The following is a 55,812-nucleotide window of genomic DNA, read 5'->3' as shown; positions in this document are numbered from 1 at the left end:
GCTGCAGTATTTGCCGCAGCGATAATTTGACGGGGCATGCCAGCCAGGGTGTCTCGTTCAGGGATCACGGGTAGGAGCCACCTTATGAGTCAGAATACGCTGAAAGTTCATGATTTAAATGAAGACGCGGAATTTGATGAGAACGGAGTAGAGGCTTTTGACGAAAAAGCCTTAGTAGAAGAGGAACCCAGTGATAACGATTTGGCTGAAGAAGAGCTGTTATCGCAGGGTGCCACACAGCGTGTACTGGACGCGACTCAGCTTTACCTTGGGGAGATTGGTTACTCCCCACTGCTAACGGCCGAAGAAGAAGTCTATTTCGCACGTCGTGCTTTGCGTGGTGATGTAGCCTCGCGTCGTCGCATGATTGAAAGTAACCTGCGACTGGTCGTGAAAATTGCCCGCCGTTACGGCAATCGTGGTCTGGCTCTGCTGGATCTGATTGAAGAGGGCAACTTAGGTCTCATCCGCGCAGTTGAGAAGTTTGACCCGGAACGCGGGTTCCGTTTCTCAACCTACGCGACCTGGTGGATTCGTCAGACCATCGAACGGGCTATTATGAACCAGACCCGTACGATCCGCCTGCCGATTCACATCGTCAAAGAGTTGAACGTTTATCTGCGCACCGCGCGCGAGTTGTCCCATAAACTGGACCACGAGCCAAGCGCAGAAGAAATTGCTGAGCAACTCGATAAACCGGTTGATGACGTAAGCCGTATGCTGCGTCTCAACGAGCGCATTACCTCCGTTGACACCCCGCTGGGTGGCGACTCCGAAAAAGCGCTGCTGGACATCCTGGCCGATGAAAAAGACAACGGTCCGGAAGACACCACGCAGGACGATGACATGAAGCAGAGCATCGTCAAATGGCTGTTCGAGCTGAACGCCAAACAGCGTGAAGTGCTGGCACGTCGTTTCGGTTTACTGGGGTATGAAGCTGCGACACTGGAAGACGTCGGCCGCGAAATTGGCCTGACCCGTGAACGTGTTCGTCAGATTCAGGTTGAAGGTCTGCGCCGCCTGCGTGAAATCCTGCAGGGGCAAGGTCTGAACATCGAAGCGCTGTTCCGCGAATAAGCAACCTTTCGTCAAAAAAGGCCCGTCGTGAGACGGGCCTTTTTCTTTTGCGCTACGGCTTAGCCGTTTCGTGCAGCAGACGCCACACTATCCGATCGCCTTCCTGATTGAGCACCGCGGTTGACCAGCGCACGTTGGCGGGCAGGTCCGGCCGGGTTTGCGTCTCCCGGTAGTGGAGCACCGCGCCACGATCCCAGCGCTGGATCGTGGACAATTCGTCAATGACGATCTTCAGTCCTGAACGGCTTCCGCGCTGGTTTTCCAGAAAACTGGCAAGACCGATATAGTCGATCTGAACGCCGCCCGGCGGGATCATCAGAAAATCTGGGCTGAAGCGGGCGAGCAGGGCGTCGGAATCACCTTCACCTTTGCCTAACCAGTCTTCAAGCGCAATGTGGAGGTCGATAATGTCGTGTTCGAAAGGCGTCATGAATTCTCCTGTCGCAGCTGGGTGAGCACCTGCGTATTGTTGAGACGAAAAACGTACGGTACAGGCAGCAAGGTCATGCCTGCGGCAAAAATAAACATTCCGTGCCATGCGGCGAGCGGTGTCAGCCAGGTCTGCGCCAGGCTCAGCGCCTGCGCCAGCAGCAGGGCACCGGCAAAAAAGCTCAGCTGCCGATTAAGATTCCACAGCGCGCTGGCATCCGGCATCTCTTCCCGGCGCGTCGTCAGAAAAGCGCTGCTTTGAGCCGTACTGCTGCACAGGCTTCCCCCCGCGCCCATCAGGATAAACGCAGCGGCAGGCAGCAGCGTCGCCGAACTGACGTTAATCAAAAGCAGAATACCCGTCGCCTGCAGCAGGCAGCCGATGACGATCAGCGGCCGGGGGCCGATGCGGTTAAAATAGCGTCCCGTTGCCGTGATGGCGATAAAGGATGCCACGGACCACGGCAGCATGAGCATCCCCGTTGCGGCTGGGCTCATGTTCGCCACATGCTGAAGATAAAACATGCCCGTGACGTTCACCCCAATAAACATGCCGGGTACGCAGATATAAACAAGCATGGAAAAACGCAAAAGCGGGTCCGCGAGCAACGACAGGTTTAGCAGTCTGGCCGCTTTCATCGCGGGCATTTCGTGTTTAAGCCACAGGCAGGCCAAAACAAAGGTCACGATAGCGACCGGTAGCGTGGCGAAAAATATCCATCGCCAGCTGAGCGTCTGCACCAGCAGTCCTCCTATCGCAGGAGAGCAGGCCGGGGCAAGCAACGCGACCAGCATCACCGCCGAGGAGAGTCGGGCACGCTCGTGAGGCTTAAACTGTTGCCAGGTCAGCGCCTGCCCGACGGGGATCAGTAAGCCCCCTCCCACGCCCTGAAGCACTCGCCAGGCGATCAGACTTTCAAGCGTTGCAGACAGGCCTGCCGCTGCGGAGGCTGCGCTGAACAGAAAAAGCGAGAGCAGGATGACGCGCTTTGGCCCGATGCGGCGCGTGAGCACGCTGCTAAACGGGATCACCAGCGTCAGGCCGGCAATGTACCCGTTACTGACCCAGGCAAGGGCTGAAGGCGTGGTGTTAAAGGCGTGAGCCATTGCCGGGAAGGCGACGCTGGCAATGAACATGTTGATCAAATCAAGAAAAAAGCCCAGCAGATAGACAACGGCGACTTTGCTGCGATACGTCATGGTGGATCCTCCGGTGAGGTGGCGTATCGTATCGATCCGGGAAGCACGGATAAACCTGACAAAGCGCGATATACTGTCAAAAATATTTTGACAGTAAAAGGCGTGATGATGATTAACCTACAGCGAACGCAGATGTTTGTCGCGGTGGCCGATACCGGCAGTTTCACTGCCGCAGGCGAGGCAATGGGGCTGACAAAAGCCGTGGTCAGCTTCAATATTCGCCAACTTGAAGATGAGCTGGGCGTTACGCTGCTGCTGCGCTCCACCCGCCGCCTGACGTTAACCGAGGCGGGCGCGCTCTTTCATCAGCGCAGCGTGGCGCTTCTGAAGGATGCGGAACGGCTGCAGGATGATGTCCGTGCGAATCATGCGGGGCTCACTGGCGAACTGCGGATCACGACGACGCCCGAGTATGGTTCACAGGTGGTGGTGCCGTTGCTGGCCAGGTTTAGCCAGCAGCACCCGGCTCTTCGCGTGCGGCATGTTTCGTCCTCCCTGCACGCCGACCTTATCTCGGAGCGCTTTGACGTAGCTATCCGGCTGGGAACGCTTGCCGATTCGCGCAACCACGCCGCGCTGATTTCGCACTTCTCGATTCTCCCCGTCGCGACGCCCGGGTGGCTCGTTAACCATCCGATCGAAACGCTTGCGCAGCTGGCCCACGCGGACTGGATTATTCACGAGCGCCTGGCCTCGCCGCTGCGCTGGCAGGTGAAGGATGCCAGCGGTGCGCCTGAAACGCTGGAGATAAAAAAAGCGCCGCGCCTGTTTGCCGACAGCGCGCAGGCTCTTATGGCCTTTGCACTTGCTGGCGGAGGCGTGGCGTTACTGCCGGAATGGCTGGCGCGCGATGCGCTTGATGCGGGAAAACTGGTCCCGGTTTTACCGGGATATACCTTTGCGCAGCAGGGCATCTATGCGGTTTATCCCGATGCCCGGCACGTGACGGCGAAGGTGCGCACGTTTATCGATTTTATGCGCACCAGCGTGAATTAATCGTGCATCATCTTTTTGATGAGCGCAGAGAACTGCTCCCGCTCGGCCTTGTTAAGACGTCCTAAAAACGCCTCATCCACCTCGTTGCCAAGCGGTTTACAGCCTGCAAGCAGGGCTTCACCTTCTGGGGTCAGGAAGACAAACCGGCGGCGCTTGTCAGCCGGATCGTGCTCGCGTTTCACCAGCCCGCGCGCCTCCATGCGGCTGAGCATCTCCGCCAGGGTCGCTTTCGTGCTGACCGCCACTTCGGTCAACGCCACCTGTTCAATACCCGGATGCTCGGCAATAGAGCGCATCACCGCATACTGTGGCTTGGTCAGTTCCGGTAAGGCATGTTGCCACTGCGCGGTATGCTGTTGAAAAAGCTGACGTAACAGGTGGAACGCCTCTTGTCTTAGTTCCATGAACACTCCGACGGAAAAAATCTCTCCCCTATGATAGCCGCTATTGCTCTCAATTTTAACGCGGCATCTTTTAGCCATTCGTGTGATCGTATGCGAACGATCTTGTCAGGTAAACGATCCTGGAGTAGCTTATTTATAATGTTCGTACACGAACAAAATATTGAGGTGATGAATGAGATTGATAGTGGGAATGACGGGGGCAACGGGCGCACCGCTGGGCGTGGCGCTGCTGCAGGCGCTGCGGGAAATGCCGGAGGTGGAGACGCATCTGGTCATGTCTAAGTGGGCAAAAACCACCATTGAGCTGGAAACGCCCTACACCGCGCAGGACGTTGCTGCCCTGGCTGACGTTGTCCACAGTCCGGCTGACCAGGCCGCCACCATCTCCTCCGGCTCGTTTCGCGCCGACGGTATGATCGTCATTCCCTGCAGCATGAAAACGCTCGCGGGGATCCGCGCGGGCTACGCCGAAGGGCTGGTGGGACGCGCGGCTGACGTGGTGCTGAAAGAGGGGCGCAAGCTGGTGCTGGTTCCCCGTGAAACGCCGCTCAGCACTATTCATCTCGAGAACATGCTCGCACTTTCCCGCATGGGCGTGTCGATGGTGCCGCCCATGCCTGCGTATTACAACCACCCACAAACCGCAGATGACATTACCCAGCACATCGTGACCCGCGTGCTCGATCAGTTCGGGCTGGAGCATAAAAAGGCGCGCCGCTGGAACGGGCTGCGGGAGGCGAAACATTTTTCACAGGAGAATAAAAATGGCATTTGATGATTTGAGAAGCTTCCTGCAGGCGCTCGATGAGCAAGGGCAGCTGCTGAAAATTGAGGAAGAGGTTAACGCCGAGCCCGATCTGGCGGCGGCAGCCAACGCGACCGGCCGCATTGGCGACGGCGCGCCCGCGCTGTGGTTCGACAACATTCGTGGCTTTACCGATGCCCGCGTGGTGATGAACACCATCGGCTCCTGGCAGAACCACGCCATTTCGATGGGGCTGCCTGCGAACACTCCGGTAAAAAAACAGATCGACGAATTTATCCGCCGCTGGGATAAATTCCCCGTCACGCCGGAGCGTCGCGCCAACCCGGCCTGGGCGCAGAATACGGTGGACGGTGAAGACATTAACCTGTTCGATATCCTGCCGCTGTTTCGTCTGAACGACGGTGACGGCGGTTTTTATCTCGATAAAGCGTGCGTTGTCTCGCGCGATCCGCTCGACCCGGACAACTTCGGCAAGCAGAACGTCGGGATCTACCGCATGGAAGTGAAGGGCAAGCGCAAGCTCGGCCTGCAGCCTGTTCCGATGCACGATATCGCCCTGCATCTGCACAAGGCGGAAGAGCGCGGTGAAGACCTGCCGATTGCGATTACGCTGGGCAACGACCCGATCATCACCCTGATGGGCGCCACGCCGCTGAAATACGATCAGTCCGAGTATGAAATGGCCGGCGCGCTGCGTGAAAGCCCGTACCCGATTGCCACCGCGCCGCTGACCGGCTTCGATGTGCCGTGGGGGTCTGAAGTGATCCTGGAAGGGGTGATTGAAGGCCGCAAGCGTGAAATCGAGGGGCCATTCGGCGAGTTTACCGGACACTATTCCGGTGGCCGTAACATGACGGTGGTCCGTATCGACAAAGTCTCTTCCCGCACCAGGCCGATTTTCGAATCCCTTTACCTCGGCATGCCGTGGACCGAGATTGACTATCTGATGGGACCGGCCACCTGCGTGCCGCTCTACCAGCAGCTGAAAGCGGAATTCCCGGAAGTGCAGGCGGTGAACGCGATGTACACCCATGGTCTGCTGGCGATTATCTCCACCAAAAAACGCTACGGCGGTTTTGCCCGCGCGGTGGGTTTACGCGCCATGACCACGCCGCACGGTCTGGGCTACGTGAAGATGGTAATTATGGTGGATGAGGATGTCGATCCGTTCAACCTCCCGCAGGTGATGTGGGCGCTGTCGTCGAAAGTGAACCCGGCAGGCGATCTGGTGCAACTGCCGAACATGTCGGTCCTTGAACTCGATCCGGGCTCCAGCCCGGCTGGCATTACCGACAAACTGATTATCGATGCCACCACGCCTGTCGCGCCGGACACCCGGGGTCGATACAGCCAGCCGGTACAGGATCTGCCTGAAACTAAAGCCTGGGCTGAAAAACTGACCGCGATGCTGGCAGCACGCCAATAAGGAGGAAAAGATGATTTGTCCACGTTGTGCCGATGAGCATATTGAAGTGATGGCGACGTCGCCGGTAAAAGGGGTCTGGACCGTTTACCAGTGCCAGCATTGTTTGTATACCTGGCGTAATACTGAACCGCTGCGCCGTACCAGCCGCGAGCATTACCCGGAAGCGTTCCGCATGACGCAGAAGGATATTGACGAGGCGCCGCAGGTGCCGACGATCCCGCCGCTGCTGTAAAAAAAGTCCGGTGGCGCTGCGCTTACCGGGCCTACGGTTTTGTAGGTCGGGTAAGGCGAAGCCGCCACCCGACAAAACAGACCGCAGAAAACTAAACCAGACTCTTCAACCTGTAAATCCACTCCAGCGCCTGACGCGGCGTCAGTGAATCCGGGTCGAGGTTCTCCAGCGCTTCCACCGCAGGCGACGTCTCTTCCGCAGGCACCAACAGCGACATCTGCGTACCATCAATCTGCGTCGCCGCCGCATTCGGTGACAGGCTTTCCAGTTCACGCAGTTTCTGACGCGCGCGCTTGATCACCTCTTTCGGCACACCTGCCAGCGCCGCGACGGCCAGGCCATAGCTCTTGCTCGCCGCGCCATCCTGCACCGTGTGCATGAAGGCAATGGTATCGCCGTGCTCCAGCGCATCCAGATGAACGTTCGCAACCCCTTCCATTTTCTCCGGCAGCTGCGTAAGTTCGAAATAGTGGGTGGCAAACAGCGTCATGGCCTTGATTTTATTCGCAAGGCTTTCCGCACAGGCCCATGCCAGCGACAGACCATCGTAGGTTGACGTTCCGCGTCCGACCTCGTCCATCAGCACCAGGCTGTGCTCCGTCGCGTTATGCAGAATGTTTGCCGTTTCGGTCATCTCGACCATGAAGGTTGAGCGACCGCTCGCCAGATCGTCCGCTGCCCCGACGCGGGTAAAGATACGGTCGATGGGGCCAATCTCCACGTTTTGCGCCGGGACGTAGCTGCCGATATACGCAAGCAGCGCAATCAGCGCCGTCTGACGCATATAGGTACTCTTACCGCCCATGTTCGGACCGGTAATGATCAACATTCTTCTCTGCGGTGACAGGCTCAGCGGGTTGGCGATGAACGGTTCGTTCAGCACCTGTTCTACCACCGGGTGACGGCCTTCGGTTATGCGAATGCCGGGCTTGTCGGTAAAGGTTGGGCAGGTGTAGTTCAGCGTTTCAGCGCGTTCTGCCAGATTCACCAGCACGTCCAGCTCCGCCAGCGCGCTGGCGCTCTGCTGCAGGTCGCCCAGGTGCGGCATTAGCATGTCGAACAGCTCGTCATACAGCTGTTTTTCCAGGGCCAGCGCCTTGCCTTTCGAGGTGAGGACTTTGTCTTCGTACTCTTTCAGTTCAGGAATGATGTAGCGTTCGGCGTTTTTCAACGTCTGGCGACGCACGTAGTGAATCGGCGCCAGGTGGCTCTGCCCGCGGCTAATCTGAATGTAGTAACCGTGTACCGCGTTATACCCCACTTTCAGTGTGTCGAGCCCAAGACGCTCGCGCTCGCGGATTTCCAGCTTATCGAGGTAGTCCGTCGCACCGTCGGCCAGCGCGCGCCATTCGTCCAGCTCCTCGTTGTAGCCTGGGGCAATCACGCCGCCATCACGCACCAGAACCGGAGGCGCATCGATAATAGCGCGCTCCAGCAGTTCGCGAAGCTCGGTAAATTCGCCCATGGTTTCGCGGAGTTTCTGTACCGGCGCGCTGTCAACGTCACTCAGCTGCGCGCGCAGTTCCGGCAGCTGCTGGAAAGCATGACGCATCCGCGCGAGATCGCGTGGTCGTGCTGTTCGAAGTGCCAGACGCGCAAGGATACGCTCCAGATCGCCCACCTGGCGCAGAACCGGCTGCAGTTCGGTATAGCGATCCTGCAGCGCGGCAATCGTCTGCTGACGGCAAACCAGCGTCTCGGTATCGCGGATCGGCATATGCAGCCAGCGTTTCAGCATGCGGCTGCCCATTGGCGTTACCGTACTGTCGAGGACCGACGCGAGCGTATTTTCTACGCCACCCGCCAGGTTCTGCGTGATCTCCAGGTTACGGCGCGTGGCGGCATCCATGATGATGCTGTCCTGCTGGCGCTCCATGGTGATAGAGCGGATATGCGGCAGTGCGGTGCGCTGGGTATCTTTCACGTACTGCAGGAGACAACCGGCCGCACATAGCCCGCGCGGGGCGTTTTCAACGCCAAAGCCAATCAGATCGCGGGTGCCAAACTGCAGATTCAGCTGCTGGCGCGCGGTATCAATTTCGAATTCCCACAGCGGACGACGGCGCAACCCGCGACGACCTTCAATCAGCGCCATTTCGGCGAAATCTTCGGCATAGAGCAATTCTGCCGGGTTGGTGCGCTGCAGTTCGGCGGCCATCGTTTCACGGTCAGCCGGTTCACTCAGACGAAAACGTCCGGAGCTAATATCCAGCGTCGCGTAGCCAAACCCTTTACCGTCCTGCCACAGCGCTGCCAGCAGGTTATCCTGGCGCTCCTGCAACAGGGCTTCATCACTGATGGTGCCGGGCGTAACGATGCGCACGACTTTGCGTTCCACCGGGCCTTTTGAGGTCGCCGGATCGCCGATCTGTTCGCAGATGGCAACGGACTCGCCCTGATTCACCAGCTTCGCCAGGTAGTTTTCTACCGCGTGGTGCGGGATACCTGCCATAGGAATGGGCTCGCCTGCCGATGCGCCACGTTTGGTCAGCGAGATGTCGAGCAGCTGCGATGCACGCTTAGCATCGTCATAAAACAGCTCGTAAAAATCGCCCATACGGTAAAACAGCAGGATTTCCGGATGCTGTGCTTTCAGCTTCAGATACTGCTGCATCATCGGCGTATGTGCGTCGAAATTGTCGATTGTGCTCATGGAGTTATGATGTCCATTTCTTTGAAAATAAACCGTTTTGATGGGCTCAATGGCCGTTTGTTCCTTCTATTGTCGCATGAAAAAAAGGTCCGGCGCAGAAAAATGTCGTGGCTTTACGAGGCATCTTCCGCCATTAATTCGATGACAATTTTTCCATGCTCCACGCCCACCCTGACTCGGGAATGGGTCGTAAACCCCGCCTTTTCAAGCCAGTCACCTTTCAAGCTCAGCGCCGCATGCACGCTGTAGCGCTTCGGTATCTTTGTATTGCGGTCTTCATGGCGCTTTCTAAAATATCCCACTTTCAAATGGCGATAGGGTTTGCCGATCGTGAGCTCTTGCATAGGGTCTCCAGACAACACGGACAAAGGTCATTTCTGATGCTGTATAAAATACCAGTGATTGTTCGCCGGTGCAGGGCTAAAACTGGAATCAGCCTTCAGGAAACGAAATGCAACCGCTGAAATCCAGTGTTGAAAGGTGTATTATCGATGCACTTTATTATTCGGTAATCCGCTATGTCCGGTAAACGCATCTCACGAGAAAAAGAGACCATCGCGAAAATGATCGCGTTGTATGAAAAGCAGTGTCCACAGGCCTCTCAGGAGGAAGGGTATTATCAGGCGCTCAATGCGTATGCCGATAAGCGCCTGGATAAATGCGTTTTCGGTGAGGAAAAGCCGGCCTGCAAGCAGTGCCCCGTACACTGTTACCAGCCTGCCAGACGTGAAGAGATGAAGCAGGTTATGCGCTGGGCAGGCCCGCGTATGTTATGGCGTCATCCCATTCTGACCGTTCGCCATCTGATGGATGACCGCCGTCCCGTGCCGGAACTGCCGGAGAAGTACGGTCCGAAAAAGTGATCGGTTCAGCGTCTCAGCGGACGGCAAATCACCTTCAGGGCCAGCGCGCTGCAGAGCGGGAAGAGGGCCAGCAGCAGCCAGGGATACATCGCCTGCGTTGAGGGCACCAGCGCGCGGTCCAGCAGGCTGCCAAACACCAGGTTTCCTGCCAGTACCGCTATGCCTCCGGCGGTGGCGAGTGCGCCGTAGTGCGCGCCAAGCGTGGATTCCTCCGCAAACCGAGGGATCAGATCTTTAGCCGAGGGCACCAGCAGCATTTGCCCCAGCGTCAACAGCGTCACAAAACAGACAGAAGGCAGTAAGCGCAGCCAGCCTTCCGGCGGCGTCATCGGGGCAAACGTCGCCACGCTCGCAAAGGCGGCTGAAAGGAGCAAAAATCCCACCGGCAAAATTCTCACCGCGCCCACGCGACGGGCGAAGCGCGCCAGCGGCAGCTGTAAGGTGATGATCAGAACGGAGGCCAGCATAAAAAGCGGGCCGAGATCTTTCTCGTTACCGCCAGAACGCTGGATCTCCACCGGCAGCGCCAGATAAAGCTGGTTATAGCTTAACAGCCACGAGCTGTAGGCAATGATAAAGGCGACAAAGCGCGGCTGACGGAACGTTGTCCACCAGGGCTGTATTTTCAGCGTCTGTGAACGGTGGCCAGCAGCAGGCAGGCAAAAGTAGAGCACCACTAGCGCAATGATAAAGACGCCAGCTCCCGCCAGCGCCACCTGACGAAAGCCGAGGCCGGTGAGCAGGGCGCCAGCAACCGGGCCCAGTACCGCGCCGAGCTCTCCGCAGACGGCAAAGAGCGCAAACCACTCCGCGCGGCTGCGTTTGCCTTTTGCCTCACTGTGAGTGCCCGCTTTTGCCAGCAGTGCCTCAATCGAGGGGGAGAATAACGCGCCGCCAACGCCCGTCAGACACGCGCCCAGAATAATCGGCCACAGGGATTCCCCGAAGGCCAGCAGCAGATAGCCTGAAACACGAACAATACAGCCGCTCAGGATAATCACTTTCGCGCCAAACCGGTCCGAGAGCGCACCGCCAACGATAAACATCCCCTGTTGCGAGAAGGTACGCAGGCCCAGGATCAGCCCGATCAGTCCGCCGGAGAGCAGCATGTCGTCGCGCAGGAATATCGCCAGGAAGGGAACGACGGCGTAAAAGCCAATGTTGAAAACAAACTGGCTACCCAGTAAGACGGGCGGCCAGAGCGTGGCGGCAGGGCGAAGGGGCATCGTCGTTCACTCGCCCCTAAACGATAAAGTGGATGTGTTTTTTGCCATGGAACGGCGAGGTCTCGATTTTGGTTTTCACCCGGAAGACATCCCACAGCAGCGACTCGGATAAGATATCCTGCGGTGTCCCCGTCGCCACAATTTGTCCTTTCTGCATCACAATCAGCGAGTCGCAGAACATCGAGGCGTGGTTGAGATCGTGGATAGCGACAATGCTGGTGACCGGTAATTCGCTGATCAGCTGCATCAGCTGCATCTGATGATGAATGTCCAGGTGGTTGGTCGGTTCGTCCAGCAGGATTTCCGTTGGGGTCTGAGCCAGCGCGCGGGCAATATGCACCCGCTGGCGCTCTCCGCCGGAGAGGCTCAGCCAGCCCTGGCCGCTTTTATCCAGCATATCCACGCGCTGCAGGGCGGCGGTGACGGTTTCGTCATCGTGGTTGCTCCAGTTGGAAAAAGCGGAGTGGTGCGGAATACGCCCGAGTTTCACCACGTCCCGCACGCGCATGTTGGCGTCCGTCATGCCGTGCTGCTCGACGAAGGCGACCCGGCGCGCCAGCTGCTTTTTGGCGATGCGGGAGATGTCCTGGCCGTCCAGCGTCACACAGCCAGCATCCGGGCGGCGCAGACCTGCCAGAATGCGCAGAAGCGATGATTTACCGCAGCCGTTAGGGCCAAGCAGCCCTACCGTTTCGCCCCGTGACACCTTCAGCGAGACGTCGTTAACGATGACCTTTTTGCCGACCTTCCAGGTAATATTTTCAGCGCAGATACTCATCACTTATTCCTTGAACGGTAGATAATCACGGCAAAGAAAGGCACGCCAACCAGCGCGGTGACCACGCCGACGGGCAGGCTTTGCGGCGCAATCAGCATGCGCGAGGCAATGTCTGCCAGCACCATCAGGATCGCCCCTGCCAGCGCGCTGGCAATCAGCAGCGTGCGGTGCAGCGGCCCGAACAGGAAACGCATCACGTGCGGGACCACCAGCCCGACAAAGCCGATTGAGCCCGCCATGCTGACAATCGTCGCGGTAATCAGCGCGGTAGTGGTAAAGAGCGTCAGGCGCACCCACGGGACGGCAATACCTAAAGAGGCGGCGGCGTCATCACCGAACGTGAAGGCATCCAGCGCCCGGGAATAGTAGAGGCAAACGGCTAATCCAGTCAGCACCACCACCAGCGCCAGCTGGAATTCCGGCCAGCGAACGCCGCTGAAGCTGCCCAGCAGCCAGAACATCACGTCGCGCGCCTGCTGGGCGCTGGCGGAGGTGCTGATGGTGTAGGCAGTAATGGCGTTGAACAGCTGTGAGGCGGCAACGCCAGCCAGAATGGTACGTTCATTTCCCCCGCGCGCGCCGTTCGTCAGAAACGCGACAAACGCAAAGGCGGCGAACGCCCCGGCAAAGGCCCCGGCAGACAACGACACCGCACCCGTGCCAATCCCCAAAACGACGACCGACACCGCCCCGGTTGAGGCACCTGCCGACACGCCGAGCACGTAAGGTTCCGCCAGGGCGTTCTTCAGCAGGCTCTGCAATACGGCACCGCAGATGGCCAGCCCCGCGCCGCAGCAGGCCGCCACCAGCGCGCGGCTCAGGCGAAAGTCCCAGATCACGCTCTCATAGATGCGGGTGAGCGGAACCTCGGTGAGCCCCATTTTATTGCTGATGGCGTAAAACACCTTATCCAGCGGGATGGACAACTCGCCGACGCTGACGCTCAGCGCGATCGTCAGAGATAACAGTACCAGGGCGAGCAAACCCGAGGTCGTCAGAACCAGGCTCTGCCGGGCCTGAAGAACGGCGGTTGTCATCAGTTCAGCCCCAGCTTTCTGAGCTGTTCGCCGACCTGCTCAGCCCCGTAAATCGTACGGATCGTCGGGTTCATCGCCTGGCCGTCCATCACCACGATATGGCCTTTTTTCACCGCGTCCAGCTGGCTGACCGCCGGATCGCTCTTCAGGAATTTGATTTTTTCTTCCGCGTTATCCAGCGCCCAGCGGTTGCGGTCCAGGCTGGACACCACAATGACATCCGGATTGGCGGCAATAATGCTTTCCCAGCCTACGGTTGGCCATTCGGTCTCGGACGTAATGGCGTTATGGCCGCCCATCAGGCTGGCGATAAACCCTGAGGGGCTATTTTTACCGCCGACGTAGGCGTCAGCAGAAGGGGACGAACTGGAGAACCAGAAGACAAACGAAAGGTCTTTTTTACTCTTGCCGAATTCCTTACGCAGGTCGGCCTCGCGGTTTTTGAAATCGGCAATAACGGCCTGACCGCGGTCTTCAACGTTAAAGATTTTGGCGAAATCCTCAATCTCTTTATAGAGATACGTCATATCCCACAGCTTCTGGCGGCTGCCGTACATATCGCCGGTGGCTTTTTTGGTCGCGCACATGCCCGGCGACACGTAGCTGTTCACGCCCAGGGTCATCAGGTCTTCGCGTTTTGCGACCTTACTTTCAGGCCCCAGCAGCAGCGGGGACTGCGCCGGGACAAAGTCAGGATTTTGCGCAAGAACGGATTCAAGGGTCGGGATTTCGACCGTCAGGGTTTTGATTTTTGCGTTCTGTTCCGCCAGCTGCGGCAGCACTTTGGTCGGCCAGAAGGCGCTGGCCTTCACCTTATCTTCCAGGCCCAGCAAGAGCAAAATTTCGACGGTGTTCTGGCCCAGGGCCACGACGCGTTCCGGCGCTTTGGTGAACGTCTCTTTGTAGCCACAGTTTTCAATCGTCAGGGGATAGGTGGTTGCCAGAGCAGAACCGACCGACGCAATCGCCAGGCCTAACGCGCAGATGACCTTTTTCATGAAACGCTACCCTTCATTAAAATTATTATTGATGCAAATGAAACTCATTATTAAGGCGGAATTTTATACAGAGGAAACGATTTTGTGTCAATGAGGGACAATTACGCAGGGGAACAAAAGGCGGTGTCAGAAAAACACCGCCGGAATAAGGTCTTAAATGAGGCTCTCTTTATCAATCCCGAGACGCTTCATGCGTGACAGCAGGGTGGTGCGTTTTAACCCCAGACGCTGGGCGGCACCTTTTGGCCCGGCGACCACGCCGTTGGTCTCTTTCAGCACGCGCATAATGAGCTGATATTCATCTTCTCCCTCTTTCGCTGTCTCGGCGGCGGGCGCGGTCACGTCAGGAAGCGTAACCTCAGGCAGGGAGAGTTGCAGCACGTTACCGCGCGTCAGCAGCACCGCGCGTTCGATGACGTTTTCCAGCTCGCGCACGTTGCCGGGCCATTCCATCGATGAAAGAGTGCGCAACGTCTCGGCAGGAATACTGTCGATGTTGCGCCCCATCCGGCGCGCGATCTTCGCGGTAAAGGCTTTGACCAGCAGGGGGATATCTTCCGGGCGCTCGCGCAGCGGCGGCAGGAAGATCGGGAAGACGTTCAGACGATAGTAAAGATCGCTGCGAAACTCGCGGTTGGCGACCATTTTTTTCAGGTCACGGTTGGTGGCGGCAATCAGCCGCACGTCGGTCTGGATAAGCTTGTTGCTGCCCAGGCGCTCAAACTCCTGCTCCTGCAGGACGCGCAGCAGTTTCGGCTGTAGCTCAAGCGGCATATCGCCCACTTCGTCGAGGAACAGCGAGCTTTTGTCCGCCAGCTCAAAACGGCCAAGCCGCTGGCTGCTGGCCCCGGTGAATGCACCGCGCTCGTGGCCGAACAGATCGCTTTCCAGCAGTCCCGCAGGCATCGCGGCGCAGTTCATCTTCACCATCCGTCGGCTGTTGCGGTTGCTCAGGTTATGAATGGCGCGGGCTATCAGCTCTTTGCCCGTGCCGGTTTCGCCCAGAATCAGCACCGTGCTGTCGCTTTGCGCCACCATCTCAACCTGCTTAAGCACGCTGTACATGGCGTCGCTGCGCCCGATGATTTCACCAAACTCGCTGTCCACGTTGTTGAGCTGTTCGGTCAGGGCCAGGTTCTCATCCACCAGCCGCTCTTTCAGGCGATGAATTTCCTGATAGGCGAGGGCGTTATCCAGGGCAATAGAGATACGCTCGGCGATCTGGCGCAGCAGCTTCAGATTGGCGGTGGTAAACACGCCCTCCTCGCACTGCGCCAGCTTCAGCACGCCCAGCATGGTGTTGCCGGACATCAGCGGCAGCAGGCACAGGGTCTGAATTTTATTGCCCCAGGTGTTAAACAGCATCCGCTCGTACGGCGCGACCGGGTCCTGCTCGTTCAGGTTGAGCAGGAGGATCTCTTTGCTTTTGAAGACCCGCTCGGAAAGGGTGCCCGCTTCGTCCACCTCGCTCTGCTCGTGAGCCGGGTTGGCTTCATCGAGATAGTGCGTGGAGTAGATGTTCAGCTTGCCCTTGCGATGGCCGCGCAGCGCAATGCTGATGGCGTCGATTTTGAAATAGTGGTGGATCTCTTTCGAGACTTCGCTGACCAGCTCGTCCATGTCCAGGCGGGAGAGCACGGCGTTGGTGATGGCGACCAGAATGCGGAAGTTGTCGCGCTCGCGGCTCAGCAGGTCGTAATCGACGTTATTGGTGACGCGGCTTTGGATCTGCTCCGCGACGACGGCCACAATCTGGGTAAAGGTATGCAGGCGCTCGTATTCCGCCTCGCTCCAGGGCTGGTCGGTCGTGCGGATAAACTCGCAGCCGCCAAAAATCTGGCCCTCTGCCGCCAGCGGCAACATGCAGTAATGCCCGAAAGGCTGATAGAGGTCGCTTTCCGCCAGCTTCGGCCACGCCTGACGGAATTCCGCAAAGTTGCAGTGCAGCACTTCAGGCCGGGAGAGTATGCGGCGCACCGGGCCATGCGCCAGATACGTTTCGTCTTCGTATTCAAACGTTTTGCCATTATCACGCGTCGAGTAGTAGCTCGCGCGCTGCGTTCCGCTATGCCAGAGCACAATCGCGGCGCTGTCCGCCAGCGCCGATTGCCTGACCAGCCGCGTCAGGGCATCGCTCAGCGCGCCGAGATCGGGCTGCTGTAAAAGTGTGCGCGTGATGTCAAACAGGCCCTGCTGTCCAAGATCGCTCATCGGTGTATACGGCATATTGCTTTCCAATAGAAACTGGCAAAAAAGAGACATTCAGTGCTGACCGCTTTTGGCGCGGTTCTAGCAAATACGGGGTAAGGGTTCCGCATGCGGCAGATCCAGCGTCCGTTTAACGCCATACAGCCCGGCCAGGCGCACCCCTTTGCGCTCAACCACTTCACCAATCATCGCCGCCTCTTTTCCTGACGGATGAGCCCGCAGCTGTTCAAGAACCGCTTCCGCTGACGCGCGTTCAACGCCAATCACCAGTTTGCCTTCGTTGGCGAAGTTAAGCGGGTCAAGGCCCAGCAGTTCGCAAAGGCCGCGAACGGCAGGCTTCACGGGCAGGCTGCGCTCGGTGAGTTCAATCCCGTACCCGCAGCTTGCTGCAAATTCGTGGACCACGGCGTTCACGCCGCCTCGCGTCGCGTCCCGCAGGGCTTTCACGCCGGGAATACCGCGCAGCGTCTGGATCAGCGGGGTGAGCACCGCGCAGTCGCTGCGCAGTTCCCCGTCCAGCCCCAGACCTTCGCGCAGGTTAAGGATGGTCGCCCCGTGGCAGCCCAGCGTTCCGGTCACGATCAGCACGTCGCCCACGCTAAGATGCTGTGCCGCCCAGTGAATATCGGCGGGGATCGCCCCCATGCCGGCGGTGTTGATAAACAGCTTGTCGGCCGCGCCGCGCTGCACCACTTTGGTATCGCCGGTGACGATAGCTATCCCCGCCTCGCGCGCGGTCTGCGCCATGCTGTTGACCACTGCCGTGAGCGTCTCCATCGGTAACCCCTCTTCGAGGATGAATCCGCAGGAGAGGTAGCGCGGAATGGCGCCGCTGACCGCCACGTCGTTGGCCGTGCCGCAGACGGCGAGCTTGCCGATATCGCCGCCGGGGAAGAACAGCGGGTCAATCACGTAACTGTCGGTGGAGAAGGCCAGCCTGTCGCCCTGCGCGGTGAGGGTGGCGAGGTCAATGCGCGCCTGGTCTTCCTGTTCGGCGAGCCAGGGGTTGTTGAAGGCTTCCATAAACAGCCGGTTAATCAGCTGCTGCATCGCCTGTCCGCCGCTGCCGTGCGCCATTTCAACCGTATTCATGCTTCACTCTCCTGATTGCGATACTGATACCACGCGGCACACGCCCCTTCGGAGGAGACCATCAGCGCGCCAAACGCCGTTTGCGGGTTACAGGTATTGCCAAATAACGGGCACTGATGAGGTTTGCATTTACCGGTGAGGACTTCGCCGCAGCGGGCCCGGGGATCGTCGCACACCTGCTGCGGCTGCGGGCGGAAATGCGCTTCGGCGTCGAATGCGCGATAGGCTGACGTCAGGCGCACGCCGGATTCGGCAATCAGCCCCAGACCACGCCATTCGCTGTCGCCCTCAACGCTGAACACATCGGCTATCGCCTGCTGCGCCCGCTCATTTCCCGCATCCGGTACCACGCGGCGGTACTGGTTTTCCACGGTACTCAGGGCCGCTATTTTCTGCTCAACCAGCATGGTGACACCTTGCAGTAGATCAAGTGGTTCGAAACCAGCGACCACTAACGGACGATTGTACTGTTCAGCGATAAAACCGTAGGCGTCTGTGCCAATTACCATGCTGACATGCCCCGGTGCCAGAAAGGCGTCAATGCCGTTTCCCGGCTCTTCCAGCAGGCTGCGCAGCGTGGGAATGAGCGTAATGTGCTGGCAGAAGAAGAAAAAATTCCCGACGCCGCGCGCTTTCGCCTGCTGCAGCGTGATGGCGGTGGCGGGCATGGTGGTTTCAAACCCCAGGCCAAAAAACACCACCTTGCGCGCGGGGTTGTCCTCCGCCAGCGTCAGGGCATCCATCGGCGAATAGACGATCCGGATGTCGGCCCCGCGCGCTTTCGCCTGCAGCAGCGAGCCGTTTTTCCCCGGCACGCGCATCGCGTCGCCAAAGGTGCAGAAAATGACGTCGGGCTGGCTGGCAATTTCAATACAGCTGTCGATGCGCCCCATCGGCAGCACGCACACCGGGCAGCCGGGGCCGTGGATAAACTCGATATTCTCCGGCAGCAGCTGGTCGAGGCCAAATTTGAAGATGGCGTGCGTGTGTCCGCCGCACACCTCCATGATCCGCAGCGGTCTCTCTTTGGTGTAGTCCAGCAGCGCCGCGCGCGTTTTCAGGTGCCCGATAAGCTGCAGCACCTGCTCGGGCGCGCGGTATTCATCAACGTAACGCATGGCTAACGCTCCTCGCCGTACAGCAGCGCGCCCACGTCAGGCTCCACGTCGAACATGTTTTGCAGGGCATCCAGCGTGTCGCGGGCTTCCGCTTCGTTAATCACGCTCATGGCAAACCCCACGTGGACGAGCACCCACTGGCCGAGACGCGATGCGCCCGTTTCATCGCTGCTGCCCACCAGCGTCAGGTCCACGTCGCGCAGGATGCCGCAGACCTCCACTTTGGCCTGGTTCCCGTCAATGGAATGGATTTGTCCCGGTACGCCTATGCACATCGTTCACTCTCCAGCCAGTTCAGCCAGGCGTCCATGCCGTCGCCGCGCGTGGCGGAGACCAGCAGGATCTCAATCTCCGGATTCACTTCCCGGGCGCAGGACAGGCACTTATCCACGTCGAAGTTCAGGTACGGCAGCAGGTCGACCTTGTTCAGCAGCATGATGGACGCGGCGGCAAACATATGCGGGTACTTCAGCGGCTTGTCTTCGCCTTCGGTCACCGAAAGCACCGCCACCTTGTGGCGTTCGCCCAGATCGAAGCTTGCCGGGCAGACCAGATTGCCGACGTTTTCAATAAACAGAATGCCGTTATGCGCCAGCGGCAGACGCGGGGCGGCGTCGGCAATCATCTGCGCATCCAGGTGGCAGCCTTTGCCGGTATTGACCTGAATCGCCGGGGTGCCGGTTTCGCGAATGCGCGCCGCGTCGTTAACGGTTTGCTGGTCGCCTTCAATCACCGCGCAGGAGACGCGCCCGTTCAGGCGCTTGAGCGTTTCCGTTAACAGCGTGGTTTTGCCGGAGCCGGGGCTGGAGACCAGGTTCAGCACCAGCTGTTTGCGGGTGGCAAAGCGCGCGCGGTTGCGGGCGGCGATCTGGTTATTTTTGTCCAGCACGTTGATTTCCACCTCCAGCATCTGGCGCTGGCTGATGCCCGGCGCGTGGGTACCCGCTTCGCCGTGGCCGTAGTGCAGATCACCCGCAGCGGAGCGTTGCGGGGAGAAGGTGATACCGGTTAAAGCCGCAGCTGGCCGCGGGGCTGGCGAAAAGGGCGCGGAGCGAAACGCGGAATGGGGACGGTGTTCATCCCCTTCTATATACAGGTTGCCTTCGGCGCAACCGCAGGTGCTACACATACTTTACTCCTTCTCGATTTCGAGGCGTTGGATCTGCATGCCGTCGTCCGCCACGATGCGAAGACCGGTGCTCTGACACTGCGGACAGCGCTGAACCTTTGATGACAGCAGGGTGACGTACTGCCGGCACTGCTCGCACCAGCACTCCGCCTGCTGCTCTTCAATATGGAGCTCGCAGCCTTCCGCCAGCGTGCCGCGACACACCAGCTCAAAACAGAAATTCAGGGCGCTGGTCTCGACGCAGGAAAATGCCCCGACCTTCAGCCAGACGCCGGTGACGCGCTTCGCGTGGTTTTGCACTGCCTGCTGTTCGATAAGCTCCAGGGTCCGCTGGCAGAGGGTGATTTCGTGCATGACGCCTCCTCAATGAATTGCGCCATTGAATGCAATAACGGTGCCAGCTTGATTTTTGTTAAGGCGTGACGATGTCAACGCTGTCGAAATGACACGTCGACACCGCGGCGTTGACAGCGGTTTTGCAATTAAAACCATTTAAAATCATAAAGATAAAAACTGGCATGGAATCTGCTTAACAGCCGCTATCTCCATTAAACGGATACCTTCTATGACTATTTGGGAAATCAGCGAAAAAGCGGATTACATCGCGCAGCGTCATCAGCAGCTGCAGGACCAGTGGCACCTCTACTGCAACTCTCTGGTTCAGGGCATCACCCTCTCGAAAGCGCGTCTTCACCACGCGATGAGCTGCGCGGCGCAGGGCGATATGCGCTTTGTCCTGTTCGGCCATTTCACCATTAACGTTACCCTGGCGGATAACTTCAACAGCCACACCATTGAGTACCACCTCGAGACAAAAGACGGCGAAAAACAGTGTATTGCGAAGGCGCAGCTGATGGCCGATGGCATGGTGGACGGCCACGTCAGCAACCGCGATCGCCAGCAGGTGCTGGAGCACTATCTGGAAAAAATCGCGCCGGTCTATAACGGCCTGTACGCCGCCGTTGAACACGATCTTCCGGTCAACCTGAAGCAGCTGATGGATGGAAATACCTCAGCGAATGTGGCCTGACTCCTGCGTGTCGAGAAGTGTCGACAAGACAGTTTTTCGTCAAAAATGACTATCACCAGAGGATAACCCGGTGAACCGTTTTGTAATTGCTGACTCGACGGTCTGTATTGGCTGTCGAACCTGTGAGGCGGCGTGCTCGGAAACGCATCGCCTGCATGGGCTGCAGTCCATGCCGCGCCTGCACGTCATGCGTAATGAAAAAGAGTCTGCCCCGCAGCTCTGCCATCACTGTGAAGACGCCCCCTGCGCGGGCGTCTGCCCTGTGAATGCCATCACCCGCGTTGATGGCGCTGTCCAGCTGAACGAAAGCCTGTGCGTAAGCTGCAAGCTGTGCGGCATTGCCTGCCCGTTCGGCGCGATTGAATTTTCCGGCAGCCGTCCGCTGCATATTCCGGCGAACGCCAACTCGCCAAAAGCCCCGCCCGCGCCACCGGCTCCGGCACGCGTAAGTACGCTGCTGGACTGGGTGCCCGGCATCCGTGCCGTTGCGGTGAAATGCGACCTGTGCAGCTTCGATGAGCAGGGCCCGGCCTGCGTGCGAACCTGCCCGACTAAGGCGTTGATTCTGGTTAACATTCGCGACATCGCCCGTACCAGCAAGCGTAAACGCGAGCTGACCATCAACAGTGATTTTGGCGACCTTTCTCTGCTACAGGCGCTTAACGAGGGGGCGAAATGAACGCGGCGATGATGATTACCAGCGCGGTAGCCTGTTTTGCTGCCGCCGCTGTTCTGGCGCTGATCTTCTCATTCCATAAAACTCTGAGCGGCGCGATCGCCGGGATCGGCGGGGCGGTTGCTAGCCTGATGACGCTGGCGGCAGGCGGCGATGTCCTGCTCGGCGGCCAGTCCTCAGAGGCCGTGATGCCGCTGATTCGCCACTCGGTTGCGATCACGCCGCTGAACGCCATCTGGCTGGTGACGTTTGGCCTGTGCGGGCTGTTTATCAGCCTGTTCAATATCGACTGGCACCGCCATCCGCACGCCAGGGCTAACGGCCTGCTGGTTAACCTGCTGATGGCGGCGGCGGTCTGCACCGTTATTGCCAGCAACCTCGGCGCGCTGGTGGTGATGGCGGAAATCATGGCGCTGTGCGGCGTGTTCCTGACCGGCTGCAGCACCTCCGGCAAGCTGTGGTTTGCGCTGGGACGCCTCGGGACGCTGCTGCTGACGCTGGCCTGCTGGCTGGTGTGGCACCGCTTCGGCACGCTGGACTTCGCTGCGCTCAACGGCCATCCGCTGGGGAACGACGTCTGGCTGCTGGGCGTGCTCGGCTTTGGCCTGCTCGCTGGCATCATCCCGCTGCACGGCTGGGTGCCGCAGGCGCATGCGAATGCCTCCGCGCCCGCCGCCGCGCTGTTTTCTGCGGTGGTGATGAAAGTGGGTCTGTTCGGGATTCTGGCGATTACGCTGACCGGCGGACAGCCGCCGCTGTGGTGGGGCGTCGTGCTGCTGGTCGCCGGAATGATTACCGCGTTCGTCGGCGGCCTGTACGCGCTGATGGAGCACAATATCCAGCGCCTGCTGGCGTACCACACCCTGGAAAATATCGGCATCATCCTGCTCGGCATTGGCGCGGGAGTGACCGGGCTAGCGCTCAATCATCCGGCGCTGATTGCCGCCGGGTTTATCGGCGGTCTTTATCACCTCGTCAACCACAGCCTGTTTAAAAGCACCCTGTTCCTCGGCGCGGGCAGCGTCTGGTTCCGCACCGGTCATCGGGATATCGAAAAGCTGGGCGGGATTGGCAAAAAGATGCCGGTGATTTCGCTGGCGATGCTGGTCGGGCTGATGGCAATGGCCGCGCTGCCGCCGCTGAACGGCTTTGCCGGGGAGTGGGTGATCTATCAGTCCTTCTTCGCGCTCGGCCAGAGCGATGTCTTTATCGCACGCCTGCTCGGCCCGCTGCTGGCGGTCGGGCTGGCGATTACCGGGGCGCTGGCGGTGATGTGCATGGCGAAAGTCTACGGCGTGACCTTCCTCGGCGCGGCGCGCACCCGCGAAGCGGAAAACGCCTGCTGCGCACCCTTGTTGATGGGCATCAGCGTGGTCGCGCTGGCGCTGTGCTGTATCGCGGGGGGCGTCGCCGCGCCGTGGCTGCTGCCGCTGCTGGGCAACGCCATTCCGCTGCCGCTGACCGTGGCGAATACCACCGTCTCTCAGCCCATGATCGCGCTGCTGCTGATTGGCGCACCGCTGCTGCCGCTCGTCCTGATGCTGTTCTTCAAACGCGACCGGCTCGCCTCCCGCTCGCGCGGTGCGGCGTGGGCCTGCGGCTACGAACACGAACAGTCGATGGTTGTCACCGCCCACGGTTTTGCCATGCCGGTGAAGGAGAACTTCGCCGCCGTGCTGAAGCTGCGCCACTGGCTGAACCCGGTAGGCTGGGTACCCGGCTGGCAGAGCGCCGCCGCACCCGCGCTGTTCCGCCGTCTGGCGGTCATCGAGCTGGCGGTGCTGGTGGTCATTGTGATTTCACGAGGAGCCTGACATGAGTCTGTTACTGGCAATTCTTCAGGCGCTGGTGCTGTTCGCCGCTGCGCCGCTGCTGTCGGGCATCACGCGCGTGGCGCGCGCCCGAATGCATAACCGTCGCGGGCCTGGGGTGCTTCAGGAGTATCGCGATCTCTTTAAACTGCTCTCCCGTCAGAGCGTCGCGCCGGATGCCGCAGGCTGGGTCTTCCGCCTGACGCCGTTTGTGATGGTGGGCGTCATGCTGACCATCGCCACCGCGCTGCCGGTGGTGACGGTGACGTCGCCGCTGCCCGTGCTTGGCGATCTGATTACGCTTATCTACCTCTTTGCCATCGCCCGCTTCTTCTTTGCGATTGCGGGCCTGGACACCGGGAGCCCGTTTACCGGCATCGGTGCCAGCCGCGAGGCAATGCTCGGCGTGCTGGTGGAGCCGATCCTGCTGCTGGGGCTGTGGGTCGCCGCGCAGGTCGCGGGCTCCACCCACATCAGCTTTATCACCCACACCGTTTACCACTGGCCGGTGGCGCGCTCGATCCCGCTGGTGCTGGCGCTGTGCGCCTGCGCGTTCGCCACGTTTATTGAGATGGGCAAACTGCCGTTCGACCTCGCGGAAGCCGAGCAGGAGCTGCAGGAGGGGCCGCTTACCGAGTACAGCGGCTATGGATTCGCGGTGCTGAAGTGGGGCATCAGCCTCAAACAGCTGGTGGTGCTGCAGATGTTTGTCGGCGTCTTCTTCCCGTGGGGGCAGATGACGCACTTCTCCGCAGGCGGTCTGGTGCTGGCCGTCGTGGTTGCCGCCCTCAAGCTGCTGGTAGGCGTGCTGGTGATTGCCCTGTTTGAAAACAGCATGGCGCGCCTGCGTTTTGTGGAAACGTCGCGCATCACCTGGGCCGGTTTTGGTTTTGCATTTTTAGCGTTCGTCTCCTTGCTGGTGGCGTGATTAAAGAGAGTATTTATGTCTGAAGAAAAGAAAGGTCAGCAGTATCTCGCCGCGTTGCATCAGGCTTTCCCCGGCGTGGTGCTGGAGGAGTCCTGGCAAACCAAAGACCAGGTAACCGTCACCATTAAGGTGAACTATCTGCCGGAAGTGGTGGAGTTTCTGTACTACCAGCAGGGCGGTTGGCTGTCGGTGCTGTTCGGCAACGACGAGCGCCAGCTGTGCGGCAACTATGCGGTGTACTACGTGATGTCGATGGAGCAGGGCGAAAAGTGCTGGCTCACCGTGCGCGTCGAAGTCGACCCGGCTAAGCCGGAATACCCGTCCGTCACGCCGCGCGTGCCCGCCGCCGTCTGGGGCGAGCGCGAAGTGCGCGACATGTACGGCCTGGTGCCGGTCGGCCTGCCGGACGAGCGCCGCCTGGTGCTGCCGGACGACTGGCCGGACGAACTCTATCCGCTGCGCAAAGACAGCATGGACTACCGCCAGCGCCCGGCGCCGACCACCGACAGCGAAACCTACGAGTTTATCAACGAGCTGGGCAGCAAGAAGAACAACGTGGTGCCGATCGGCCCGCTGCACGTTACCTCCGACGAACCGGGCCACTTCCGCCTGTTCGTCGACGGCGAAAACATCATCGACGCCGACTACCGCCTGTTCTACGTCCACCGCGGCATGGAAAAGCTGGCGGAAACCCGCATGGGCTACAACGAAGTGACGTTCCTCTCTGACCGCGTGTGCGGTATCTGCGGCTTCGCCCACAGCACCGCCTACACCACCTCGGTGGAGAACGGCATGGGGATCGTGGTGCCGGAGCGCGCGCAGATGATCCGCGCCATTCTGCTGGAGGTGGAGCGTCTGCACTCGCACCTGCTGAACCTCGGCCTGGCCTGCCACTTCGTCGGTTTTGACTCCGGGTTTATGCAGTTCTTCCGCGTGCGTGAAGCGTCAATGAAGATGGCGGAGATCCTCACCGGGGCGCGTAAAACCTACGGCCTGAACCTGATCGGCGGGATCCGCCGCGACCTGCTGAAGGACGACATGATCCAGACCCGCCAGCTGGCGCAGCAGATGCGCCGCGACGTGCAGGAGCTGGTGGACATGCTGCTCAGCACGCCAAACATCGAGCAGCGCACCGTCGGCATCGGCCGCCTTGACCCGGAGATCGCCCGCGACTTCAGCAACGTCGGCCCGATGGTGCGCGCCAGCGGCCACGCCCGCGACACGCGTGCCGATCACCCGTTCGTCGGCTACGGCCTGCTGCCGATGACCGTGCACAGCGAGCAGGGCTGCGACGTCATCTCGCGCCTCAAGGTGCGCATCAACGAGGTGTTCACCGCCCTGAACATGATCGACTACGGCCTCGATAACCTGCCGGGCGGCCCGCTGATGGTGGAAGGCTTCACCTACATTCCGAACCGTTTTGCCCTCGGCTTTGCCGAAGCGCCGCGCGGGGACGACATCCACTGGAGCATGACCGGCGACAACCAGAAGCTTTACCGCTGGCGCTGCCGCGCGGCCACCTACGCCAACTGGCCAACCCTGCGCTATATGCTGCGCGGCAACACGGTTTCCGACGCGCCGCTGATCATCGGCAGCCTCGACCCGTGCTACTCGTGCACCGACCGCATGACCGTGGTGGACGTGCGCAAGAAGAAAAGCCTGGTGGTGCCGTACAAAGAGCTTGAGCGCTACAGCATCGAGCGTAAAAACTCGCCGCTGAAATAAGGACTCGCCATGTTTACCTTTATCAAAAAAGTAATCAAAACCGGCACTCAGACCAGCCGCTATCCGCTGGAGCCGATGCCGGTGGATAAAAATTTTCGCGGCAAGCCGGAGCACAACCCGCAGCAGTGCATCGGCTGCGCGGCCTGCGTCAACGCCTGTCCGTCGAATGCCTTAACGGTGGAAACGGATCTCAAAACCGGCGAGCTGGCCTGGCAGTTTAACCTCGGGCGCTGCATCTTCTGCGGCCGCTGCGAGGAGGTCTGCCCGACGGTCGCCATTCGCCTGTCGCAGGAATTTGAGCTGGCGGTGTGGAAGAAAGAGGATTTTCTGCAGCAGTCGCGCTTTGACCTGTGCAGCTGTCGCGTCTGCAGGCGCCCGTTCGCCGTGCAAAAAGAGATCGACTACGCCATCGCTCTGCTGCAGCACAACGGTGACGCCCGCGCGGAGCACCACCGCGAAAGCTTTGAAACCTGCCCGGAGTGCAAGCGTCAGAAGTGTCTCCTGCCGTCCGACCGCATTGATATCACCCGCCATATGAGAGAGGCCAGCTGATGGAAAACCTACTGGGCCCGCGCGACGCTAACGGCATTCCGGTGCCGATGACGGTGGAGGAGTCCATCGCCAGCATGAAGGCGTCGCTGCTGAAAAAAATCAAACGCTCGGCCTACGTCTACCGCGTGGACTGCGGCGGCTGCAACGGCTGCGAGATTGAGATCTTCGCTACGCTGTCGCCGCTGTTTGACGCCGAGCGCTTCGGCATCAAAGTGGTGCCGTCCCCGCGTCATGCGGACATCCTGCTGTTTACCGGAGCCGTCACCCGCGCCATGCGCTCGCCGGCGCTGCGCGCCTGGCAGTCCGCGCCGGACCCTAAAATCTGCATCTCGTACGGGGCCTGCGGCAACAGCGGCGGCATCTTCCACGACCTCTACTGCGTCTGGGGCGGGACCGACAAAATCGTGCCGGTGGACGTCTACATTCCGGGCTGCCCGCCAACGCCCGCCGCGACGCTGTACGGCTTTGCCATGGCGCTCGGCCTGCTGGAGCAGAAAATCCACGCGCGCGAGCCGGGCGAGCTGGACAACCGGCCTGCGGCCATCCTGCACCCGGACATGGTCCAGCCGCTGCGGGTGAAGATTGACCGCACGGCGCGCAGGCTGGCGGGCTACCGCTATGGCCGCCAGATTGCCGATGATTATCTGCGCCTGCTGAGCCAGGGCGACCATCAGGTGGCGCGCTGGCTGGAGGCGGAAAACGATCCGCGTCTCAATGAGATCGTGGCAAACCTGAACAGCATCGTGGATGAGGCGCGTATCCGATGAGTGAAACGGTGGTGTTCAGCCAGCTGAGCCGTAAGTTTATTGATGAGAACGATGCCACGCCGGATGCGGCGCAGCAGGTGGTCTATTACAGCCTGGCGATTGGGCATCACCTCGGGGTGATTGACTGCCTGGAGGCGGCGCTGAGCTGCCCGTGGCCCGAGTACCTGGCGTGGATCGCCACGCTGGAGGAGGGCAGCACGGCGCGGCGCAAGATGGAGGGCGTGCCGAAGTATGGCGAGATCGTCATCGACGCCAACCACATTGCGATGCTCGCCAACGCCTTTGACGCGGCGCTCGCCAGGCAAACCCCCGAGCAGCAGTCGTGGAGCAAAACGCTGCTCGGCATGCTGCACGATATTCACCAGGAGAGCGCCATCTACCTGATGGTGAGGAGATTACGTGACTGACGTTTTACTGTGTGTCGGCAACAGCATGATGGGCGACGACGGCGCGGGCCCGCTGCTGGCAGAGATGTGCGCCGCGAATCCGCAGGGCAATTGGGTGGTGATTGACGGCGGCAGCGCGCCGGAAAACGACGTGGTCGCCATCCGCGAGCTGCGCCCGGAGAGGCTGTTAATCGTCGATGCCACCGATATGGGGCTCAACCCCGGCGAGATCCGCCTGATTGACCCGGACGACATCGCCGAGATGTTTATGATGACCACCCACAATATGCCGCTGAACTACCTGGTCGATCAGATTAAAGACGACGTGGGCAAGGTGCTGTTTTTGGGGATTCAGCCGGACATCGTTGGATTTTATTACCCGATGACGCCGCCGGTGAAGGAGGCGGTGGAACGGGTCTATTCACGGCTTGCGGAGTGGGTTGGGGATGGAGGGTTTGAACCCCTCACCCCGGCCCTCTCCCCAGAGGGGAGAGGGTGAAAACCGCGCCGAGCAGTCCTTTATTCCCGGAGTAAAGAGGGTGAAAACCGCACCAAACGGTTCCCTCTCCCCTATGGGGAGAGGGTTAGGGTGAGGGGTAAGGACAGGCTACTCCAGATCCCCCCCGTTACTCGCAATCACCTTCTTATACCACCAGAACGATTTCTTGCGTTTTCTGTCCAGCGTGCCGTTTCCGGCGTCGTCGCGGTCAACGTACACAAAACCGTAGCGCTTGCTCATCTCGCCCGTTGAGGCGGCCACCAGGTCGATGCAGCCCCAGGTGGTGTAGCCCATCAGCGGCACGCCGTCCTCAATCGCGTCGCCCATCGCGCGGATGTGCTCGCGCAGGTAGCTGATGCGGTAGTCGTCGTTGATCTCGCCGTTTTCATCAATAACGTCTTTCGCCCCGAGGCCGTTTTCCACCAGGAACAGCGGCTTCTGGTAGCGGTCGTACATCATGTTCATGGTGATGCGCAGGCCGAGCGGGTCGATGCCCCAGCCCCATTCGCTCACCTGAATATGCGGGTTACGCAGGGACTTCACGATGTTCGCCGCGCTGGTGTTGCCCGCGTTCATATCCGCCGACGCGCAGCGCGAGGCGTAATAGCTGAACGAGACAAAGTCGACGGTGTTTTTTAACAGCTCGTCGTCGCCCGGATCTTTCACTATCACCACGCCTTTCTCGCGGAACACGCGTGCGGAGTAGGCCGGGTAGCTGCCGCGCGCCTGCACGTCGATAAAGAACAGGTTCTCGCGGTCTTTCTCCAGCGCCATCCACACGTCTTCCGGCTTGCAGGAGTACGGATAGAAATTTCCGCCCGCCAGCATGCAGCCCACCTGGTTTTCCGGGTTCACCTCGTGGGCGATTTTGGTCGCCAGCGCGCTTGCCACCAGCTCGTGGTGCGCGGCCTGGTATTTCACCTGGTCTTCGTTTTCGCCTTCCTCAAACACCAGCCCCGCGCCGGAGAACGGGCTGTGCAGCATGATGTTGATTTCGTTGAAGGTCAGCCAGTATTTCACCAGCCCGTTAAACTCTTCGAAGCAGGTGCGGGCGTAGCGGGCGAAGAAATCGACCATCTTACGGTTGCGCCAGGAGCCGTACTCCGTCACCAGGTGCATCGGCACGTCGAAGTGGCAGAGCGTCACCAGCGGCTCGATGTTGTACTTTTTGCACTCCTCGAACACCGCGCGATAGAAGGCAACGCCTTCTTTGTTCGGCAGCGGTTCGTCGCCGTTCGGGTAGAGGCGGCTCCAGGCAATGGAGGTGCGGAACACCGTAAAGCCCATCTCCGCCATCAGGGCGATGTCTTCTTTATAGCGATGGTAAAAATCAATCGCTTCGTGGCTCGGGTAGAACTCGTCGTCACGCAGCGAAAAACGCTTTTCCTTACCGAGCTTCACCGCCAGGCGATTCGCGCCGTGGGGGATCATATCGACCGTCGTCAATCCTTTGCCGCCTTCACGGTAAGCACCTTCACTCTGGTTGGCGGCAAGCGCGCCGCCCCATAAAAATCCTTGTGGAAAAACAGACATTCTTACCTCGCTTTCAATTTATGCTTTTGCTGCGTTGTTCTGTACCGGTGCGGTCTGCAGGGCGCGTGCTTTTTCAGCCTCATCTTCGACCGGGATATCCTCAAACCCTAAAAGCAGGGTCAGAACAAAGGACAGCACCACTGCCAGCCCCATCACGCCGAACACCCAGACGATGGTCATCGGGTTGGCCGGGTCAAAGAACTGCACGCTGGTGAACAGCCCCGGGGCCGCCATCGAGTGGCTGGCAAGACCGGCCATGCCGGCGACCGCCCCACAGATAAAGCCGCTGATCAGGCTCGCAATCAGCGGACGTTTCAGACGCACCGCCACGCCGTACAGGGCCGGTTCAGAGATCCCCGCCATAATGGCGGAGGCTGCCGCCGCCAGCGCCGTCTGGCGCAGCTCCGGGTTTTTGGTTTTCCACGCCACCGCCAGCGACGAGCCGCCGAGCGACAGGTTGGCGCCGATTTCCGACGGCATCACCATCCCTTCCTTGCCCGTTTCGGCAATGGTCTGAATGATGGTCGGCGTAAACACGCGGTGCATCCCGGTCATCACCAGCAGCGGCCAGAGCGCGCCCATGATGGCGACGGAGAGCCAGCCCAGGTAGCCGTGAATGGTGTAGACCAGCGCGGAGATGGCGCTACCGATCCAGATCCCCAGCGGGCCAATCAGCACGATGGCGAGCGGGGCGGCAATCAGCACGATCAGCATCGGCTTGAGGAAGTTTTTCGTCACCGCCGGGGTAATGCGATCCACCCAGCGTTCGATATACGACAGGCACCAGGTCATCACCAGCGCCGGGATGACGGTGTAGGTGTATTTCACCGCCGTCACCGGAATAAAGGCGAACTCAACGTGCTCGCCCTGCGCGGCTTTCGCCATCAGCTCGATAAAGCTCGGGTGCACCAGCACGCCGGCAATGGCGATGGCCAGCGACATGTTGGTTTTGAACTTCACCGCCGCCGAGGCCGCCACCATCAGCGGCAGGAAGAAGAAGGCGCCGTCGCCGATGACGGTCAGAATAGTGAGCGTCGGCGCGCCTTTTGGCAGCACGCCGGTCATCTCGAGGATCATCGCCAGCAGCTTGACCATCGAGCCGCCGATGATCGCCGGGATCAGCGGGGACATGGTGCCGATCAGCGCGTCGAGGATCCCGGCGCCAATGCGGCGTAAGGTCATCTTCTGCGGACCTTCCGGCACTGCGGGCTGCAGGTCCGTGGGCAGCAGGCTCACCACTTCGCGGTACGCCTGTGAAACCGTATTGCCAATAATGACCTGGCACTGGTTGTCGTTGCGCACCACGCCGAGCACGCCGCTGATGCTTTTCAGTCGCGCAGCGTCGGTCAGGCTTTCGTCTTTCAGTACGAAACGCAGCCGCGTCATGCAGTGGGTGACGGCGACGATGTTCTCTTTGCCGCCCAGCGCGCTGATAACGTCGTTCGCCAGCGCAGCGTAATTTTTGGCCATCGGATGTGATCCTGTTATTGTTGTGAGACATGTAGGAAACCGGTTCCACATAATCATCATGAGTTTCTGTGAATGAAACAAGATCGCTTTTTGACCATTTTTTCGTTTCGTGATGCAGATCGCAATGAGGTATCGAAAGCGTGATTTCACCGCTGCGACAATTTTTTTGCAGTGCAGTACACTGCGCTCCATCAGATTCAGACGGAATAACACTATGACCACGATGCTTGAAGTGGCGAAGCGGGCAGGCGTTTCGAAAGCCACGGTGTCCCGGGTGCTGTCGGGAAATGGCTACGTCAGCCAGGAGACCAAAGACCGGGTGTTTCAGGCCATTGAAGAGAGCGGCTATCGCCCGAATTTGCTGGCGCGAAACCTGGCAACCAAACGTACCCAGACGCTGGGACTGGTGGTGACGAACACCCTCTATCACGGCGTCTACTTTAGCGAACTGCTGTTTCACGCCGCGCGCATGACGGAAGAAAAGGGGCGGCAGCTGATCCTCGCGGACGGCAAGCACTGCGCGGATGAAGAGCGCGAGGCGATCCAGTACCTGCTCGATATGCGCTGCGACGCGGTGATTATCTATCCGCGCTTCCTGAGCGTGGAAGAGATGGATGAGATCGTCGAGAAGTGCGAGCAGCCGATTATGGTGCTCAACCGCCGCCTGCGGAAAAACAGCAGCCACTGCGTCTGGTCAGATCATAAAGCCTCCAGTCAGGAGGCGGTGTCGCAGCTGATTGCGAAAGGGCACCGGGAGATCGCGTTTATCACCGGCTCGCTGGATTCCCCCACCGGGGTTGAGCGTCTCTCCGGCTACAAGGACGCGCTGGCGCAGCACGGTATTCCGCTGCGCGAGGGGCTGATTGCGCAGGGAAAGTGGAACCCCGCCAGCGGCGCGGCGGCGGTTGCCGAACTGCTTGCGCGCGGTGAACGGTTTACGGCGCTGGTGGCGAGTAATGACGACATGGCGATCGGCGCCATGAAGCAGCTCCACGACAGCGGCGTGGCCGCACCGGACGCGGTGTCGGTGATCGGTTTCGACGACGTGGCCATCGCGCCTTACATCGTGCCGTCGCTCTCCAGCGTGCGTATTCCGGTGACGGAGATGATCAAAGAGACCATCAGCCGCCTGATCTTCATGCTCGACGGCGGTGAGTTTAAGTATCAGCAAACCTTCTCCGGCGAGCTTGTCCTGCGCGACTCCGTTATTGACGGCCCGCACCGCTGATGTCGACAGCTGTCATCGTCATAAGTGACGATGACAGCACCATCGTGATTGTTAAATTCATCTAAAATCAACAGGTTAATTATTGGCACGGTTTATGAATATCTCCGCGCATAACTGTAATGCTGGAGAAGCAGATGAACCGTTTTATTATGGCCGATGCCAGTAAGTGTATTGGTTGCCGTACCTGTGAAGTGGCGTGCGTGGTTTCCCATCAGGCGGAGCAGGACTGCGCGTCGCTCACCCCTGACACCTTCCTGCCGCGCATCCACGTCATCAAAGGCGTGAATATTTCCACCGCCGCCATCTGTCGCCAGTGCGAAGACGCACCGTGCGCGAACGTCTGCCCGAACGGGGCGATTAAACGCGAGAAAGGCTTTGTGCACGTCATGCAGGAGCGCTGCATTGGCTGCAAAACCTGCGTGGTCGCCTGCCCGTACGGCGCGATGGAGGTGGTTGTTCGTCCGGTGGTACGCAACAGCGGCATGGGTCTGAGCGTACGTGCGGAGAAAGCCGAAGCCAACAAATGCGATCTTTGCTATCACCGCGACGCCGGTCCGGCCTGCATGGAAGCCTGCCCGACGCATGCGCTGGTCTGCGTGGATCGCGACAAGCTTGAGCAGATGAGCGCCGAAAAGCGCCGTCGTGCGGCATTCGACACGTCGTCATCGCTGCTGTTCTGAACCGTATGTGCAGCAACGGCGTACAGCTGCGCGTGCGCGGCAAGGTGCAGGGCGTGGGGTTTCGCCCCTTCGTCTGGCAGCTGGCGCAGGCGCTTCAGTTGACCGGTGACGTCTGCAATGATGGAGAGGGCGTGCTGGTGCGCCTCGCGGGTAATGGGGGGGCCTTTACCGCGAGGCTGCATCAGGACTGCCCACCGCTGGCACGCATTGACCACGTTGAAACGCAGCCGTTTACCTGGGCGCAGGTGCCGGAGGACTTTACCATCCGCCAGAGCGCGGGCGGGGCGATGGACACGCAGATTGTCCCCGACGCCGCGACCTGTCCGGCGTGCCTGGCTGAAATGCGCGACCCTGCCGAGCGCCGCTATCGCTATCCGTTCATCAACTGCACGCACTGCGGGCCGCGGTTTACCATTATCCGCGCGATGCCCTATGACCGTCCGGCCACGTCAATGGCCGCATTTCCCCTCTGCCTGCCGTGTGAGACGGAATACCGTAACCCGGCTGACAGACGTTTTCACGCTCAGCCGGTAGCCTGCCCGGACTGCGGGCCAGCGCTGGAATGGCGTGCGGGCGACATCACCGTTTCCCGTGAGGCTGCGCTGAGCGCGGCGGTGGCGATGCTGAAAAGCGGCGGCATAGTCGCGGTCAAAGGGCTGGGCGGTTTTCATCTCGTCTGCGATGCGCGTAATCCGCAGGCGGTCGCGACGCTTCGGGCACGCAAACAGCGACCGTCTAAGCCGCTGGCGGTAATGATCCCGAATGCGGACGGCGTGCCGGAGGCGATCCAGACGCTGTTACGCTCCTCCGCAGCGCCGATTGTGCTGACCCCAAAAGCCTCGCTTCCCGGATTTCCCGAAGGGATTGCACCCGGGCTCGATTGTATTGGCATCATGCTTCCCGCTAATCCGCTGCAACACCTGCTGATGATGGACTGCCAGCGCCCGCTGGTGATGACTTCCGCCAACCTCAGCGGCAGACCGCCTGCCATGACCAACCAGCAGGCGCTGGATGAGCTCGGCGACATCGCGGACGGCTTCCTGCTGCACAACCGCGATATCCTGCAGCGGATGGATGATTCGGTGATGGATCGCGACGGCGCGATGCTTCGCCGCGCGCGCGGTTTTGTGCCCGATGCCGTTACGCTGCCTGCGGGTTTTGAGAATATCCCCGCCATGCTATGCACTGGCGCTGAGATGAAAAACACCTTCTGCCTGGTGCGTGGCAGCCAGGCGGTGCTGAGCCAGCATTTTGGCGATCTCGGTGACGAGGGCGTCGAAGCGCAGTGGCGCGGCGCGCTATCGCTGATGCAGGACATCTACGCCTTTCAGCCGAAGCGCGTGGTGTGTGACGCCCATCCGGGCTATCACACACAACGATGGGCGCAGGCGCAGGGGCTGCCGGTCGAAACCGTACTGCACCATCACGCCCATGCGGCGGCGTGCCTGGCGGAGAACGGCTGGCCGCTCGACGGCGGAGACGCGATTGCCCTGACGCTGGACGGGATCGGCATGGGCGAGGACGGCGCGCTCTGGGGCGGGGAGTGCCTGCGGGTGAACTATCTCGCGTGCGAGCGTCTGGACGGGCTGCCTGCCGTTGCGCTGCCGGGGGGCGATCTGGCGGCGCGGCAGCCGTGGCGCAATTTACTCGCCCACTGCCTGGCGTTTGTCCCTGACTGGCAGCAGTACCCGGAAACGCGCGCGGTTCAGCGTGAAAACTGGCCGCTGCTGGCAACGGCGATCCGGCGCGGCATCAACGCGCCGCAGGCCTCGTCCTGTGGTCGCCTGTTTGATGCGGTCGCCTGCGCGCTGGGTATTGAAACCCAATCCTGGGAAGGTGAAGCGGCCTGCCGGCTGGAAGCGCTGGCCTTGCAGTGCGCGGGCGTCGACCATCCGGTGACGCTGGACGTGGATAACCTCGCGCAGTTCTGGCAGCAGTGGCTGAGCTGGCAGGCGGAATCCTGCCAGCGCGCGTGGGCGTTTCACGACGCGCTGGCAAAAGGGCTGGCGGAACTCGCCGCGCGCCATGCCCGACGCCTGTCGCTGTCGACAATCTGTCTCAGCGGCGGCGTGCTGCACAACCGTCTGCTGCGCGCGCGCCTGCGTCATTATCTTTCTGACTTTACGCTTCTTTTTCCTTCGCGCCTGCCCGCAGGTGACGGAGCGATCTCCTTCGGGCAGGCGGCGATCGCCGCTGCCCGGTCATGTTCACAAAGGACTTAAAATGTTACGACTCTTACACAATGAACCTCGCGCCGCGCTTCTGCTGCTGGCTCTGGTAATGGCAAACCTGCTGGCCTGGGGATGGGCATGGCACGCTTTTAGCGGCAGCACGGCGCTGATGGCCGCCAGCCTGCTGGCGTGGTGCTACGGGCTGCGTCACGCGGTGGACGCTGACCACATCGCGGCGATTGATACCGTGACGCGTAAGATGATGCAGCAGGGCAAACGTCCGTCCGGCGTGGGGGCGTGGTTCTCGCTGGGGCACTCCACCATCGTGGTGCTGGCCTCCATTGCTATCGCCGCGACCGCGACGGCGTTTCAGAAAAACATGGAATGGTTCCACGAAACCGGCAGCCTGATCGGCACCGCGGTTTCCGCTACCTTCCTGCTGGCGATGGCGCTGGTGAACATGGTGATCCTGCGCGGCGTCTGGCGCAGTTTTCAGGCGCTGAAACAGGGCAGGCCAGTGCAGGGCGACATCACGCTTCCTGCCCAGGGCGGCGTCATGAACTGGCTGTTTGGCAAAACCTTCCGCCTGGTGAATAAAAGCTGGCAGATGTACCTGGTCGGTTTCCTGTTTGGCCTCGGCTTTGACACGGCCACCGAGATTGGCGTGCTGGGGATCTCTGCCGCCAGCGCGTCAAGCGGGATGTCGGTGTGGTCAATCATGGTCTTCCCGGCGCTCTTCGCCAGCGGCATGGCGCTGGTGGATACCCTCGATAACCTGCTGATGGTCGGCGCCTACGGCTGGGCGTTCAACAAGCCGCAGCGCAAGCTCTACTACAACATGACCATCACCGGCACCTCCGTGGTGGTGGCGCTGTTTATCGGCGGGCTGGAAGCGCTGGGTCTGCTGATGGACAAATTTGCCCTCAGCGGCGGCGTGTGGGATCTGATTGGCACGGTAAACGACAATCTGGGCAACGCCGGGTTTGTGGTGGTTGGGCTGTTTGTCGCCTGCTGGCTGATCTCCATGGTCAACTACCGCTGGCGCGGCTACGACGCGCTGGTGGTACGTTCCTGAACCGGCTCCTGCACTGCGCAACCTCCGCGACTTCCTCAATGGCTGGCGCATAGCGGCATACCGATAAAAAGATGCTGAAAATATAGGTCTTTTGCGGAATAAAATATATTCCGCATTCTTCGCTTGTGTGAAATAACGAGAAAGATAATTGAGTTATTTATAAAAATTCGCCATGATTCGCCTCCTGCTGATGATGTCTTTTCAGACTGAGTCGGCTGCCAATAATAAAGCTGGATGATGTTTTTAATCTGTTTCAGATTAAAGTATTTACGAAAATAATAAATAAGGGATTGATAGCGATGATATATCTACTTTGCATTTATTTGATGAATAGAATACGTAAAAAAAAGCCCCGGAATATCGGGGCGGTGAATAATAAAATCCAAAGATTAAGACAGCGTAGACTTGCTGTTGGCCGGGTAAACGAAGCGCCGCCCGGCAAAGCGAGGGTTAAGCAGGTAACAGTTTTAGCAGAGCGAAAGCCTCCTTCATCCGGTCTTCACTAACCACAAAAGCGCGAATCTGACCCTCGTTATCCGCGCCGCGCGCGACCATTCCCTGCGGTTCGAGGGTAATTTGCCAGTTCAGATCCTGACGCTGCGTTTCACCGGCAAGATGCAGCGGTAATTCCGGCGTTTTGACTTTAATCAGCATGGCGGGTAATTTCAGCGGCGCGCTGCCGCCGAGCAGATTTTTCGCCAGATACATCGCGCTTAATTGAATTGGCTGTAAAAATGGCAGCACCTGACCGTTAATTTCAGCGCAGTCACCTAACGCGTAAATATCAGGTTGCGTGGTTTGCAGGTAGCTATTTACCTTCACGCCACGCTGTATTTCGGCGCCTGCGCGATGCGCCAGCGCGGTTTCCGGGCGCAGGCCCGTTGCAGCGATTACCACATCCACCTCAACGCTGCGGCTGCGGTCGAGCGTGGCACGAATGCCGCCTTCGGTTTTGCTCAGACTTTGCAGCTGCGATTTCAACAGCAGATGCACCCCCATTTCGGTCAGGCGATGCTGTAAGCGACTGCTTACTTCTGCCGGCATCAGCGACGACAGAATGCTCGCCGCATGGTCGACCAGAGTCACGGATTTACCCGCCCGGCAGAAATCCATCGCCAGCTCGGTGCCTATTAGCCCGCCGCCGACAATCATTATCCGCTGCGCGTCGCGAAGCGCCGTTTCGCTGGCCTGATACTCCTGCTGGCTGTTGAGGGTGATCGTCAGCTCGCGGCCCTCAATCGGCGGCACAAACGCAGAGGCACCCGTGGCCAGCACCAGCCTGTCGTACTGCCAGGTTTTCTCTTTAGCTTTTACCACGTGGGCGGCGGCGTCGATGTCGGTGACCCAGGTGTAGGGAAACAGACGCAGGTTAAACTGTTCCGCGAACTCACCCGCCGTCTGGCGGGTGAGGTCCTCGGCGCGCTGATTCTGGCTAATGACGTGGCTCAGATCGGGCTTGTTATACTCGTCCATGCTGTCGGCGGCGATCACCGTCAGCGGCACGCTGGCGTCCTGCTTGCGGATATTTTTCACCAGCTGGCGGGCGGCAAAGCCCGAGCCGATGATGACGATCCCGTTGCTCATTTTGCCTCCGTACCCAGTTCGTCAAAGACGTCTTTCCCGAGGGAACATTCCGGGCAGAGGAAGTTGTCCGGCACGTCACTCCAGGGTGTACCTGGCGCAACGTCCTGCAGCGGCTCGCCCAGTTCAGGATCGTAAATCCACTGGCAGACGCTGCACTGCATGCGCGGTCCGGGATCGGCGGCTGCCGCGGCGGCGCAGGCGCAGGTTTCCTGCTGTGCGGTCGGTTCGGCAGCTTGCGGAAGCGGTGCGAGCGCCCACTGGCGGGCAATGTCGCGGCCGTGCTGGCGGCAGACCTCCAGGGCGTCGATATCCGGGCGCCATTTCGCCTTCAGGCTGAGGGACATTTCAAAGCCCGCATCCTGTAAACGGGTGGAGAGACGGTCTACCGCGCCGCCGCTCCAGCCGTGGGAGCCAAAGGCGCTGGCGCGCTTGTTGCGAAAACGCAGGCCGGTCATCTCTTCTACCAGACCGGCAATTTTCGGCATCATCACGTTGTTCATGGTGGAGGTACCCACCAGCACGCCCTTAGAGCGGAAGACGTTGGTCAATACCTCGTTCTTATCGCTGCGCGCCACGTTGAAGATTTTCACCGCCACGTTGGGGTCCACTTCGTTGATGCCCTGGGCAATGGCGTCCGCCATCATGCGGGTGTTGTTGGACATGGTGTCGTAGAAAATAGTGATGCGGTCTTCCTGATAGTCCGCCGCCCATTTCAGGTAGAGCTCCACAATCTGGGTGGGATTTTCACGCCACACCACGCCGTGGGAGGTGGCAATCATATCCACCGGCAGGTTAAAGCCGAGGATCTCGGTGATTTTCGGCGTCACCAGGCGGCTGAATGGCGTCAGGATGTTGGCGTAGTAGCGCTGGCACTGCTCGAACAGCTCGGTCTGGTCCACTTCGTCGTTGAACAGGCGCTCGTCGCAGTAGTGCTGGCCGAAGGCGTCGTTGCTGAACAGCACCGCGTCGCCGGTCATGTAGGTCATCATGCTGTCCGGCCAGTGCAGCATCGGGGTTTCCACGAAGATCAGCTGCTTGCCGTTGCCGATATCCAGCGCGTCGCCGGTTTTCACGGTGTGGAAATTCCACTCCGGATGGTGGTGGTGGCCGTTGATCGAGTCGATGGCGTTGGTGGTGCAGTAGATCGGCGTGTTCGGAATGTAGGACATCAGCTCGGTCAGCGCGCCGGCATGGTCCTCTTCCGCGTGGTTGATAATGATGTAGTCGATGTCGTCCAGGTCGATTTCACTGCGCAGGTTCTGCACGAACTCGCGGCTGAACTTGTGATCGACGGTATCGATCAGCACGTTTTTTCCTTCGCGGATGAGATAGCTGTTGTAGCTGCTTCCGCGCAGCGTTTTGTATTCCGTCCCGTGGAAATCGCGCACTTCCCAGTCACGTTGACCCACCCAATGAATGTTATTTTTAACAAGAATAGACATAGCAACCTCTACGTAATACAGCATTTTCAAATAAGATGGTTTGCCTATATCAAGTTGCGTGCCAGTTTTTAATTTATTGATTTAACTTAATTAATATTTTTATGATCCGTAGTGGGTAGTCATTATGACTATCAAAATCAGTGTCAATATGACAATATGAATTGTCAAAATGACAGCGAGGCCACTATGAGCTTTTCCGTAGACGTGCTGGCGAAGATCGCCATTGAACTGCAGACCGGTATCGGCCATCAGGACCGCTTTCAGCGGCTGATCTCCACGCTGCGCCACGTGCTGGCGTGCGACGCCTCGGCGCTGCTGCGCTACGAGGGGCGGCAGTTTATTCCGCTGGCTATCGACGGGCTGGCGAAGGACGTGCTCGGACGGCGTTTTACCCTTGAGGGCCATCCGCGTCTGGAAACTATCGCCCGCGCGGGTGACGTGGTGCGCTTTCCGGCGGACAGCGATCTGCCCGACCCGTACGACGGACTTATTCCCGGACAGGAGAGCCTGAAGGTGCACGCCTGTATCGGCCTGCCGCTGTTTGCCGGACAAAACCTGATCGGCGCACTGACCCTCGACGGCCTGTCGCCGGACCAGTTTGACACCTTTAGCGACGAAGAGCTGCGTCTGATTGCCGCCCTGGCCGCCGGGGCGCTGAACAATGCCCTGCTGATTGAACAGCTGGAGAGCCAGAACATTCTTCCCGGCAGCCCGGCGGCGTTTGAGCAGGTGACGCACACGGAGATGATCGGCCTCTCTCCGGGCATGGCGCAGCTCAAAAAAGAGATTGAGATTGTCGCCGCCTCAGATTTGAACGTGCTGATCTTCGGGGAAACCGGCACCGGCAAGGAGCTGGTGGCGAAGTCCATTCACGAAGCGTCGCCGCGCGCGGTGAACCCGCTGGTGTACCTCAACTGCGCCGCGCTGCCGGAAAGCGTGGCGGAAAGCGAGCTGTTTGGTCACGTAAAAGGGGCGTTTACCGGGGCCATCAGCAACCGCAGCGGCAAGTTCGAAATGGCCGATAACGGCACGCTGTTTCTGGACGAAATCGGCGAGCTCTCCCTGTCGCTGCAGGCCAAGCTGCTGCGCGTGCTGCAGTACGGCGACATCCAGCGCGTGGGGGATGACCGCAGCCACAGAGTGGACGTTCGCGTGCTGGCGGCCACCAACCGTGACCTGCGTGAAGCGGTGCTGGCCGGGCAGTTCCGCGCCGACCTGTTCCATCGCCTGAGCGTGTTCCCGCTTACCGTGCCGCCGCTGCGCGAGCGCGGTGACGACATGGTGCTGCTGGCGGGATTTTTCTGCGAGCAGTGCCGTCTCAGGATGGGGCTTTCCCGCGTGGTGCTGAGCCCGGGAGCGAGGGCGCATCTGCTGAGCTACGGCTGGCCGGGCAACGTGCGCGAGCTGGAGCATGCGATCCACCGCGCGGTGGTGCTGGCGCGGGCGACGCGTTCGGGTGATGAAGTGGTGCTCCACGCGCGGCATTTTGCGCTGCAGGATGAAACCGCACCGGCTGTCGCCCAGGCAGTACCCGAGATAGCGAATGAAAATCTGCGTGAAGCTACAGAGGCGTTTCAGCGTCAGATGATCACCCGCGCGCTGGAGCAGAATAACCGCAGCTGGGCGGCGTGCGCCCGGGCGCTGGAGATGGACGTCGCCAACCTGCACAGGCTGGCGAAGCGTCTGGGACTGAAGGGTTAGATAATCCCGGCCTGATAGAAATCCTGCAGGTTGATGGCGCCGCACAGCCTGCCGGCGTCATCCACCACCGGTGCGGCGGTGATTTTGCGCTTCATCAGCACCTCTTTGGCTTCAATGGCGCGGCTCTCGGCGTTCAGCGTCAGCCCGCCTTTGGTCATGGCGTCCGACACTTTGGTTTCCAGCCTGCCGCCGCCCACCAGCCAGCGGCGCAGGTCGCCGTCGGTGAACACGCCCTTAACGCTCCCGCCGTCATCGCACACCGCAACCAGCCCAAGGCCGGTGCGGCTGAGCTCCAGCATCGCGTCCATGACGCTGGTATCGAGTTTGACCTGCGGAATGGCATCGTCGGTGCGCATCAGGTGGTGAACCTTGTTGAGCAGGCGTGCGCCGAGCGCGCCCGCCGGATGCGAACGGGCGAAATCTTCTTCGTTAAAGCCGCGCGCCTGCATCACCGCCATTGCCAGCGCGTCGCCCATCATCAGGGTGTTAACGGTGCTGGAGGTCGGGGCGAGGTGCATCGGACAGGCTTCACGCTCAACGGAAATATCCAGCGTCGCCTTGGCGGCCAGCGCCAGCGGCGAGCGGGATTTTCCGGTCATCGCCAGCAGGGCGACCGATTTTTCCTGCAGGCGCGGAATAATCAGATCCAGCTCTTTGGCCGAACCGGAGTAGGAGATAAACAGCATCACGTCGCGGCTTTCAATCATCCCCAGATCGCCGTGCAGCGCCTCTGCCGGATGCACGAAGAACGCCGGGGTACCGGTGCTGGCGAGCGTTGCGGCAATCTTTTTGCCGATATGGCCGGATTTACCGATGCCCGCCACGATCACTTTGCCTTCGCAGTGGATAATGGTGTTGGCCGCGCGGACGAAATCCTCGCCCAGACGTTCGGGCAGGCGGCTGGCTTCCTGCAGTTCCAGCATCAGCGTCTGGCGGCCCGTTTCTAACAGAAAATCACTCATCTCTCTCTCCGGTTACGATCACGTCGATTCCTTTCTCTTCCAGCGCTTTCTTGAACGCCGGGTCGATACCCGCGTCGGTAATCAGCTTATCAACGCTTTCAAGGCTACAGACAATGTTGGGGCTTTTGCGGCCAAACTTCGACGAGTCGGCCATCAAAATCACTTCCCGCGCGGCGTTGCACATCGCTTTACTGACGCTGAACACCTCGTTGAACGTTGTAACGCCTGCGTTCAGGTCGATGCCGTCGGTGCCCATAAACAGTTTATCAAAGCTGAAGTGGTCGAAGGCATTCTCCGCCAGCTGACCGTGAAACGACGCCGATTTTTTGCGGAAGGTGCCGCCGGGCATCAGGATGGTCTGCTCGCTGTCGAACTCCGACAGGGCGTTGACGATGTGCAGGCTGTTGGTCATCACCGTGATGTTGTTAAAGCGGCTGAGCAGCGGGATCATCTGCAGGACGGTGCTGCCTGCATCCAGAATGATGGAATCGCCATCGTGGATAAATTTGACGGCGGCTTCGGCAATCAGCGCTTTCTGGTGGGTATTGATCAGCGTTTTGTGATCGATAGGCGGGTCCGCTTCGTCCTTATTGAGCACCACGCCGCCGTAGGTTCGAATGACGGCACCAGAGTTTTCGAGCAATACCAGGTCCTTGCGTATTGTCGTGCCGGTGGTGTCAAAGTAGTGGGCCAGATCCTCTACCGAACATTTTCCCTGCTTTTGCAGATGTTCGAGAATGGCCGCCTGCCGCTGACGAGGTTTCATAGGCGCTTCGTTCCTTAGGTTGCGAAATGATAATTTCGCAAGTCTATAGCTTTCACAACGAAATTATCCATGTTTCAGATTAAGCGCTAATGATAGTGCATTCTGACAGAGTGGATCATGGGGAAAGATCACATCAGGCCGTAATTCCTGCAGCGAAATGCCGTTGATTGCCTGGATTTTCGCCGGACGGGCGAAGACGGTCATGCCGCGCATGATGAGGGAATCGCAGACGTGATTGTTTTCATCCAGCGCAACGGCGACGACCACGCGCGGTTTGAAGCGTCCGCCGGAACGCCCGACCCCGACGCGACCTTTCTGACACAGCGCGTCAAACGCGCGGTTAAACTGGTGGATCTGCCAGCCGCCAAACGCCATCTGGCAAATCCAGGCGAGGGCGGCGACGGTGATGAGTGCGGTGACCATATCGGCTCCTTGTTTTGTTCCCTCTCCCGGTGGGAGAGGGTTAGGGTGAGGGCATCAGGCCGCTCGATCAGAACATCACCTGCCCACCGGTGACGTTAATCGACTGCCCGGTGCAGTACGAGGCTTTCGGGCTGGCGTAAAACAGCAGCATGTTCAGCACGTCCTGATAATCGCACCCGCGCTTCAGCGGCACTTTATCGATGTAGTACTGCTCCACTTCCTCAGCCTTGATGCCGAGCTTGGTGGCGTACTGCGGCAGCAGGGACTGGAACATCGGCGATTTCAGCAGATTGCCCAGCATCAGCGAGTGCACGGTAATGCCGTACTCGGCCAGATCCAGCGCCAGAGACTGCGTCAGCCCCACGCCGCCAAACTTCGCCGCGCTGTAGCCGGAGTTATGCTTGCTGCCCACTTTCCCTGATTTGGAGTTGATCTGAATGATGCGCCCCTGAACGCCGTCACGGATCATCAGACGGGAAAACTCGCGGGCGCAGAGGAAATAGCCCACCAGATTCACCTGCAGCGAGCGGTCAAAATCCCCCAGCTCGAAATCGCTGATAAAGGCCGCTTTCGCAATCCCCGCGCTGTAGACCAGCAGGTCGGTACGCCCAAAAATCTCGTCCACGCCGCGGGCCAGCGCCATCACGCTCTGTTCGCTGGTGGCGTCGGCGCCAAACCCGTACGCCATCCCTTCACCAAACTCGGTGTTAATGGTGTCCGCCACGCGGGCGGCTTTTTCACTCTGAATGTCCACTACCGCCACGCGGTAGCCCTCTGCGGCAAGCCCACGGCAGAGGAACTCGCCTAAGGTTTGTCCTCCACCAATGACAACGGCAACCTGACTCATGTGTTTCTCCTTAATTACGCAACAAATTTTAACGTGCAGCCTGGGGTGACAGCCTGCGGAACCGGGCCCGCCACGTGAACCGTGCCGGGATATTCGGCCTGCGGCTGGCCGTCGAAACGCAGGGTGATGTGGCCCAGCTCGCGCAGGTTTTGCTCGGCCACGTCGCCGACGGCGGTCACGGCATAGCGCGCCTCGCCCAGCTCCAGCTGGCTCCCGGCCTTCAGCTCGCCCTTCAGCTCGCCGTGACAGTGGATAAAGCAAAACTCTTCGATATCCGCCGGGGCGCCTTCGCGGAAGGTGATCAGCATCTGGTCGCTCAGCGCGTCAGCCGCGCTCTGGCCGATGCGGGTAATGGTGGTCTGGTAAATCACGGTCATCGCAGGAACCTCTTATTGATAAATAAAGCCGGAGACAAACCAGGCAATCAGCACCGTCGGCGCGCCCGTCAGGAAGCGGCTCACCAGCACGGACGGCACGCCCACGCGCACGGTGTCCTGGCGTGCTTCCGCCAGCGACAGCCCTACGGGGATGAAATCGCACGCCGCCTGGGCGTTAATGGCGAACAGGGCGGGCAGGGCGAGGTGCGGGGGAATGTTCCCCAGACCAATCTGCACGCCAATCAGCACACCGATCACCTGAGCGATCACCGCGCCCGGGCCAAGGAACGGCGACAGCAGCGGGAAGGAGCAGATCAGCGCCAGCGTCACCAGCCCGAGCGGGTGGCTCGCGAGCGGGGCGAGGCCGTGGGCAATCCAGTCGCCCAGGCCGGACGCCATGATGATGCCGATCAGCGCCGAGACGAATGCCATAAACGGCAGGATGGTTTTCAGCACCGTGTCGATGGTGTCGCGCCCGGACTGGAACAGCACCGCCACGGCGGACCCCATGCCCATCCCGACCTTCGCCAGCAGGCCGTCGCTCTGCTCGGTGATTTTCTTGCTGGTGTCGTACTCGCGCGGGGCCGCTTTTTGCGGCGCGGCAGTGCCATTCACCAGAGTGATGTTGTCCTCCTTCACGCCTGAGACATAAATGTCCTCAAGGATGTACTGCGCCAGCGGGCCGGATTTTCCGGTGGAGTGAATATTCACCGTCGGAATGCGGCGCTTCGGATAGATACCGCAGCGCAGCGTGCCGCCGCAGTCGATCACCGCCACGCCGATTTCCGCTTCCGGCGGCTCGCCCTCCTTGAAGCCGTCGACCGCTTCCCAGCCGGTCAGCTCGCGCAGCCTGTCGACGATCGCCGGGCGCGTGCCTGCGGTGATGTAGACGATCTTTTTGCCTTCGGTGGCGTCGAACTCCAGCGGGCCGCCCCAGCCGCCCGTGCCTTTCTCAATGCGGATCCGGTTCATGCTGTGGCTCCTGAAAGATGGACTTTCTGTTCAAGCTGGATGCCCATTTTTTTCTCAAAAATGGCGGTGGTGAGGTCGGTCACCCAACCGCGGAAGAAGTTGGTGACCAGGCCAACCAGCAGGTAGCTCACCGCCAGCGGGCCGAGCGGCAGGCCAAGGGTGGTGAGACCGCTGGCGATCCCGAGATAGACAAACAGCTCGCCGGGGTTAATGTGCGGGAACAGGCCGTTCATGGAATGGCAGCTGTAGGAGGCGGCGGCGTAGTAGCTCGGCTTGTACTTTTCCGGCATGAAGCGGCCGAGGCTTAAGGTCATCGGGTTGCAGAACACGAAGGTGCCGATGAACGGCAGTACCAGGTAGCGGGACAGCGGATTACCGGCACAGCGCTGGGCGAAGCGTTCGATGCGCTGCTGGCCGATAAAGTTAATCAGCGCGTTCATGATCACCAGCAGGCTGATCAGCAGGGGCAGGATCCCGGTCACCATGCCGGTGAACACTTCTCCGCCCTTCTGAAACAGCCCGATGAACCACTCGGCGCCGTGGGTGATGGTTTCTATCATTCTTCTCTCCTGTGAGGCTTTTTTGTTTTTGTGTTGCGGGGCTAATAATAATCACTTTGAAAGGTTTTAAAGTGTTAGTTAGATCTCACAATGAAAGAAAAATGGATTATTTTGAAAGTTTATTGATGGGGTCAATGATTTTCGGTGGAAAAAAGGGCGGATTTGCGTGGGGGAGGCGTGTACCGCTTCCTTGAGGTGTTGCGGATGCTTTACCATACTGGGTTCTTATCGAACCCGTTAAATGGATGTCTCATGTTCAAGCGTCGTTATGCAGCGCTGTTGCCTGCGCTTATTCTGCTGTCTGCCTGTAGTGGCAAACCTAAGACCGAAGCCGTTCAGCAAACGGCGGGCGCGCCTTCCGGAGGATTCCTGCTGGAGCCGCAGCACAATATGATGCAGATGGGCGGCGACTTCGCGAATAACCCGGCGGCCGAGCAGTTCATCGATAAAATGGTGAGCAAGCACGGCTTTGACAGACAGCAGCTGCACGAAATTTTGTCTCAGGCCAAGCGACTGGACTACGTGCTGCGCCTGATGGACAGGCAGGCTCCAACCGCCCAGGTGCCGAGCGGGCCGAACGGCGCGTGGCTGCGCTACCGCAAACAGTTTATTACCCCGGACAACGTGCAAAACGGCGTGGTGTTCTGGAATCAGTATGAAGACGCGCTCAACCGCGCGTGGCAGGTGTACGGCGTACCGCCGGAAATCATCGTCGGGATTATCGGCGTGGAAACCCGCTGGGGCCGCGTGATGGGTAAAACCCGCATTCTGGACGCGCTGGCGACGCTCTCCTTTAACTATCCGCGCCGCGCGGAGTATTTCTCTTCCGAGCTGGAAACCTTCCTGCTGATGGCGCGCAGCGAGCAGGACGATCCGCTCGATCTGAAAGGGTCGTTTGCCGGCGCGATGGGCTACGGCCAGTTTATGCCGTCCTCCTATAAACAATATGCCGTCGACTTTAACGGGGATGGTCATATCAATCTGTGGGATCCGGTGGATGCCATCGGCAGCGTGGCGAACTACTTCAAAGCGCACGGCTGGGTGCCGGGCGGCCAGGTGGCGGTGCAGGCGAACGGTCAGGCGCCTGGGCTGGAAAACGGCTTCAAAACCAAATACAGCGTTGCGCAGCTGACGGCGGCGGGCTTAACACCGACTCAGCCGTTGGGCAATGTCGATCAGGTAAGTCTGTTGCGTCTGGATGTCGGGACGGGCTATCAGTACTGGTACGGCATGCCGAACTTCTACGCCATCACCCGCTATAACCACAGTACCCACTATGCGATGGCCGTATGGCAGCTGGGGCTGGCGGTATCGCAGGCCCGCGTGCCGGCGGCGTCACCGTTTAGTCAGTAAGTCATCTTATTCCCCCTCTCCCTGTGGGAGAGGGCTGGGGTGAGGGCACCCGCGCGCACCTATTTCCTGCAGAAACATTTCGGCACACTCCCTTTTCAAACCCGCCATTTACATCTTCACCGTCTTTCATTATTGTTATGTTATAACATTTAATGTGGTGTCAGAATGTCAACGTCACTTTTTTCTCTGTCTGCTCTGGCTCGGCTTTTGCTGGCGCTGGTGCTTGTTGCCTTTATCGGGCTGGCCGTGCGCTGGGCGGTGGCATTGCCATGATTGTGATGAATGAACTGGTCGCGGGATATGAACGTCAGCCCGTTACGCGGCCCCTCTCGGGCACGATTGAGCGCGGCAGCATGACCGCCATTATCGGCGCTAACGGCTGCGGGAAATCCACGCTGCTGAAAACGCTGGCGGGATTTATTCCTCCCGTCATCGGCGGCTTCCGTTGGCAGGGGAAGCGCCCGGTAATCGGCTGGCTGGCACAGCGTCACGCGCTGGAGGCGCAGTTTCCGCTGACCGTACAGGACGTGGTAAGCATGGGCTGCTGGCCGGGCATGTCGCTTTTTTCCGGGTTTCGTCGCGAAACGCGGTTGCGCATTGCCGGCGCGCTTGAGCGCGTCGGGCTTGAGTCCATGGCGTTATCCACCATCGATGAACTCTCCGGCGGTCAGTTTCAGCGCATGCTGTTTGCCCGCGTCCTGGTGCAGCAGGCGCCGCTGGTGATGCTGGATGAACCCTTTACCGGAGTCGATGAAGCTACCTGCAGCGTGCTGATGGATCTGATGCTGGAGATGTATATGCAGGGGCAAACGCTGCTCGCGGTACTGCACGACAGCGAGCGCGTGTCGCGCCATTTCCCGCAGACGCTGCGGCTGGATGCGGACGTTCCCCAGTGGAAAACCGAGCGGGTGAGGGTGGCATGATCTGGCATCTCTTTTTTCAGCCGTTTATTGAGTACGGCTTTATGCGTCGCGCGCTGGTGGTTTGCCTGGCGCTCTCGGTCAGCACCACCGCGCTCGGCGTGTTTCTTCAGCTGCGTCGGATGAGCCTGATGGGCGACGCCCTTTCTCACGCCATTTTGCCGGGTGTCGCCGTGGGGTATTTGCTCAGCGGTATGTCGCTGCTGGCGATGAGTATTGGCGGTTTTATCGCGGGAATTACCGTGGCGCTGCTGGCCGGTCTGGTCAGTCGACGCACGCCGCTGAAAGAAGATGCCAGCTTTGCCGGGTTTTATCTTGGCTCGCTGGCGCTGGGGGTTACGCTGGTATCGCTGCGCGGGTCGAATGTCGATCTGCTGCATCTGCTGTTTGGCTCCATCCTCGCCGTGGACAACGACGCCGCGCTGTTCGTCACGGGCGTGTGTATGTTCACCCTTATCACGCTGGCGCTCTTTTATCGCGGGCTGGTGACAGAAGCGTTTGATACCGCCTGGCTGCAGGTGAACGCCCGCTGGCTGCCAGGCCTGCTGCACGGACTGTTTCTGGCGCTGCTGGTGCTTAACCTGGTGGCCGGTTTTCAGGTGCTCGGCACGCTGATGGCCGTCGGGCTGATGATGCTTCCGGCCGTGGCGGCACGCTGCTGGGTGCGCACGTTACCTGCCTTACTCCTGATGGCGGGTATCAGCGGTAGCTTCTGCGCATGGCTGGGGCTGAGCCTCTCCTGGGCGATGAGCCTACCGGCCGGGCCGTCCATCGTGCTCACCGCCAGCGCGCTGTTCTTTATTTCCATTTTATTGGGTACGCGAAGCAGGCTCGCTGGCAGCCTGCGCGCGCTTTTTTAACGCAAGGGGAAACGATGAAACGTACAGGATTTGTAGTGGCGCTCGCGCTGGGGATGATGTCGCACGGCGTGATGGCGAAAACGCTGAATGTGGTGACCAGCTTTTCGATTCTGGGGGATATCACGCAGGAGGTGGGCGGCGACCATGTGAACGTGACGACGCTGGTCGGGCCGGACGGCGATCCGCATACCTTCGAACCGTCGCCGAAAGACAGCGCGGCCCTGAGCAAGGCTGATGTGGTGGTGGTGAACGGCCTGGGGCTGGAAGGCTGGCTTGATCGTCTGGTGAAAGCCTCCGGGTTCAAAGGGCAACTGGTTGTCGCCTCAACTGGGGTGAAAACCCACACGCTTGAGGAAGATGGAAAGACTGTGACCGATCCGCACGCGTGGAACAGCGCGGCGAACGGGGCGCTCTATGCGCAAAATATTCTGAACGGGCTGGTGAAAGCCGATCCGCAAGATAAAGCGGCGCTCGAGGCTACCGGTAAGCCGTATATCGCGGAGCTGACGCAACTGGATAACTGGGCCAAAACGCGCTTTAGCCAGATCCCGCCGGCGAAGCGTAAAGTGCTGACCAGCCATGACGCGTTCGGCTATTTCAGCCGCGCTTACGGCGTGACGTTTATGGCGCCGCAGGGGCTGTCGTCTGAGAGCGAAGCCAGCGCGGCGCAGGTCGCCGAGATTATCAATCAGATTAAAGCCGACGGCGTGAAAACCTGGTTTATGGAGAATCAGCTCGATCCGCGTCTGGTGAAACAGATTGCGTCGGCGACGGGCGCACAGCCCGGGGGTGAGCTTTACCCCGAAGCGCTGTCGGCAAAAGGTGGGGTGGCAGACACCTACGTTAAGGCGTTTCGCCACAATGTGAACACTCTCGCTGACAGCATGAAATAACCTTTCCACCGCCGGTGCGTCCGTACCGGCTTTTTTCTGAAGCCCCCTCGTAAAACCTGAAGTCCATCCCCACATCTGACGAGAAAGTGCTATCTTGTGCAGCACGTTTTTCTGATGCCTGGAGCGAGAATGACTGACCATGAATTGATGCAGCTTAGCGAGATCGTTGGCCTTGCGCTGAAGCAGCGTGGCGCGACAATCACCACCGCCGAATCCTGCACCGGCGGCTGGGTGGCGAAAGCGATTACCGATATTGCCGGCAGTTCCGCCTGGTTTGAACGCGGTTTTGTGACCTACAGTAACGAAGCTAAAGCTCAGATGATTGGCGTGCGTGAATCCACGCTTGAACAGCATGGCGCGGTCAGCGAACCGGTGGTGATCGAGATGGCCATTGGCGCGCTCAAAGAGGCGCGGGCAGACTACGCGATTTCCATTAGCGGCATTGCGGGCCCGGACGGCGGCAGCGACGTGAAGCCTGTCGGCACCGTCTGGTTTGGGTTCGCCACCTCCAAAGGGGAAGGGATCACCCGCCGGGAGTGCTTCAGCGGCGATCGCGAAAGCGTGCGTCGTCAGGCAACCGTTTATGCGTTAAAAACGCTCTGGCAACAATTTCTACAAAACACTTGATACTGTATGACCATACAGTATAATTGCACCAACAGAACAGAAATCCACGGTGAAGCACAGTCGCTTCTCCCGGCATGACAGGAGTAATAATGGCTATCGACGAAAACAAACAGAAAGCGTTGGCGGCAGCACTGGGCCAGATCGAAAAGCAATTCGGTAAAGGCTCCATCATGCGCCTGGGTGAAGACCGTTCCATGGATGTGGAAACCATCTCCACCGGTTCGCTTTCTCTGGATATCGCGCTGGGCGCTGGCGGTCTGCCTATGGGCCGTATCGTAGAAATCTACGGGCCAGAGTCCTCCGGTAAAACTACCCTGACGCTGCAGGTGATCGCCGCGGCACAGCGCGAAGGTAAAACCTGTGCGTTTATCGATGCCGAGCACGCGCTGGACCCTGTTTATGCCCGCAAGCTGGGTGTGGATATCGACAACCTGCTGTGTTCTCAGCCGGACACCGGTGAGCAGGCGCTGGAAATTTGTGACGCGCTGGCGCGTTCTGGTGCCGTTGACGTTATCGTGGTCGACTCCGTTGCCGCACTGACGCCAAAAGCCGAAATCGAAGGTGAAATCGGTGACTCGCATATGGGCCTCGCGGCACGTATGATGAGCCAGGCGATGCGTAAGCTGGCGGGTAACCTGAAGCAGTCCAACACGCTGCTGATCTTCATCAACCAGATCCGTATGAAAATTGGTGTGATGTTCGGTAACCCGGAAACCACTACCGGTGGTAACGCACTGAAATTCTACGCCTCTGTCCGTCTGGATATCCGCCGTATCGGCGCGGTGAAAGAGGGCGAGAACGTGGTCGGTAGCGAAACCCGCGTGAAGGTTGTGAAGAACAAAATCGCCGCGCCGTTCAAACAGGCTGAGTTCCAGATCCTCTACGGCGAAGGGATCAACTTCCTCGGCGAGCTGGTTGACCTGGGCGTGAAAGAGAAGCTGATTGAAAAAGCGGGCGCCTGGTACAGCTACAACGGTGACAAGATTGGTCAGGGTAAAGCGAACGCGATCTCCTGGCTGAAAGAGAACCCGGCTGCGGCGAAAGAGATTGAGAAGAAGGTGCGTGAGCTTCTGCTGAACAACCAGGACTCCAAACCTGATTTCGTGGTCGATGCCGCGGATGCTGAAGAAACTAACGAAGACTTTTAATTGTTTCGTTTAAAAATGAAGGGCTGCTGATGCGGCCCTTTTTGCATTTCTGAATCAGCAGGTTTTTTATGAGTGAACCGACAACACGTCGACCCGCGTATGCACGCTTACTGGACCGCGCGGTGCGCATCCTGGCCGTTCGTGACCACAGTGAACAGGAGCTGCGGCGAAAACTGTCGGCTCCGGTGATGAGTAAAAACGGGCCGGAAGAGATTGATGCCACCGCGGAAGATTATGACCGCGTGATTGCCTGGTGCTATGAGCATCGTTATCTTGATGACGAGCGTTTTGCCTCACGGTTTCTCGCCAGCCGCGGCCGTAAAGGATATGGGCCCGCGCGCATCCGGCAGGAGCTGAACCAGAAAGGGGTGGCCAGGGAGTCCATCGAAAAAGCGATGCGCGAATGCGATACTGACTGGTGCGAGCTGGCCAGAGAACAGGCGATTCGTAAATACGGCGAACCGCTGCCGCGTGAGTTTTCAGAAAAAGTTAAAATCCAGCGCTTTTTGCTCTACCGCGGCTTTCTGATGGAAGATATTCAGGATATCTGGCGTAATTTTGCCGATTGAACGCATGCGGGATTTTACTTCCCACTAAAGAAAACTTATCTTATTCCCACTTTTTCCAGTAGCTGGTCTGTCCAACGGTTTACCGATACAGGCTGGCTACGACATTTCGTTAGCTTGATTTCAGGATAATTATGAGCAAGAGCACCGCTGAGATCCGTCAGGCGTTTCTCGATTTTTTCCATAGTAAGGGACACCAGGTTGTTGCCAGCAGCTCCCTGGTACCGAACAACGATCCGACTCTGCTGTTTACCAACGCCGGGATGAACCAGTTCAAGGATGTGTTCCTTGGTCTCGACAAGCGTAATTATTCCCGCGCCACAACCTCACAGCGTTGCGTGCGTGCGGGCGGTAAACACAACGACCTGGAAAACGTCGGTTACACCGCGCGTCACCATACCTTCTTCGAAATGCTGGGTAACTTCAGCTTCGGCGACTACTTCAAACACGATGCCATTCAATATGCGTGGGAACTGCTGACCGGTGAAAACTGGTTCAACCTGCCGAAAGAGCGTCTGTGGGTTACCGTCTATGAAACCGATGACGAAGCCTACGAAATCTGGGAAAAAGAAGTCGGGATCCCGCGCGAGCGTATTATTCGCATCGGTGATAACAAAGGCGCGCCATACGCGTCTGACAACTTCTGGCAGATGGGTGATACCGGTCCTTGCGGTCCGTGCACCGAGATCTTCTACGATCACGGCGACCACATCTGGGGTGGGCCTCCGGGCAGCCCGGAAGAAGACGGCGATCGCTACATTGAGATCTGGAACATCGTGTTCATGCAGTTCAACCGTCAGGCCGACGGTACGATGGAGCCGCTGCCGAAGCCTTCCGTCGATACCGGTATGGGTCTGGAGCGTATTGCCGCGGTTCTGCAGCACGTTAACTCCAACTACGAAATTGATCTGTTCAGCACCCTGATCAAAGCCGTTGCGAACGTTACCGGCGCGACCGATCTGAACAACAAATCGCTGCGCGTTATCGCGGACCACATTCGTTCCTGTGCGTTCCTGATTGCCGACGGCGTTATCCCGTCGAATGAAAACCGTGGCTACGTGCTGCGTCGTATCATTCGTCGTGCCATCCGTCACGGCAACATGCTGGGCGCGAAGGACACCTTCTTCTATAAACTCGTTGGGCCACTGATTGGCGTGATGGGTGCTGCCGGTGATGAGCTGAAACGCCAGCAGGCGCAGGTAGAGCAGGTTCTGAAAACCGAAGAAGAGCAGTTTGCGCGTACGCTTGAGCGCGGCCTGGCGCTGCTGGACGAAGAGCTGGCGAAACTTAAGGGCGACACGCTGGATGGCGAAACCGCTTTCCGCCTGTACGACACCTACGGCTTCCCGGTTGACCTGACGGCGGACGTTTGCCGCGAGCGCAACATCAAAGTTGACGAAGCGGGCTTCGAAGCCGCGATGGAAGAGCAGCGTCGTCGTGCGCGTGAGTCCAGCGGTTTCGGTGCAGACTACAACGCGATGATCCGCGTTGATAGCGCATCGGAATTCAAAGGTTATGACGCGCTGGAACTGACCGGCAAAGTGACCGCCCTGTTTGTTGACGGTAAAGCCGTGGACAGCATCAGCGCGGGTCAGGATGCGGTTGTCATTCTGGACAAAACGCCGTTCTACGCGGAATCCGGCGGTCAGGTTGGCGATAAGGGCGAACTGAAAGGCAACGGCTTTAGCTTTAGCGTCAGCGACACCCAGAAATACGGTCAGGCGATTGGTCACCAGGGCAAACTGGTTTCCGGTTCTCTGAAAGTGGGCGAGGGCGTACAGGCTAACGTGGATGAAGCACGCCGCGCGCGCATTCGTCTGAACCACTCTGCAACCCACCTGATGCACGCTGCCCTGCGCGACGTACTCGGTACCCACGTTGCACAGAAAGGTTCTCTGGTTAACGACAAAATGCTGCGTTTCGACTTCTCGCACTTTGAAGCGATGAAACCGTCTGAAATCCGCGCGGTGGAAGATCTGGTGAACGCGCAGATCCGTCGTAACCTGCCAATCGAGACCCACATCATGGAGCTCGAGGACGCCAAGAAAAAAGGTGCGATGGCGCTGTTTGGTGAGAAATATGACGACCGCGTTCGCGTGCTGAGCATGGGCGACTTCTCTACCGAGCTGTGCGGCGGTACGCACGCATCGCGCACCGGTGACATCGGCCTGTTCCGCATTGTTTCCGAGTCGGGTACGGCGGCAGGCGTGCGTCGTATTGAAGCGGTGACCGGTGAAGGTGCGATTGCCAGCCTGCATGCGCAGAGCGATCAGCTGCACGACATCGCGCAGCTGCTGAAAGGCGATAGCCAGAACCTGGGCGAGAAAGTGCGCGTTGCGCTGGATCGCACGCGTCAGCTGGAAAAAGAGCTGCAGCAGCTGAAAGAGCAGGCTGCGGCGCAGGAGAGTGCAAACCTCTCCAGCAAGGCTGTAGACATTAAGGGCGTCAAACTGCTGGTCAGCGATCTGGCGGGCGTTGAGCCTAAGATGCTGCGTACTATGGTCGACGATCTCAAGAACCAGCTTGGTTCTACCGTTATCGTGCTGGCGACAGTGGCAGAAGGTAAGGTTTCTCTGATTGCGGGCGTCTCTAAGGATGTGACCGACCGCGTAAAAGCAGGGGAACTGATTGGTATGGTCGCTCAGCAGGTGGGCGGCAAGGGTGGCGGTCGTCCGGACATGGCGCAAGCCGGTGGTACGGATGCAGCGGCACTTCCGCAAGCTTTGGCCAGCGTTGAAAGCTGGGTAAGCGCGAAACTGTAATAACTACAAAGCACAAGCAGACGCCATAGCGGTAACGTTATGGCGTCTTGTTCACTGTGCTATCGATAACGATAAAGTCAGGTTGAGTTTGTGTATATCGGCTAAACTTACGTTTAACAGAATGTGATGCCGTGACTGCTTACACTTTACGTGTTTGTCATCGCTTACTTTTTGGCGTTATATGATGGATAATGCCGGGATACAAGAGACCCGACTCTTTTAATCTTTCAAGGAGCAAAGAATGCTGATTCTGACTCGTCGAGTTGGTGAGACCCTCATGATTGGGGATGAGGTCACCGTGACAGTTTTAGGGGTAAAGGGTAACCAGGTACGTATTGGTGTTAACGCTCCTAAAGAAGTATCTGTCCACCGTGAAGAGATCTACCAGCGTATCCAGGCTGAAAAATCCCAGCAGTCCAGTTACTGATATTGTCGCGTCTCGCTGTCGGGCGAGACGCAACCCTCCTGTCATTTTTCCTGCTCAACGTTACCGTTTAATTTCAAACGCTCTCTTTTTAACCACTCCGTTACCCTAAACTCGCCCTTACGCCGCTATTTCTGCAAAGGTTTTCTGTGAAGATGCCTGCAAAATCCGCTTATAAAACACCCTCTTTGCGGCTTTTACATGCGAATTGCGTGTGATTTGTGCAAACGATAAAAGCTTTTGGAAAATTGTTTGACTTATAAGTCCCAGAAAGTAATATATGCGCCACGCAGCGACGAGAAGCTCTTAACGAGTAACTCGAAGCACTCGAAAGAGGCGTTGTGTGGTGAGGTGGCCGAGAGGCTGAAGGCGCTCCCCTGCTAAGGGAGTATGCGGTCAAAAGCTGCATCCGGGGTTCGAATCCCCGCCTCACCGCCATTTTGCATCCGTAGCTCAGCTGGA

Annotated in this window: 56 protein-coding genes and 1 tRNA gene (1 of these 57 only partly in view); 31 read left to right on the top strand and 26 right to left on the bottom strand. The window is 59.3% G+C overall.

Annotated features, from left to right (window positions below; genetic code table 11):
- Positions 1-25, top strand: the 3' end of a protein-coding gene (gene nlpD, locus IM317_RS07085) for a murein hydrolase activator NlpD (protein WP_033146405.1). Its footprint begins 1,100 nt before the window's first position; 25 of the gene's 1,125 nt are visible here — the last part of the coding sequence; its start codon lies off the left edge, out of view; its stop codon occupies positions 23-25.
- Positions 26-84: 59 nt separating this feature from the next.
- Complete coding sequence (gene rpoS, locus IM317_RS07080) at positions 85-1,077, top strand: RNA polymerase sigma factor RpoS (RefSeq protein WP_008499600.1); 993 nt, start codon at positions 85-87, stop codon at positions 1,075-1,077.
- 52 nt (positions 1,078-1,129) lie between these two features.
- Here rpoS and IM317_RS07075 read toward each other — a convergent pair whose 3' ends face one another.
- Together IM317_RS07075 and IM317_RS07070 are read right to left on the bottom strand one after the other, a co-directional pair.
- Positions 1,130-1,507 carry a DUF4440 domain-containing protein gene (locus IM317_RS07075; protein WP_033146404.1) on the bottom strand — a complete coding sequence of 126 codons (378 nt, stop codon included), beginning with the start codon at positions 1,505-1,507 and terminating at the stop codon, positions 1,130-1,132.
- Entirely contained in the window at positions 1,504-2,706 is a 1,203-nt protein-coding gene (locus tag IM317_RS07070) for an MFS transporter (protein ID WP_033146403.1), read from the bottom strand. Before IM317_RS07070 ends, IM317_RS07075 begins: the two co-directional genes overlap by 4 nt.
- A 108-nt stretch (positions 2,707-2,814) precedes the next feature.
- Here IM317_RS07070 and IM317_RS07065 point away from each other — a divergent pair, with 108 nt between their 5' ends.
- Positions 2,815-3,702, top strand: a complete 888-nt coding sequence (locus IM317_RS07065) for a LysR family transcriptional regulator (RefSeq protein WP_033146402.1) — start codon at positions 2,815-2,817, stop codon at positions 3,700-3,702.
- Here IM317_RS07065 and IM317_RS07060 read toward each other — a convergent pair.
- Complete coding sequence (locus IM317_RS07060) at positions 3,699-4,106, bottom strand: MarR family winged helix-turn-helix transcriptional regulator (protein WP_033146401.1); 408 nt, start codon at positions 4,104-4,106, stop codon at positions 3,699-3,701. The genes IM317_RS07065 and IM317_RS07060 overlap by 4 nt on opposite strands.
- 172 nt (positions 4,107-4,278) lie before the next feature.
- On the opposite strand from IM317_RS07060, the gene IM317_RS07055 reads away from it, so the two are divergent.
- Genes IM317_RS07055 through IM317_RS07045 form a run of 3 tightly spaced genes read left to right on the top strand, consistent with a single transcriptional unit; the run spans position 4,279 to position 6,530 of the window.
- Complete coding sequence (locus tag IM317_RS07055; RefSeq protein ID WP_033146400.1) at positions 4,279-4,881, top strand: non-oxidative hydroxyarylic acid decarboxylases subunit B; 603 nt, start codon at positions 4,279-4,281, stop codon at positions 4,879-4,881.
- On the top strand, positions 4,871-6,298 hold the full coding sequence (locus IM317_RS07050) for a non-oxidative hydroxyarylic acid decarboxylases subunit C (RefSeq protein WP_033146399.1): 1,428 nt from the start codon (positions 4,871-4,873) through the stop codon (positions 6,296-6,298). Before IM317_RS07055 ends, IM317_RS07050 begins: the two co-directional genes overlap by 11 nt.
- Before the next feature lie 10 nt (positions 6,299-6,308).
- The gene (locus tag IM317_RS07045) at positions 6,309-6,530 is read left to right on the top strand and encodes a non-oxidative hydroxyarylic acid decarboxylases subunit D (protein WP_033146398.1); all 222 of its coding nucleotides are present in this window, start codon (positions 6,309-6,311) and stop codon (positions 6,528-6,530) included.
- A gap of 91 nt (positions 6,531-6,621) precedes the next feature.
- Here IM317_RS07045 and mutS read toward each other — a convergent pair whose 3' ends face one another.
- Together mutS and IM317_RS07035 are read right to left on the bottom strand one after the other, a co-directional pair.
- Positions 6,622-9,183: a DNA mismatch repair protein MutS gene (gene mutS, locus IM317_RS07040; RefSeq protein ID WP_033146397.1), complete on the bottom strand. Its 2,562-nt coding sequence runs from the start codon at positions 9,181-9,183 to the stop codon at positions 6,622-6,624.
- Positions 9,184-9,296: 113 nt separating this feature from the next.
- Positions 9,297-9,527: a SymE family type I addiction module toxin gene (locus IM317_RS07035; RefSeq protein WP_023333217.1), complete on the bottom strand. Its 231-nt coding sequence runs from the start codon at positions 9,525-9,527 to the stop codon at positions 9,297-9,299.
- 174 nt (positions 9,528-9,701) lie between these two features.
- Between IM317_RS07035 and IM317_RS07030 the strand changes: the two genes are divergently transcribed.
- On the top strand, positions 9,702-10,046 hold the full coding sequence (locus IM317_RS07030; protein WP_033146396.1) for a nitrous oxide-stimulated promoter family protein: 345 nt from the start codon (positions 9,702-9,704) through the stop codon (positions 10,044-10,046).
- A gap of 5 nt (positions 10,047-10,051) precedes the next feature.
- On the opposite strand, the gene IM317_RS07025 is transcribed toward IM317_RS07030, so the two are convergent.
- The 10 genes from IM317_RS07025 to hypA form a co-directional block, all read right to left on the bottom strand.
- Positions 10,052-11,272, bottom strand: coding sequence for an MFS transporter (locus tag IM317_RS07025; protein WP_033146395.1), 1,221 nt, complete (start codon positions 11,270-11,272; stop codon positions 10,052-10,054).
- Positions 11,273-11,288: 16 nt separating this feature from the next.
- On the bottom strand, positions 11,289-12,050 hold the full coding sequence (locus tag IM317_RS07020) for an ABC transporter ATP-binding protein (protein WP_033146394.1): 762 nt from the start codon (positions 12,048-12,050) through the stop codon (positions 11,289-11,291).
- Positions 12,050-13,087, bottom strand: coding sequence for an iron ABC transporter permease (locus IM317_RS07015; RefSeq protein WP_033146393.1), 1,038 nt, complete (start codon positions 13,085-13,087; stop codon positions 12,050-12,052). The genes IM317_RS07020 and IM317_RS07015 overlap by 1 nt, the downstream gene beginning before the upstream one ends.
- The gene (locus IM317_RS07010) at positions 13,087-14,085 is read right to left on the bottom strand and encodes an ABC transporter substrate-binding protein (protein ID WP_033146392.1); all 999 of its coding nucleotides are present in this window, start codon (positions 14,083-14,085) and stop codon (positions 13,087-13,089) included. The genes IM317_RS07015 and IM317_RS07010 overlap by 1 nt, the downstream gene beginning before the upstream one ends.
- A 153-nt stretch (positions 14,086-14,238) precedes the next feature.
- Complete coding sequence (gene flhA / locus IM317_RS07005; protein ID WP_033146391.1) at positions 14,239-16,311, bottom strand: formate hydrogenlyase transcriptional activator FlhA; 2,073 nt, start codon at positions 16,309-16,311, stop codon at positions 14,239-14,241.
- A gap of 63 nt (positions 16,312-16,374) precedes the next feature.
- Positions 16,375-17,385 (bottom strand): hydrogenase expression/formation protein HypE, encoded by a 1,011-nt coding sequence (hypE, locus tag IM317_RS07000; RefSeq protein ID WP_033146390.1) that lies wholly within the window; start codon positions 17,383-17,385, stop codon positions 16,375-16,377.
- Positions 17,382-18,503 (bottom strand): hydrogenase formation protein HypD, encoded by a 1,122-nt coding sequence (hypD, locus tag IM317_RS06995; protein WP_033146389.1) that lies wholly within the window; start codon positions 18,501-18,503, stop codon positions 17,382-17,384. The genes hypE and hypD overlap by 4 nt, the downstream gene beginning before the upstream one ends.
- A gap of 2 nt (positions 18,504-18,505) precedes the next feature.
- Positions 18,506-18,778 (bottom strand): HypC/HybG/HupF family hydrogenase formation chaperone, encoded by a 273-nt coding sequence (locus tag IM317_RS06990; protein WP_023308975.1) that lies wholly within the window; start codon positions 18,776-18,778, stop codon positions 18,506-18,508.
- Entirely contained in the window at positions 18,769-19,632 is an 864-nt protein-coding gene (gene hypB, locus IM317_RS06985) for a hydrogenase nickel incorporation protein HypB (RefSeq protein ID WP_033146388.1), read from the bottom strand. The genes IM317_RS06990 and hypB overlap by 10 nt, the downstream gene beginning before the upstream one ends.
- A 3-nt stretch (positions 19,633-19,635) precedes the next feature.
- Positions 19,636-19,986: a hydrogenase maturation nickel metallochaperone HypA gene (gene hypA / locus IM317_RS06980; protein WP_033146387.1), complete on the bottom strand. Its 351-nt coding sequence runs from the start codon at positions 19,984-19,986 to the stop codon at positions 19,636-19,638.
- A 211-nt stretch (positions 19,987-20,197) separates the two neighbouring features.
- Here hypA and hycA point away from each other — a divergent pair, with 211 nt between their 5' ends.
- The 9 genes from hycA (at position 20,198) to hycI (ending at position 28,006) form a co-directional block, all read left to right on the top strand.
- Positions 20,198-20,662 carry a formate hydrogenlyase regulator HycA gene (hycA, locus tag IM317_RS06975; RefSeq protein WP_033146386.1) on the top strand — a complete coding sequence of 155 codons (465 nt, stop codon included), beginning with the start codon at positions 20,198-20,200 and terminating at the stop codon, positions 20,660-20,662.
- Between the two features lie 70 nt (positions 20,663-20,732).
- The gene (locus IM317_RS06970; protein ID WP_023308971.1) at positions 20,733-21,341 is read left to right on the top strand and encodes a 4Fe-4S dicluster domain-containing protein; all 609 of its coding nucleotides are present in this window, start codon (positions 20,733-20,735) and stop codon (positions 21,339-21,341) included.
- The gene (gene hycC / locus IM317_RS06965; protein ID WP_033146385.1) at positions 21,338-23,152 is read left to right on the top strand and encodes a formate hydrogenlyase subunit 3; all 1,815 of its coding nucleotides are present in this window, start codon (positions 21,338-21,340) and stop codon (positions 23,150-23,152) included. Before IM317_RS06970 ends, hycC begins: the two co-directional genes overlap by 4 nt.
- A 1-nt stretch (position 23,153) precedes the next feature.
- Positions 23,154-24,077, top strand: coding sequence for a respiratory chain complex I subunit 1 family protein (locus IM317_RS06960; protein WP_033146384.1), 924 nt, complete (start codon positions 23,154-23,156; stop codon positions 24,075-24,077).
- A gap of 15 nt (positions 24,078-24,092) precedes the next feature.
- Positions 24,093-25,802, top strand: a complete 1,710-nt coding sequence (gene hycE, locus IM317_RS06955) for a formate hydrogenlyase subunit HycE (protein WP_033146383.1) — start codon at positions 24,093-24,095, stop codon at positions 25,800-25,802.
- Between the two features lie 9 nt (positions 25,803-25,811).
- The gene (locus IM317_RS06950) at positions 25,812-26,354 is read left to right on the top strand and encodes a formate hydrogenlyase complex iron-sulfur subunit (RefSeq protein WP_010434471.1); all 543 of its coding nucleotides are present in this window, start codon (positions 25,812-25,814) and stop codon (positions 26,352-26,354) included.
- Entirely contained in the window at positions 26,354-27,121 is a 768-nt protein-coding gene (locus tag IM317_RS06945; protein ID WP_033146382.1) for an NADH-quinone oxidoreductase subunit B family protein, read from the top strand. The genes IM317_RS06950 and IM317_RS06945 overlap by 1 nt, the downstream gene beginning before the upstream one ends.
- Positions 27,118-27,528 carry a formate hydrogenlyase maturation HycH family protein gene (locus IM317_RS06940; RefSeq protein WP_033146381.1) on the top strand — a complete coding sequence of 137 codons (411 nt, stop codon included), beginning with the start codon at positions 27,118-27,120 and terminating at the stop codon, positions 27,526-27,528. Before IM317_RS06945 ends, IM317_RS06940 begins: the two co-directional genes overlap by 4 nt.
- Complete coding sequence (gene hycI / locus IM317_RS06935) at positions 27,521-28,006, top strand: hydrogenase maturation peptidase HycI (protein ID WP_033146380.1); 486 nt, start codon at positions 27,521-27,523, stop codon at positions 28,004-28,006. The genes IM317_RS06940 and hycI overlap by 8 nt, the downstream gene beginning before the upstream one ends.
- 108 nt (positions 28,007-28,114) lie before the next feature.
- Here the strand turns inward: hycI and IM317_RS06930 are convergent, their stop codons facing one another.
- On the bottom strand, positions 28,115-29,539 hold the full coding sequence (locus tag IM317_RS06930) for a 6-phospho-beta-glucosidase (RefSeq protein WP_033146379.1): 1,425 nt from the start codon (positions 29,537-29,539) through the stop codon (positions 28,115-28,117).
- 18 nt (positions 29,540-29,557) lie between these two features.
- On the bottom strand, positions 29,558-31,009 hold the full coding sequence (ascF, locus tag IM317_RS06925; RefSeq protein WP_032660344.1) for a PTS cellobiose/arbutin/salicin transporter subunit IIBC: 1,452 nt from the start codon (positions 31,007-31,009) through the stop codon (positions 29,558-29,560).
- A gap of 214 nt (positions 31,010-31,223) precedes the next feature.
- On the opposite strand from ascF, the gene IM317_RS06920 reads away from it, so the two are divergent.
- The 4 genes from IM317_RS06920 (at position 31,224) to IM317_RS06905 (ending at position 36,163) form a co-directional block, all read left to right on the top strand.
- On the top strand, positions 31,224-32,237 hold the full coding sequence (locus tag IM317_RS06920; protein ID WP_033146378.1) for a LacI family DNA-binding transcriptional regulator: 1,014 nt from the start codon (positions 31,224-31,226) through the stop codon (positions 32,235-32,237).
- Between the two features lie 134 nt (positions 32,238-32,371).
- Positions 32,372-32,917, top strand: a complete 546-nt coding sequence (gene hydN / locus IM317_RS06915; RefSeq protein ID WP_023308960.1) for an electron transport protein HydN — start codon at positions 32,372-32,374, stop codon at positions 32,915-32,917.
- 5 nt (positions 32,918-32,922) lie between these two features.
- Positions 32,923-35,139, top strand: a complete 2,217-nt coding sequence (gene hypF / locus IM317_RS06910) for a carbamoyltransferase HypF (protein ID WP_033146377.1) — start codon at positions 32,923-32,925, stop codon at positions 35,137-35,139.
- 1 nt (position 35,140) lies between these two features.
- Positions 35,141-36,163, top strand: coding sequence for a HoxN/HupN/NixA family nickel/cobalt transporter (locus tag IM317_RS06905; RefSeq protein WP_033146376.1), 1,023 nt, complete (start codon positions 35,141-35,143; stop codon positions 36,161-36,163).
- A 450-nt stretch (positions 36,164-36,613) separates the two neighbouring features.
- Here the strand turns inward: IM317_RS06905 and norW are convergent, their stop codons facing one another.
- Positions 36,614-37,747 carry an NADH:flavorubredoxin reductase NorW gene (gene norW, locus IM317_RS06900; protein ID WP_033146375.1) on the bottom strand — a complete coding sequence of 378 codons (1,134 nt, stop codon included), beginning with the start codon at positions 37,745-37,747 and terminating at the stop codon, positions 36,614-36,616.
- Positions 37,744-39,189, bottom strand: coding sequence for an anaerobic nitric oxide reductase flavorubredoxin (gene norV / locus IM317_RS06895; protein ID WP_033146374.1), 1,446 nt, complete (start codon positions 39,187-39,189; stop codon positions 37,744-37,746). Before norV ends, norW begins: the two co-directional genes overlap by 4 nt.
- A 186-nt stretch (positions 39,190-39,375) precedes the next feature.
- Here norV and norR point away from each other — a divergent pair, with 186 nt between their 5' ends.
- On the top strand, positions 39,376-40,890 hold the full coding sequence (gene norR / locus IM317_RS06890; protein WP_033146373.1) for a nitric oxide reductase transcriptional regulator NorR: 1,515 nt from the start codon (positions 39,376-39,378) through the stop codon (positions 40,888-40,890).
- Here the strand turns inward: norR and gutQ are convergent.
- The 7 genes from gutQ to srlA all read right to left on the bottom strand — a co-directional run bounded on the left by gutQ (position 40,887) and on the right by srlA (position 45,797).
- Positions 40,887-41,852, bottom strand: coding sequence for an arabinose-5-phosphate isomerase GutQ (gene gutQ, locus IM317_RS06885; protein ID WP_033146372.1), 966 nt, complete (start codon positions 41,850-41,852; stop codon positions 40,887-40,889). The genes norR and gutQ overlap by 4 nt on opposite strands.
- A complete protein-coding gene (locus tag IM317_RS06880) occupies positions 41,845-42,618 on the bottom strand; it encodes a DNA-binding transcriptional repressor (protein ID WP_032640855.1) in 774 nt (257 codons plus the stop codon). The genes gutQ and IM317_RS06880 overlap by 8 nt, the downstream gene beginning before the upstream one ends.
- A 63-nt stretch (positions 42,619-42,681) precedes the next feature.
- Positions 42,682-43,041 (bottom strand): transcriptional regulator GutM, encoded by a 360-nt coding sequence (gutM, locus tag IM317_RS06875; RefSeq protein ID WP_023308952.1) that lies wholly within the window; start codon positions 43,039-43,041, stop codon positions 42,682-42,684.
- Between the two features lie 67 nt (positions 43,042-43,108).
- Entirely contained in the window at positions 43,109-43,888 is a 780-nt protein-coding gene (gene srlD, locus IM317_RS06870) for a sorbitol-6-phosphate dehydrogenase (protein ID WP_033146371.1), read from the bottom strand.
- A gap of 14 nt (positions 43,889-43,902) precedes the next feature.
- Positions 43,903-44,265, bottom strand: a complete 363-nt coding sequence (gene srlB / locus IM317_RS06865; protein WP_023308951.1) for a PTS glucitol/sorbitol transporter subunit IIA — start codon at positions 44,263-44,265, stop codon at positions 43,903-43,905.
- Between the two features lie 12 nt (positions 44,266-44,277).
- The gene (locus IM317_RS06860) at positions 44,278-45,237 is read right to left on the bottom strand and encodes a PTS glucitol/sorbitol transporter subunit IIB (RefSeq protein WP_023308950.1); all 960 of its coding nucleotides are present in this window, start codon (positions 45,235-45,237) and stop codon (positions 44,278-44,280) included.
- On the bottom strand, positions 45,234-45,797 hold the full coding sequence (gene srlA, locus IM317_RS06855) for a PTS glucitol/sorbitol transporter subunit IIC (RefSeq protein ID WP_023333189.1): 564 nt from the start codon (positions 45,795-45,797) through the stop codon (positions 45,234-45,236). Before srlA ends, IM317_RS06860 begins: the two co-directional genes overlap by 4 nt.
- 252 nt (positions 45,798-46,049) lie before the next feature.
- Between srlA and mltB the strand changes: the two genes are divergently transcribed.
- From mltB to IM317_RS06805, 10 genes are all read left to right on the top strand, one after another.
- Complete coding sequence (gene mltB, locus IM317_RS06850) at positions 46,050-47,150, top strand: lytic murein transglycosylase B (protein ID WP_172421398.1); 1,101 nt, start codon at positions 46,050-46,052, stop codon at positions 47,148-47,150.
- A gap of 269 nt (positions 47,151-47,419) precedes the next feature.
- A complete protein-coding gene (locus IM317_RS06845; protein ID WP_033146369.1) occupies positions 47,420-48,073 on the top strand; it encodes a metal ABC transporter ATP-binding protein in 654 nt (217 codons plus the stop codon).
- Positions 48,070-48,930 (top strand): metal ABC transporter permease, encoded by an 861-nt coding sequence (locus tag IM317_RS06840; RefSeq protein WP_033146368.1) that lies wholly within the window; start codon positions 48,070-48,072, stop codon positions 48,928-48,930. The genes IM317_RS06845 and IM317_RS06840 overlap by 4 nt, the downstream gene beginning before the upstream one ends.
- A 14-nt stretch (positions 48,931-48,944) precedes the next feature.
- Complete coding sequence (locus IM317_RS06835) at positions 48,945-49,823, top strand: metal ABC transporter substrate-binding protein (RefSeq protein ID WP_033146367.1); 879 nt, start codon at positions 48,945-48,947, stop codon at positions 49,821-49,823.
- A 129-nt stretch (positions 49,824-49,952) separates the two neighbouring features.
- On the top strand, positions 49,953-50,450 hold the full coding sequence (gene pncC, locus IM317_RS06830) for a nicotinamide-nucleotide amidase (RefSeq protein ID WP_023308944.1): 498 nt from the start codon (positions 49,953-49,955) through the stop codon (positions 50,448-50,450).
- An 89-nt stretch (positions 50,451-50,539) separates the two neighbouring features.
- Positions 50,540-51,598 carry a recombinase RecA gene (gene recA / locus IM317_RS06825; protein ID WP_023308943.1) on the top strand — a complete coding sequence of 353 codons (1,059 nt, stop codon included), beginning with the start codon at positions 50,540-50,542 and terminating at the stop codon, positions 51,596-51,598.
- 68 nt (positions 51,599-51,666) lie between these two features.
- Positions 51,667-52,167, top strand: a complete 501-nt coding sequence (gene recX / locus IM317_RS06820) for a recombination regulator RecX (RefSeq protein WP_033146366.1) — start codon at positions 51,667-51,669, stop codon at positions 52,165-52,167.
- Between the two features lie 131 nt (positions 52,168-52,298).
- A complete protein-coding gene (gene alaS / locus IM317_RS06815) occupies positions 52,299-54,926 on the top strand; it encodes an alanine--tRNA ligase (RefSeq protein WP_033146365.1) in 2,628 nt (875 codons plus the stop codon).
- A gap of 241 nt (positions 54,927-55,167) precedes the next feature.
- On the top strand, positions 55,168-55,353 hold the full coding sequence (gene csrA / locus IM317_RS06810) for a carbon storage regulator CsrA (RefSeq protein WP_000906486.1): 186 nt from the start codon (positions 55,168-55,170) through the stop codon (positions 55,351-55,353).
- 342 nt (positions 55,354-55,695) lie between these two features.
- Positions 55,696-55,788 (top strand) — tRNA-Ser (locus IM317_RS06805).
- The last annotated feature ends 24 nt before the right edge of the window (positions 55,789-55,812 follow it).

It is taken from the genome of Enterobacter cloacae complex sp. S3 (genome assembly GCF_014930495.1).
In the GTDB taxonomy this organism is placed as follows: domain Bacteria; phylum Pseudomonadota; class Gammaproteobacteria; order Enterobacterales; family Enterobacteriaceae; genus Enterobacter; species Enterobacter asburiae_B.
Note: the sequence above shows the minus strand (reverse complement) of the source record. Positions and strands in the feature narration are given on the sequence as shown.

Excerpts from the sequence above, each read along its gene's own strand:
- hycC (WP_033146385.1), top strand. The coding sequence starts at position 21,338 with ATGAACGCGGCGATGATGATTACCAGCGCGGTAGCCTGTTTTGCTGCC.
- IM317_RS06860 (WP_023308950.1), bottom strand. The coding sequence starts at position 45,237 with ATGAACCGGATCCGCATTGAGAAAGGCACGGGCGGCTGGGGCGGCCCG.
- flhA (WP_033146391.1), bottom strand. The coding sequence starts at position 16,311 with ATGCCGTATACACCGATGAGCGATCTTGGACAGCAGGGCCTGTTTGAC.
- IM317_RS07025 (WP_033146395.1), bottom strand. The coding sequence starts at position 11,272 with ATGCCCCTTCGCCCTGCCGCCACGCTCTGGCCGCCCGTCTTACTGGGT.
- IM317_RS07030 (WP_033146396.1), top strand. The coding sequence starts at position 9,702 with ATGTCCGGTAAACGCATCTCACGAGAAAAAGAGACCATCGCGAAAATG.
- srlA (WP_023333189.1), bottom strand. The coding sequence starts at position 45,797 with ATGATAGAAACCATCACCCACGGCGCCGAGTGGTTCATCGGGCTGTTT.
- gutM (WP_023308952.1), bottom strand. The coding sequence starts at position 43,041 with ATGGTCACCGCACTCATCACCGTCGCCGCCCTCGCCTGGATTTGCCAG.
- pncC (WP_023308944.1), top strand. The coding sequence starts at position 49,953 with ATGACTGACCATGAATTGATGCAGCTTAGCGAGATCGTTGGCCTTGCG.
- IM317_RS06945 (WP_033146382.1), top strand. The coding sequence starts at position 26,354 with ATGGAAAACCTACTGGGCCCGCGCGACGCTAACGGCATTCCGGTGCCG.
- IM317_RS06920 (WP_033146378.1), top strand. The coding sequence starts at position 31,224 with ATGACCACGATGCTTGAAGTGGCGAAGCGGGCAGGCGTTTCGAAAGCC.
- IM317_RS07020 (WP_033146394.1), bottom strand. The coding sequence starts at position 12,050 with ATGAGTATCTGCGCTGAAAATATTACCTGGAAGGTCGGCAAAAAGGTC.
- IM317_RS07060 (WP_033146401.1), bottom strand. The coding sequence starts at position 4,106 with ATGGAACTAAGACAAGAGGCGTTCCACCTGTTACGTCAGCTTTTTCAA.
- norR (WP_033146373.1), top strand. The coding sequence starts at position 39,376 with ATGAGCTTTTCCGTAGACGTGCTGGCGAAGATCGCCATTGAACTGCAG.
- hypD (WP_033146389.1), bottom strand. The coding sequence starts at position 18,503 with ATGCGTTACGTTGATGAATACCGCGCGCCCGAGCAGGTGCTGCAGCTT.
- hypF (WP_033146377.1), top strand. The coding sequence starts at position 32,923 with ATGTGCAGCAACGGCGTACAGCTGCGCGTGCGCGGCAAGGTGCAGGGC.
- recX (WP_033146366.1), top strand. The coding sequence starts at position 51,667 with ATGAGTGAACCGACAACACGTCGACCCGCGTATGCACGCTTACTGGAC.
- norV (WP_033146374.1), bottom strand. The coding sequence starts at position 39,189 with ATGTCTATTCTTGTTAAAAATAACATTCATTGGGTGGGTCAACGTGAC.
- hycE (WP_033146383.1), top strand. The coding sequence starts at position 24,093 with ATGTCTGAAGAAAAGAAAGGTCAGCAGTATCTCGCCGCGTTGCATCAG.
- IM317_RS07045 (WP_033146398.1), top strand. The coding sequence starts at position 6,309 with ATGATTTGTCCACGTTGTGCCGATGAGCATATTGAAGTGATGGCGACG.
- IM317_RS07070 (WP_033146403.1), bottom strand. The coding sequence starts at position 2,706 with ATGACGTATCGCAGCAAAGTCGCCGTTGTCTATCTGCTGGGCTTTTTT.
- IM317_RS06835 (WP_033146367.1), top strand. The coding sequence starts at position 48,945 with ATGAAACGTACAGGATTTGTAGTGGCGCTCGCGCTGGGGATGATGTCG.
- alaS (WP_033146365.1), top strand. The coding sequence starts at position 52,299 with ATGAGCAAGAGCACCGCTGAGATCCGTCAGGCGTTTCTCGATTTTTTC.
- IM317_RS07075 (WP_033146404.1), bottom strand. The coding sequence starts at position 1,507 with ATGACGCCTTTCGAACACGACATTATCGACCTCCACATTGCGCTTGAA.
- recA (WP_023308943.1), top strand. The coding sequence starts at position 50,540 with ATGGCTATCGACGAAAACAAACAGAAAGCGTTGGCGGCAGCACTGGGC.
- IM317_RS06905 (WP_033146376.1), top strand. The coding sequence starts at position 35,141 with ATGTTACGACTCTTACACAATGAACCTCGCGCCGCGCTTCTGCTGCTG.
- hydN (WP_023308960.1), top strand. The coding sequence starts at position 32,372 with ATGAACCGTTTTATTATGGCCGATGCCAGTAAGTGTATTGGTTGCCGT.
- IM317_RS06880 (WP_032640855.1), bottom strand. The coding sequence starts at position 42,618 with ATGAAACCTCGTCAGCGGCAGGCGGCCATTCTCGAACATCTGCAAAAG.
- csrA (WP_000906486.1), top strand. The coding sequence starts at position 55,168 with ATGCTGATTCTGACTCGTCGAGTTGGTGAGACCCTCATGATTGGGGAT.
- ascF (WP_032660344.1), bottom strand. The coding sequence starts at position 31,009 with ATGGCCAAAAATTACGCTGCGCTGGCGAACGACGTTATCAGCGCGCTG.
- IM317_RS07050 (WP_033146399.1), top strand. The coding sequence starts at position 4,871 with ATGGCATTTGATGATTTGAGAAGCTTCCTGCAGGCGCTCGATGAGCAA.
- norW (WP_033146375.1), bottom strand. The coding sequence starts at position 37,747 with ATGAGCAACGGGATCGTCATCATCGGCTCGGGCTTTGCCGCCCGCCAG.
- IM317_RS07065 (WP_033146402.1), top strand. The coding sequence starts at position 2,815 with ATGATTAACCTACAGCGAACGCAGATGTTTGTCGCGGTGGCCGATACC.
- IM317_RS06840 (WP_033146368.1), top strand. The coding sequence starts at position 48,070 with ATGATCTGGCATCTCTTTTTTCAGCCGTTTATTGAGTACGGCTTTATG.
- IM317_RS06940 (WP_033146381.1), top strand. The coding sequence starts at position 27,118 with ATGAGTGAAACGGTGGTGTTCAGCCAGCTGAGCCGTAAGTTTATTGAT.
- IM317_RS06845 (WP_033146369.1), top strand. The coding sequence starts at position 47,420 with ATGATTGTGATGAATGAACTGGTCGCGGGATATGAACGTCAGCCCGTT.
- IM317_RS07055 (WP_033146400.1), top strand. The coding sequence starts at position 4,279 with ATGAGATTGATAGTGGGAATGACGGGGGCAACGGGCGCACCGCTGGGC.
- hypE (WP_033146390.1), bottom strand. The coding sequence starts at position 17,385 with ATGAATACGGTTGAAATGGCGCACGGCAGCGGCGGACAGGCGATGCAG.
- mutS (WP_033146397.1), bottom strand. The coding sequence starts at position 9,183 with ATGAGCACAATCGACAATTTCGACGCACATACGCCGATGATGCAGCAG.
- mltB (WP_172421398.1), top strand. The coding sequence starts at position 46,050 with ATGTTCAAGCGTCGTTATGCAGCGCTGTTGCCTGCGCTTATTCTGCTG.
- IM317_RS06960 (WP_033146384.1), top strand. The coding sequence starts at position 23,154 with ATGAGTCTGTTACTGGCAATTCTTCAGGCGCTGGTGCTGTTCGCCGCT.
- hypB (WP_033146388.1), bottom strand. The coding sequence starts at position 19,632 with ATGTGTAGCACCTGCGGTTGCGCCGAAGGCAACCTGTATATAGAAGGG.
- srlD (WP_033146371.1), bottom strand. The coding sequence starts at position 43,888 with ATGAGTCAGGTTGCCGTTGTCATTGGTGGAGGACAAACCTTAGGCGAG.
- IM317_RS07035 (WP_023333217.1), bottom strand. The coding sequence starts at position 9,527 with ATGCAAGAGCTCACGATCGGCAAACCCTATCGCCATTTGAAAGTGGGA.
- gutQ (WP_033146372.1), bottom strand. The coding sequence starts at position 41,852 with ATGAGTGATTTTCTGTTAGAAACGGGCCGCCAGACGCTGATGCTGGAA.
- hycA (WP_033146386.1), top strand. The coding sequence starts at position 20,198 with ATGACTATTTGGGAAATCAGCGAAAAAGCGGATTACATCGCGCAGCGT.
- IM317_RS06930 (WP_033146379.1), bottom strand. The coding sequence starts at position 29,539 with ATGTCTGTTTTTCCACAAGGATTTTTATGGGGCGGCGCGCTTGCCGCC.
- IM317_RS07015 (WP_033146393.1), bottom strand. The coding sequence starts at position 13,087 with ATGACAACCGCCGTTCTTCAGGCCCGGCAGAGCCTGGTTCTGACGACC.
- rpoS (WP_008499600.1), top strand. The coding sequence starts at position 85 with ATGAGTCAGAATACGCTGAAAGTTCATGATTTAAATGAAGACGCGGAA.
- IM317_RS07010 (WP_033146392.1), bottom strand. The coding sequence starts at position 14,085 with ATGAAAAAGGTCATCTGCGCGTTAGGCCTGGCGATTGCGTCGGTCGGT.
- IM317_RS06950 (WP_010434471.1), top strand. The coding sequence starts at position 25,812 with ATGTTTACCTTTATCAAAAAAGTAATCAAAACCGGCACTCAGACCAGC.
- hypA (WP_033146387.1), bottom strand. The coding sequence starts at position 19,986 with ATGCACGAAATCACCCTCTGCCAGCGGACCCTGGAGCTTATCGAACAG.
- IM317_RS06990 (WP_023308975.1), bottom strand. The coding sequence starts at position 18,778 with ATGTGCATAGGCGTACCGGGACAAATCCATTCCATTGACGGGAACCAG.
- srlB (WP_023308951.1), bottom strand. The coding sequence starts at position 44,265 with ATGACCGTGATTTACCAGACCACCATTACCCGCATCGGCCAGAGCGCG.